Source organism: Acidobacteriota bacterium, from assembly GCA_035529075.1.
Classification (GTDB): domain Bacteria; phylum Zixibacteria; class MSB-5A5; order GN15; family FEB-12; genus DATKXK01.
The window spans coordinates 1-43787 of record DATKXK010000002.1 but is presented as its reverse complement, the minus strand read 5'-3'; the positions used below and the strand labels follow the sequence as shown (position 1 = coordinate 43787).

26 protein-coding genes are annotated in these 43787 nt (G+C 59.6%); 16 read left to right on the top strand and 10 right to left on the bottom strand.

The annotated features are described in order from the left end of the window. Positions 1–375: 375 nt before the first annotated feature. Positions 376–876: a hypothetical protein gene (locus VMY05_00350; protein HUV29527.1), complete on the bottom strand. Its 501-nt coding sequence runs from the start codon at positions 874–876 to the stop codon at positions 376–378. A 263-nt stretch (positions 877–1139) separates the two neighbouring features. Continuing rightward, positions 1140–1688, bottom strand: coding sequence for a hypothetical protein (locus VMY05_00345; protein ID HUV29526.1), 549 nt, complete (start codon positions 1686–1688; stop codon positions 1140–1142). A gap of 226 nt (positions 1689–1914) precedes the next feature. Here VMY05_00345 and VMY05_00340 point away from each other — a divergent pair, with 226 nt between their 5' ends. The 3 genes from VMY05_00340 (at position 1915) to VMY05_00330 (ending at position 3941) form a co-directional block, all read left to right on the top strand. Beyond that, complete coding sequence (locus VMY05_00340) at positions 1915–2235, top strand: hypothetical protein (GenBank protein ID HUV29525.1); 321 nt, start codon at positions 1915–1917, stop codon at positions 2233–2235. A gap of 318 nt (positions 2236–2553) precedes the next feature. Beyond that, on the top strand, positions 2554–2676 hold the full coding sequence (locus VMY05_00335; protein ID HUV29524.1) for a helix-turn-helix domain-containing protein: 123 nt from the start codon (positions 2554–2556) through the stop codon (positions 2674–2676). A 275-nt stretch (positions 2677–2951) separates the two neighbouring features. After that, positions 2952–3941: a hypothetical protein gene (locus VMY05_00330; GenBank protein HUV29523.1), complete on the top strand. Its 990-nt coding sequence runs from the start codon at positions 2952–2954 to the stop codon at positions 3939–3941. A gap of 149 nt (positions 3942–4090) precedes the next feature. Here the strand turns inward: VMY05_00330 and VMY05_00325 are convergent, their stop codons facing one another. The 4 genes from VMY05_00325 to VMY05_00310 form a co-directional block, all read right to left on the bottom strand. Continuing rightward, positions 4091–4585 (bottom strand): DUF2934 domain-containing protein, encoded by a 495-nt coding sequence (locus tag VMY05_00325; GenBank protein ID HUV29522.1) that lies wholly within the window; start codon positions 4583–4585, stop codon positions 4091–4093. A 125-nt stretch (positions 4586–4710) separates the two neighbouring features. Beyond that, positions 4711–6045, bottom strand: a complete 1335-nt coding sequence (locus VMY05_00320) for a reductive dehalogenase domain-containing protein (GenBank protein ID HUV29521.1) — start codon at positions 6043–6045, stop codon at positions 4711–4713. A gap of 82 nt (positions 6046–6127) precedes the next feature. Beyond that, positions 6128–7513 (bottom strand): SAM-dependent methyltransferase, encoded by a 1386-nt coding sequence (locus VMY05_00315; GenBank protein ID HUV29520.1) that lies wholly within the window; start codon positions 7511–7513, stop codon positions 6128–6130. Next, positions 7506–7739, bottom strand: coding sequence for a hypothetical protein (locus tag VMY05_00310; protein ID HUV29519.1), 234 nt, complete (start codon positions 7737–7739; stop codon positions 7506–7508). The genes VMY05_00315 and VMY05_00310 overlap by 8 nt, the downstream gene beginning before the upstream one ends. Positions 7740–8101: 362 nt before the next feature. Here VMY05_00310 and VMY05_00305 point away from each other — a divergent pair, with 362 nt between their 5' ends. From VMY05_00305 to VMY05_00280, 6 genes are all read left to right on the top strand, one after another. After that, entirely contained in the window at positions 8102–10921 is a 2820-nt protein-coding gene (locus VMY05_00305) for a C25 family cysteine peptidase (GenBank protein HUV29518.1), read from the top strand. Positions 10922–11109: 188 nt separating this feature from the next. Then, positions 11110–14784 (top strand): S8/S53 family peptidase, encoded by a 3675-nt coding sequence (locus VMY05_00300; protein HUV29517.1) that lies wholly within the window; start codon positions 11110–11112, stop codon positions 14782–14784. Next, the gene (locus VMY05_00295) at positions 14784–16961 is read left to right on the top strand and encodes a T9SS type A sorting domain-containing protein (GenBank protein ID HUV29516.1); all 2178 of its coding nucleotides are present in this window, start codon (positions 14784–14786) and stop codon (positions 16959–16961) included. The genes VMY05_00300 and VMY05_00295 overlap by 1 nt, the downstream gene beginning before the upstream one ends. A gap of 38 nt (positions 16962–16999) precedes the next feature. Further along, the gene (locus VMY05_00290; GenBank protein HUV29515.1) at positions 17000–19570 is read left to right on the top strand and encodes a right-handed parallel beta-helix repeat-containing protein; all 2571 of its coding nucleotides are present in this window, start codon (positions 17000–17002) and stop codon (positions 19568–19570) included. A 380-nt stretch (positions 19571–19950) separates the two neighbouring features. Then, entirely contained in the window at positions 19951–23610 is a 3660-nt protein-coding gene (locus VMY05_00285; protein HUV29514.1) for a S8 family serine peptidase, read from the top strand. A 123-nt stretch (positions 23611–23733) separates the two neighbouring features. After that, positions 23734–24399 carry a protein-L-isoaspartate(D-aspartate) O-methyltransferase gene (locus tag VMY05_00280; GenBank protein HUV29513.1) on the top strand — a complete coding sequence of 222 codons (666 nt, stop codon included), beginning with the start codon at positions 23734–23736 and terminating at the stop codon, positions 24397–24399. Positions 24400–24417: 18 nt separating this feature from the next. Here VMY05_00280 and VMY05_00275 read toward each other — a convergent pair whose 3' ends face one another. After that, positions 24418–25608, bottom strand: coding sequence for a DUF819 family protein (locus tag VMY05_00275; GenBank protein ID HUV29512.1), 1191 nt, complete (start codon positions 25606–25608; stop codon positions 24418–24420). 100 nt (positions 25609–25708) lie between these two features. Here VMY05_00275 and VMY05_00270 point away from each other — a divergent pair, with 100 nt between their 5' ends. From VMY05_00270 to VMY05_00260, 3 genes are all read left to right on the top strand, one after another. Next, a complete protein-coding gene (locus tag VMY05_00270; GenBank protein HUV29511.1) occupies positions 25709–26218 on the top strand; it encodes a DUF2250 domain-containing protein in 510 nt (169 codons plus the stop codon). Positions 26219–26366: 148 nt separating this feature from the next. Further along, complete coding sequence (locus VMY05_00265; protein ID HUV29510.1) at positions 26367–29054, top strand: zinc-dependent metalloprotease; 2688 nt, start codon at positions 26367–26369, stop codon at positions 29052–29054. A 100-nt stretch (positions 29055–29154) separates the two neighbouring features. Further along, complete coding sequence (locus VMY05_00260) at positions 29155–29931, top strand: nitroreductase family protein (protein ID HUV29509.1); 777 nt, start codon at positions 29155–29157, stop codon at positions 29929–29931. 18 nt (positions 29932–29949) lie between these two features. Here the strand turns inward: VMY05_00260 and VMY05_00255 are convergent, their stop codons facing one another. Then, positions 29950–30801 carry an LOG family protein gene (locus tag VMY05_00255; GenBank protein ID HUV29508.1) on the bottom strand — a complete coding sequence of 284 codons (852 nt, stop codon included), beginning with the start codon at positions 30799–30801 and terminating at the stop codon, positions 29950–29952. A gap of 92 nt (positions 30802–30893) precedes the next feature. Next, positions 30894–32024 carry an ATP-dependent 6-phosphofructokinase gene (locus VMY05_00250; protein HUV29507.1) on the bottom strand — a complete coding sequence of 377 codons (1131 nt, stop codon included), beginning with the start codon at positions 32022–32024 and terminating at the stop codon, positions 30894–30896. A 192-nt stretch (positions 32025–32216) separates the two neighbouring features. Here VMY05_00250 and glgP point away from each other — a divergent pair, with 192 nt between their 5' ends. Further along, positions 32217–34778: an alpha-glucan family phosphorylase gene (gene glgP / locus VMY05_00245; protein HUV29506.1), complete on the top strand. Its 2562-nt coding sequence runs from the start codon at positions 32217–32219 to the stop codon at positions 34776–34778. 115 nt (positions 34779–34893) lie between these two features. On the opposite strand, the gene VMY05_00240 is transcribed toward glgP, so the two are convergent. Beyond that, the gene (locus tag VMY05_00240) at positions 34894–36933 is read right to left on the bottom strand and encodes a von Willebrand factor type A domain-containing protein (GenBank protein HUV29505.1); all 2040 of its coding nucleotides are present in this window, start codon (positions 36931–36933) and stop codon (positions 34894–34896) included. Positions 36934–37243: 310 nt separating this feature from the next. On the opposite strand from VMY05_00240, the gene VMY05_00235 reads away from it, so the two are divergent. The 3 genes from VMY05_00235 to VMY05_00225 all read left to right on the top strand — a co-directional run. After that, entirely contained in the window at positions 37244–38770 is a 1527-nt protein-coding gene (locus VMY05_00235; protein HUV29504.1) for a pitrilysin family protein, read from the top strand. 16 nt (positions 38771–38786) lie between these two features. Continuing rightward, the gene (locus tag VMY05_00230; GenBank protein HUV29503.1) at positions 38787–40928 is read left to right on the top strand and encodes a pitrilysin family protein; all 2142 of its coding nucleotides are present in this window, start codon (positions 38787–38789) and stop codon (positions 40926–40928) included. 326 nt (positions 40929–41254) lie between these two features. Beyond that, positions 41255–43787: hypothetical protein (locus tag VMY05_00225; protein ID HUV29502.1), on the top strand; the 2533-nt coding region annotated here is incomplete at its 3' end.

Sequence of the window (43787 nt, the reverse complement as noted above, 5' to 3'; positions counted from 1 at the left end):
CTCTAATCGCCTAAATGGATGGTGTTGCATTCGCAGTCACCCCTCTCTGGTGGTAAAGGCTTTAGATTCGGGCCTTTAAGAGAGGTGACCTTCAATCTGTGGAACAGGGGGTCGGCGGTTCGATTCCGCCCCCCGGTATTTGGATTGCGATTACCCCCGTTTCCTGCCGCACTGTTTTCTCTTATTCAATGGTCGACTATGGTAACACGTAGGTCGGGTTCTGAGATGCCGACGGCGGCGAAAAACCCGACACCCTTCCCTGTAAATGTCAAATGGCAATTGTCGGGTTTCTCGTGACTTTCGAGTCACTCGGAACCCGACCTACGAGGACTACGAGGACTCCCCCATCCGCTTGTCAAAAGGAATCTGGTCTGGTCAGTTAGAGGACGGGTCCGTGCCTTCGGCTCTCTCTTTGATTAACTCTGCGATTTCCTCCATTTGTCTGTAGCTGTCCGAACCAACCCGGATGTTCTCCTCACGTTCCTTGTCCTTGAATAGACCGCTCTCTTTGTATTTCATTTTCCCGTATAGGTGCAGAAGACTGGTACTGTCGGATTCTGCGCTGACTTGAGCGTTAATCTGCATACGGAAGTCTTTCCAGCCAGCGAATAGTCCAGCCCAGAAGCCCTTTGCCCCAGCTTTGTATTCGGTGAACTCGGTACGGATGATCCCCAGCGTTTCATCTGTGTGCTGAAAAGGGAAATTGTACTCGGCGAGCACAGATGCCACAGCTCTGTATACCTCTCCGAACGACGCGTGAATTGGACGTTCGACTGGCGCGTTCTTTTCGCCCGGCGTGACACCCGGACCGGCGGCACACCCAAGCAGCAGTAAACAGCATACAACTGGCGTAGCAAGCAGTGCGATAGCCCTCATATGGCCCTCCCCATGTTTGACTCCAGAAGATACTATCGAACCGCCTGACCCGCAACCGAGAAGTTTCCCATTGACAGCGCGTGGACGAGTTGACGTAGGTCGGGTTCTGAGACGCCGAAGGCGACGAAAAACCCGACACCCTTCCCCCAGATTAAGAAGCACCAGGTCGTTATTAGCACATGAGAATTGTCGGGTTTCTCGTGACTTGCGAGTCACTCGGAACCCGACCTACGAGGACTGAGCGTGTAATCTAAACCAAACGCTTATTCACTGGGCACGGGCGATTGTGCCCACTCTTTCGTAAGATGCATCCATTTGTACTGAGTCGACGGGTTGGCCTGATACGCGTCCCTGTTGAATGGTGATGATTCGAGAGCAATACCTACGATCAAATCGTCACTCGAAGTAATCTCTTTACTGGATAACCCCGGTAGCGCGAGATGACCAATGAATTTGGCCTTGGCTGCTAAATTCCAAACGGCTTGCCCATCGTAATTGCCACCGACATCGAACTGTGCAAAATCTTTAGAATCTCCGGTGCGTAAGAGATACTTGAGCTTGATCTTAATGTTGGCGTGTACTTTGGTGTGGTTCTCTATGGCTATGCGGACACACTCGAATGGCAATAAGTCGATTCCTTCAAATGACTCAGGCGAATATGAAACGATCTCTGCAGTCACTGCCGGTTTACTGATAAGTTCGTTGTGTAGTTGTGTAGCCTTGGCAATAGCGGTGGTCTTCTTGACATACAAAAACAGGCCGATCAATCCTGCGACCGTAAGCAAGACCATTGCGCATTCATAATAACTCACAACCCCTCCCCTTGTTTGACTCCACAAGATACTGTCGATTCCCCTGACCCGCAACCGAGAATTTTCCCATTGACAGGCCGTGGACCACCTGCTATATAATGCCGTAGGGGCCGTAACCGAAAGACTCCCACCGCACTGCTACCGGCTATACTGTACAAATGCTCATGGTTTTTCCCTGACGAGATCAGGGCTGTTCAAGATGATGTAGTAAGAGCAGAGGGTATCTATGCGGCTTTTGTTATTGTGCTGTCTGTGCCTGATTCTGCTGGCTGGCTGTGGGATCGATTACAAATGCGAAGTCACCTCAAATACCAGCTGGTCAGGCATATTCGCCGACCGGACAGTCGATGGGGAAGGTGACCAGACGGTGGACATCCCGGATGATCCGCCGGAATGCGTTGTCGTCCAAAAGGAAACCGAGAAGGGCTATCTTCGCATTAAGCTCATCGCAGAAGGTGGTTGGTTTCTCAATTCCGCCGACGACCGACCATCGGTGACGACAACGGCCAAATATGGAATCGTTAGCGATTGTACGCACAAGTGGTAGTTTGCGCCAGCAACACGTAGGTCCGGTTCGGAGACGCCGAAGGCGACGAAAAACCCGACACCCTTCCCTGTAAATGTCAAATGGCAATTGTCGGGTTTCTCGTGACTTTCGCGTCACTCGGAACCCGACCTACCAGACTCGGAACCCGACCTACGAGGCTATGCGGCGGGACCGCCAAGGGGTTCCGCCCTACTGCAACTGATCATCAGCCTCTCATCTTCAAACAGGTACCAACCCTACCACCCATCCCCGGCAGCCACGAATGCAACAACTCCTCTCCCCCCGCGTAGACTGTACATATCAGGGCGAGCGATTGCATTGGACAATCCTCGCCGGATACGGAGTAGCCAAAAGCATCGCGGCAACGTCAGCCGGACCGCGCGGGAACTGGGCCTGACACGGGCTTCCCTGTACCGGCGAATGCATAAGTATGAGCTTTGAAAACGTCCGGCTGGACTTCTTTTTTTCAGGCTTTCGGCTTGATGATAAGGGCCGTCCGGCTTATAAACCGGATAATTCCTCTCCGATTTGACCTGAATTAAGTGTTGTCTTCCCCGGAAAGGGTTATATTTTCAGTATAGACGTATAAAGTCCGGAGGCAGCGGGTTGCCAGGCGGTCAGGTTCTCAGTCACCGTGAACGGCGGCTTGCACAAAGATACTGCTGCTCACGTCACTTTATACGACTTATAAATGACCCGATACGGGGAGGTGTAATATGACCGGAATCGGACAGTACTCAGCCGGCCGGGCTCGCCCGGGAAGGGCAGCCGTCGGCATGGCCGCTGTCGCCCTGCTGCTTCTGCTGGGCGGCTGCCAGGACGACAAATCAGCACCTACAACCTCAACTGACAACATAGCTTTTGACATCTCCGGCACCATTGGTGAATGCAAGATCTACAGCGATGGAGACGCCGACAAGATCATACAGTCCGACAGCGACTGTGTGGTCTACCAGTACGGTCCGGGCGACACTCTTCATATTCAGCACGTCAACGCGGCGTTCAACTGCTGTCCGGGAGAGATATCTGCGCACGTCAGCGTCAAGAACAAGGTTATCACGATAACGGAGAGAGAGTCGGAACAGGGGTGCCGGTGTCTGTGCCTTTTCGATGCCGACTATGTGATACCGGACGTCCCTGCCGGTGACTACGTCCTGAAGATGGTTGAGCCTTACGTCAATGAGGCGGAGGGTGACGAGCCGCTGGAGTTTTCGGTATCTCTTACCCCTTCCTCGTCAGGCAGCTACTGTATCCAGAGAGACTTCTACCCGTGGAATCTTTCGCCCGCACCCAGCGGGCAGTTGGTCGGCTCCACCGACTGCAAGGAGTTTGAACCGCATGTGGCCGCACACACACCGGCAACCCAGGACTGTATCCAATATCAATATGACGGCAGCAGCGTACTGCAACTGAATCACATAAACGCCGGATTCAATTGCTGCCCCGTCATTACTGCCGAGATCTCCGTTGACGGCGGTGTGATCCGGATAACTGAGAAGGATTCCCTGTTCGAGGGGGGATGCCTCTGCCTTTGTCTCTTTGACGTCCAATACGAAATCCGCGATCTGAGGCCGGGGAAGTATAAGATCGTCGTGACGGAGCCGTTGCTGGCTGAAGGCGACGAGAAGCTTGAGTTTACCGTCGACCTGGCGGCTTGCGCCTCGGGAGGCTACTGCGTCGAAAGACAGAATTACCCCTGGCAGTAGCAGGCGCGGCAACAGCCCCCTGCCCTTACGGCCCGGGTGTCGGACCGGCCTGCGCCTGTGGCGGCTTGTCCAGCCGCACCCCCGTGACCAGTCGTCAAGCAGCCTGCCCCACGGGCGCAGTAAAGCATTCGTTCCGTGCAGAGCCGTGATCAGCCGGTAAACTGCAGTTGAGCCTCACGGACCCTGTTTTCAGCCTCGCACCAGTCGTCTACGTCATTCCCAGGGACAAAGCCGCGCCGTTCGCTGAGGGTATAGGCTACCTTTTCAACGAAGTTGCGGTACCGCTGGGGGCTGCTTTCTCCTGAGAGAATGATGCTGGCCCTGGTTCCGTCCTTGCTTTCAACGCTGAGGCGGTTGTCGGTACCATCAGGGGTCGTTTCCAGCATGACTTTGACCGGTTCCCGGACTGAGACGGCCGGTTGCGTGACGTTCTCCGGATCGTAGCGGCCGGTGAACACGTCAATGCTGTCGATCAGCCGGCCTTTCCTGCCAATGGCGATTCCCATCAACGGGGCGTCGCGGTTGATTTCAACCTCCCCCTTGCTCTTCTGTCCGAGGTTAACGGTCGCTTGCCGGTATTGATTGCCGGCATTGAACTTCCGGCAGAAACGCGCCCAGTTGTTTCGCCTGATTTCGGTAACCATATCCTTCATCCTCCTTGATCGGGCCATCGGTTTAGTCTACTCGTGGGCGATCGATGCGGTCAAGTTATTATTATTGATATTATCGGTCGGAAGCTTTCCCGGATTACCCGGGCGCCGGGTCGAAGTTATACGAAGTTACGGACGCGCTTGCCGTACAGCAAGTTATCCCCGTAGAGGGATATCGTGCGGGCCGGCGATGAACGCCGGATACCGGCTCTGACGAGGTTGTGGACAAACGTCGGGGGATGGCTGTACGGGCAGACTTTCATGCACAGACCACAGTCGGTGCCGATCGATCGCCAGTAGTGGATACACCTTTCGGCATCGAGCGGCCACTTCTTCACGCCCCGAACATCGCACCCGGCCCCCTTGGGAATGGCCGCCGAGGGACAGTTGTCGGCACACTTGAGGCATTTCTCACAGAAATTCTGTACGCCGAACGACAGCGGCCTGTCAACCGCCAGCGGCATGTCGGTCGTGATAGCTCCCAGGCGAATACGCGGGCCCAGCTTCGGTGATATCAGGTAGCCGATTCTCCCCAGTTCACCCAGGCCGGCATCGTGTGCCACGGCCGGGAGTATTATCTGGTAGTTGCTGCCGGCTATATGCGCCCTGGCCCGGTAGCCGAGAGCACGAATAAGGCGGGCCACAGCAATGGATATTTGCGCTCCCCGCTGGTACTGAAACGCCGATTCCTCGATGATGGGCAGGTCAGGCGCTGCCTCGACCCGGTGATAATCCATTTCCAGGGTGAACACGATGACAAAAGGATGGTCGTTGTTTATCGGAGTGCCCCACGGCTCGGGCCCGCGCCCAACGTGCGAGTATACGTACATGGGATTAAGCCTGGCAATCCCGACCTCGCCGGCACCGAAACGGCCCAGCAGGTCTTTTACTTGCCGCGCCGTTTCAGCGGGATCGACGGGCGCGCGGTCAGCGTTGACGTCGCCATCGACCGCCGTTGTCAGGCTCTCTATCACTGTGAAGACAGCCTCCACGCGGGGCGAGCGGACGGCATCATAATACCGTCCGCCGGGCCGTAACAATTCCGGCAGGCTGCGCATCTTGTCGTCGGCGGCCTTCCTTTCGGGGTGGCTGCCGTAATAGCGCTCATACTTCTCGGTTCCGGGTACATATTCTTCTCTGGCGAACACGACGTCGCGTTCATCAAACTTCTGATCGATAGATCCGATTTGCAGTAATTCCTTCGATCCGATCGGGGCGAAATACAGGGCCGCCAGGAGCAGGATTGCGATAACGGCCGCCGCCGGCACCCAGCCCGGCGGGCGCAGCAAGTAATAGCCGCCGGACCAGACAAGGCCGAACAGCATAAGGGCAGTCACGGCTACGATTGCCGCCCGGGGCTTTCGTTCACTGACGGAGCTGACGGAAAATAAAGCCAGAAAAAGGCACACGAGTCCGCCGACAAGGTGATAAGCCAAATCAAAGATGTTCATCATATGCCGACCTCATACGGTTGCCTGAAGTTACGGGCACAGGGGGCACGGAACAAGGAGAACAAAGCCCGGCCGGGGCAGGCTTTTACCGTGCCGACCGGCGTCGCATCAGATACATGGTCCGCTCGGAGTCACGTATTTCGCGAACGTCGACAAACTCGAAGCGGCGTCCGAACGCCTGCTCAAAGTTTGTCCGATCATAGCGGTCAAAAACGTCTTCCCGCGAAGCCAGGAGGCGTTGTACCTGAGAATCGGTCTTGGGCACGAACTCGATCATCAGGGTATCGGCCAGGCCCGCGAAAAACACCGCCAGTCTTTCCAGCGGCACGTTGTTGGCAATGGCCAGGTGATGCACCAGAGCGAGCGCCATGACGGCATCGGCGGACCCGCGTTCGGCGAGAGACATGCGTTCGCTGTTCTCCCAGCCGATAGCGGGGCTGGGGTTGAACAGGTCGACAACCAGCGGAAGGATGCGCGTCTCGTTGTCCTGTCGGCAGCGACGGTAGTTCAGTTCAACGGCCAGAGGATCGCTGTCGAATGAAACCGTCAAGCTTCCCCCCTGCGCGGCCAGCCGGCTGAACCGACCGGTGTTAGCCCCCAGATCCCACACGACCGCCGGTTTGAGACGGCTTAAGTACTCCGTCACGATTTCGGTCTTGTGGGTCATGGCTGCTTGAGAGTAACTGGCCTGGTCGTAGTATTCCGACCAGACTGTCCTGCCGCCGCGCGGAGCCAGGCGGGAAACGGCCGAGACGAGGCTGTCGGCAAGGCCCTCCATAGCACGGAGCGACATGCGACCTTTCGCCGTCCTGGTGCCGCGATCGGCGTACCGTCGCTGCGACCGTGCGTGCGCGTGGACGTGCGCCAGGAGCGAGAACCGCAGGCGCGTTTTCAGGGGCAGCATCGACGATGCCATGTCCAGCGGGATGCCGTCGATATGCACGCGAGCCAGTTGGCCAAGCCGCAGATCGACGTGCGCCATCAGCGCCAGCGGAGCGAGAAAATGCCGGCAGAACTGGCCGTAGGCCACCCACGGCTCACCCTCACGGTAAGTCTCGAAGGACAGCGTATCGATCAGGACCGGCCGACCGTCAAGAAACTGCACGTTGTATGCGGACGCATCCTTAAGGCACATACCGTGCCTGAGGGCGGCCTGTTGTGCAGCCAGAGTCGCCAGCGCGGCATCGCGGTACTGGCTGAAACTCCACTCATAGGGATACGAAATGAACGGTACGATGAGCGGCTTGAGAACGCGGTATGCCTCGGCCGTCTGCACCCGTGAATCATCAGCACGCTCGTGCGGCACCAGCAGTCCGGCATCCACCAGATGCCCGTACAGGCCGGACGTCATCAGGTGGTCATAATGCCGCCGGTAACGCTGATTGACCTGCCGGTAAAGGACGCCGTCGCGAAAGAAGACGAAGCCGCTGGGGTCTCGAAACGAACCTCGCACAGGCGCCTTCTTAGTCATGACCCTCGGCGCGGCGGCTCCGTGACAACAGATTCAGAAGGAAACTCTTGACTCGCCGCCAGTACATCCTGAGCACGAAGAGCGCGCTGAGAAGACCGGCCAGGAGCAACTGCAGGAAATAGCTGCCTGATGACGGGTCGATATAGGCGTACGCGCGGTCGTAGGTCACCAGGACCAGGCAAAACACTGAAAGCAGTAAGAGAACAACCCTGCCGGTTTGCTTCATGTCGGGCCACCCGCCACAGTTGACGTGAGGGACCGCCCAAAAACACGATTGATGATGAAACTCTGAAGGGCCATATTGCTGCCAGTATACAACGACGTCCCTGGCGCTTCAAGGACTTTGTGCAGAGTAAATCCCCGGGGATTCCTCGGCCGCCGCTCCCCCAACAGGTGCCGGGACTCTTTCATCCTGCGCACGGCCCCGTCCGGTAAGAAGTAGTTGACAGCACGACAAACTATGTCGATACTTTATTAGAGGGTACGTATGTCTTACCGCCAGGCTGCGTGCCGGATTACGGCTCGGTGGGCTTCGCCGTCCGGCACCACCCACCGACGCAGCACCGACGAGGAAGTTAGGTCATCGGCATGCGCAGGCACTTATTCCCGAATCTCTCCGCAGGTCCTGAACGGATTACGGTGGCGCGGCGCAGGCCCACCCGATCGCCCCTGGCGGGTCACCACGCCCCTGGACCGGAATCAAACCCCGGGGGCAGGAAACGGACAATCACGCTCGGCGGAGTGTTTCCCTCCCTGATCGTTCCTGCTCTCATACTAATCCTGGCATTTCCGGCCAGTGGCGAGACGGCAAAGCTGTCGCTGGAGTACTTCTCGGAACGACCGCGTGTTGAGACCGTCACCCGGGCCGGGCAGGTATTTCACAGAGTCACCATGCCACAGGCACAGCCCTGCGGCAACCCGGGACAACCCGCGCTTCCTGCCCGGGCCGCGCGGATTTTGCTGCCGCCGGGCACCGACGCAGCGGACATCGAAGTCGAGCCGGGCGAGGCAGTACTGGTCGGCAGCGGCTTTACCGTTGAACCCGTACCTCATCCCGTAAGGCTCTCACGGCCCCTTCAGGGGATCACTCTGCCCCTGACAGATAGCACCGTCTACTCTCTCGACATTGCCTGGCCGCAAGCACCCTATGAAGCAACAGGCACCTACAGCTTCCGAGGCTATCGAATCCTGATACTGAAACTCCAGCCGGTCCAGTGGGTCCCGTCAACCGGCGAGCTTTACTACTTCCCTCAGATGAGCGTAGTCGTCAATACCACGGGCAGCGGCACGCTGAACCCGTTGTTACGGGATCGAGTGGATGACGTCTCCGAAGTCCGTGACAGAGTGGACAATCCGGAAGCACTGAGCTATCACCAGACCGGACTGCAAGGGGCGGGCAGTGTCGATCTGCTCATACTCACCACCTCCGAAATGGCGCCCGCCTTTCAGGAGTTGAAGATCTTTCATGACACCACCGGCGTGCCGACGGAGATACGCACCATCGATGAGGTGGGAAGCACGGACCCTTCGGCGATACGCGACTATATCAGGGACCGGTATCTCAGCGACGGCATCCAGTACGTGCTGATCGGTGCTGATGACGATGTCCTGCCGGCGGTGGACCTGTACGCCGAGGCGGTAGCCATTGGCGACCCGGGGTGCTGTCAGGAATATCGTATGCCGGCTGACCTGTACTTCGGGTGTCTGGACGGCACGTACAACTTCGACGGCGACTCTCTCTGGGGGGAGCCGAACGACGGCGAAGGCGGCGGAGATGTTGACCTCATGGCCGAAGTGTACGTGGGCCGGGCGCCGGTCGACGATACCGCCGAGGCCAGGCGATTTGTCGACAAAACCATCAAGTACGTTACCTGCCTGACCCCCTACCTGGCCGACGCGCTCCTGCCCGGCGAGTGGATAGGCCACGGCGGTGACGGAGACTGGGGCGCGAATTTTCTCGACGAACTTGTGGACAGTTGCACCGCCAACGGATACTCGACAATCGGCATTCCGTCATCCAGCTATGAGATCGACAAACTGTACGACTTGACGTGGCCCGATCCGTCGGAACCGGGATGGCCGGTCTCGGAGATCGTGGAACGTATCAATCGCGGAGTACATCTTATCTCCCACTACGGCCACTGCAATCCCGACATATGCATGAAGATGACCAGGGAAACAGTGATGCAGCAGCTCACTAACGTTCACCACCCGTTCCTCTACTCCATCGGTTGTCACGCCGGGGCGTTTGACTATTTCTGTGACTTCGCCCCCTGGCTCCAGGACTGCCTGGAGTGCAACGGAGAGTACCTGACGATCAAGACCGATCACGGCGCCTTCGCGGCGATTTTGAACGCCCGGTACGGCTGGGGGGGACATGAGACGACCGATGGTCCATCCCAGCGCTTTGCCCGGGAGTTCTGGGACGCCGTGTATAACCCGCTGGAGGCGAAGACCGAACTCGGCCGCGCCAACCAGGATTCCAAGGAAGACAATCTCTTCCGAATCAACGAGAATGCCATGCGCTGGTGCTACTATGAACTCAACCTGTTCGGTGATCCGACCGTCTCGATTCGCGATGCGTACATTTGTGATGACCGCGACAACGACCACGAGTGCAATGAATTCGACAACTGCCCGAATGTCAGCAACCCTCACCAGGAAGACGCCGACGGTGACGGGGTCGGTGACGCCTGTGATACCTGCACCGATACCGACGGCGACGGTTACGGTGATCCCGGTTATCCGGCCGCCACGTGCGAGGAAGACAACTGCCCCTCGATGGCCAACCCGGGCCAGGCGGACGCGGACGGCGACGGCGTGGGGGACTCGTGCGACAACTGCTCTGGGGCATATAATCCCGGGCAGACGGACCTTGACGGTGACGGTATTGGAGACAGTTGCGACGTTTGCACCGATCCGGACGGCGACGGCCTCGGCAGTCCCGGTTTTCCTGCCACTACCTGCCCGCCGGACAACTGCCCCGCCGTGTACAATCCGGGCCAGGACGACGCCGACGGCGACGGAATCGGCGACAGTTGTGATACATGCACGGACAAAGACGCGGACGGTTTCGGCGACCCGGGTTTTGCCCTGAACACCTGCCCGGTGGACAACTGTCCGGAGGACTACAATCCGGACCAGGATGACGCCGACAACGACGGGACCGGGGATGCCTGCTGCTGCACCGGACTGACGGGCAATATCGATGCCGATCCGCAGGATGTGACCGACATCGGTGACCTGACGCGCCTGATCGGCTACCTGTTCATCGCCGGAGATCCTCTCCCCTGCCCCGCCGAGGCCAACACGAACGGTGATTCGCCGGGCGATATTGACATTGGTGACTTGACCGTGCTTATCGACTTTCTGTTTATCAGTGCGACCCCGCTTTCGCCGTGCCCCTAGTCATCAGTCCTTCTTCAAAGCGGCCCCGCACCGATTTCGGAGCCACCGGACCTGCCCGGCGGAACATTTTGGTTGCATAACCTGTTAACTATACTATATTTAAGCACGAATGCTTCCACAAAGTATAGCCCCGGACCGTCAGTAGAAAAGGTCACCTATCCGGCTATCGGTGACCGGGTACGAAAGCTATGAAATACCTGGGTATATTTTGTCTGAGCGTATTGGTTACGGCGCTCAATCCGGCAGCCCGTTCGCAAGGCGAGGGTTTACCTGCCGGCGGAGTCGTGCCCGGGAAATTCCTGGTCAAGCTCTCCCCCCGCGCCCAGGCCTCGGTGCTTCGACTGGCTCTGGCCGGCGAAGAACGTTTGGAGCAGTTGTCACCGGTGAAGGTGCGCTCCGAGCTGGCCGGGTCGGCCGAGTGGGATCGCTGGTACACGTTCTACAGCGGTCAAAGTGACATTTCCCCGGACGACATTATTGGTAAACTCGGCGCAGAGAACGTCGAGCACATCGAGCAGGACCGTGTCCTGACCTTCTTCGGCTTCCCAACCGATCCCCTTTTCCCGTTGCAGTGGCACCTGCACAACGATGGGCAGGCTTATCTCGGGATCGAACGCCGTGACGGGCAATTTAATGACAGCCTTCGAGCCAAGCAGGGGACTCCGGGGGTCGACATCGGTCTAACGTCTCTCTATGAGACGCCGCCCCTGCCGAACGCATCGGTGGTGGTAGCGGTCGTGGACGGCGGTGCAGACCTTACCCACCCGGAGCTGCAGAACCGGTTCTGGCAAAATCCGGATGAGATTCCCGGTAACGGGATCGACGACGACCACAACGGTTTTGTGGATGACACGCTGGGCTATGACATATCGGGCGACTCACTGGATTACTTCAACTACGTTGGGGACAATGATCCCACTGATATAGTCGGGCACGGCACGCACATCGCGGGAATCGTGGCCTCGGCCGCCGACGGCTACGGCATTGTCGGGGTGGCCCCGCTTGCGGAGATAATGCCGGTAAAGATCCGCCCCAACGCGACCAGCGCGGTGGGTGCGGCCGGTATCGCGTATGCGGTCAATGCCGGCGCGGACGTGATCAACCTGAGCTGGGGCTCACCGTATGAATCGTTTCTGCTCAACGATGCCATCACGTTTGCACGACGGAACGGCGTCTTCGTCGCCATTGCGGCAGGCAACAGCGCTTCCAGCGACCCCCAGTACCCGGCGGCCTTTGACTCGGCCTTTGCCGTAGCCGCCGGCAACTCTGACGGGTATATGACTTCCTTCTCCTCCTGGGGTCCGGGCGTTGACCTCGTGGCTCCGGGCGAGGACATCCTGTCACTGCGCGCCGCCGGTACGGACATGTACACGGCGGCGGGGGAACCCGGTGTGCACATCATCGGCGAGGACAGCCTTTACTACCTGTCCGACGGGACGTCGATGGCGGCGCCGATGGCGGCCGGAGCCGCGGCGCTGCTGCTGTCCTATCGCCCCGACCTGGCCCTTAACGAGCTTGAAACCTTACTCCGGCTGGGTGCTGATGACATGCTCGATCCGTGGAACCGGGGTGACAGCCTGCCCGGTCCGGACACGGTGACCGGCTACGGATACCTCGATATTGAGGCCTCGCTCGCCCTTCTGGACGGCGGCAGTGTTTTTATTGCCTGGCCCGTCAATCGCCAGAGGCACGTGGATGAGGTAAGTGTCAAAATCGCCACCGTGGCCGGCTATTCCGGCGGGTGGAGTCTGGAGTACTCGCTCGACCCGCAGGCCGGACCGTGGCTGCCGCTGGCGTCGGGCGGCACGCCGCCGGTTGACTCCGTCGCCTACACGTTCGGCTCCGGTGATCCCAGCGGCCACATATACTTGAGGCTGATCGATGATTTCGGCTCCGAGCACGTGACGAGTTTCACGTTTGTCAACGGGACCCGACTGGAGATCACGTATCCTCAGACCAGCGAAGAATTCGACTACAGCATCCCTATTGTCGGCAGCGTGTACGGGCCCGACCTGGATTCCCTGACCATATCGTACAACCATCTCGGCGAGCCACTGATCCGGCTTGCCTCCCTGACGGGTGAGTATTTCGATTCTCTCATTTTCCTCTGGAATTCATCAGGTCTCGACCCCGGCGACTACACGGTCGTCATTGACGGCTTCTTTGGTCCGCAGGTACTTTCCGATGCCGTCACGATCGTGATCCGCTCGGCCTTTGCCTCCGGCTGGCCCCAGGTTCTTACCGGGCGCGGTGCATATACCGCCGCCTGCGCCGACCTGGACGGGTCCGGGACAAAGGAGATAGTCGTCGGCACCGCGGCGGGGTTGAACGTATTCCGGTTTGACGGGTCGCACGTCGACGGTTTCCCCGTTCTGCCCGAGTACGACTGCCGTTGCGTCCCGGCCATTTACGATATTGACCGCGACGGAAGAAGGGAGATCATATTCACGTATAAGGACGGCATTTATGCCGTCAACCACGACGGGACTCCTGTCCCGGGCTGGCCCAAATTCTGGGAGATCGACAATATCGGGTCCGGTTTCCCGCAGCCGGTCATCGCGCAACTCGGTATTTACGAGGACTCGGCGATCATGTGCGTCGTCGACGACGGGACGGTTATCGCGTACCATTTCGACGGCACTCCGTATTTCTACTCTCTGGGCGGCTGGTTCGCATCATTCAGCCAGCAGCCGGCAGGTTCATTCTTCTGGGGCAGCAATGCCGTTTCGTCCACTGACCTCACCGGCAACGGCCAGAACGAGGTCGTGGTCAGTCAGTCGTCTTCAGGTGTGGGCGTCTTCGACGGACGCACGGGACAGCCGGCCTTTGACCGGCCGACCCCGGATGTGATCAGGACATCGGGCACCTATGGTACGATTCTGGCTGACCTGAACCACGATCAGTTGCCGGAGGCAATCTCGGTAGGGTACGATTCTGTCGGGATGCGTCACATCTATGTAAAAACCAGGGGGGTCGACGACCTTCCCGGCTGGCCGGTGGACCTGCCGGACGTGGCCGGATATCGCGGATCCTACCCGATGGTCGCCGATCTTGATCTCGACGGCGGCCTCGAGATCCTGTGTACTTTTTTCGAATTCGACGTATCGGCGCTGTATGTATTTCGCGCCGACGGCTCGCCCTACATGGCCTCCAGCGAGGGACCGGTGGGCGAAGTCTACCGAAGGTCGGTGACGTTTGGTGCGCCCATTGTCGCCAACCTTAACGGCGACGAGTACCCCGAGATAGCTATTCGATCCGGTTACATCCTGCCCGGGACCGGGCACGAGCAGCTCCATATTCTGGATCATACCGGCACGCCGCTGCCGGGCTGGCCCATTTACACACCCACACGGCCCCAGCACGTCTTTTCAACCATGTACACGCCCCTCGTGGATGACATCGACGGCGACGGGCTGGTGGAGCTGATTCTCGTGGGAGGGGCCAACGACGTGTACGTGTGGAATTTCGATGCCTCGTCAGATAGCGGCCACAACGTCGGCCGCCTTTTCGTCAATAACTCGAACTCCGGAATATACGGCGAGTTCGATGGCCCCCCCCACGTGCCCACTCATGTGCCCGACCGCAGGGATCAGCTTCCCGCGGCGTTTGTGCTGCGGCAGAACTACCCCAACCCGTTTAACCCGAGCACGACGATAGAATTCTCGCTTGCGGTCAAGTCGGTTGTTACGCTACAGGTGTTTAACGTTCTCGGCCGGCTTGTGTCAACACTGGTGGACAAGGAGCTTCCGGCCGGAGAACACGTGGTCACGTTTGACGGATCTCCCTATGCCTCGGGCACGTACTTTTATCGCCTGCGCGCGGGAGACCGGAAGATGGCACGCAAGATGGTCCTGGTGAAGTAATGAAACGGACGGCAGTCATTGTCATTGTCGCGCTTGCCCTGGCCGCGCCGGCGCAGGCGCTTATCAGCAGCGAGCCTGACCAGACGCTGCTCTGGAACGACTTCAGCGGCGTCACCGTCATTGACACGTTTCTGGTGGCAACGGCCGACGCCGGCGTGGTAGTGTGCCGTTACGATTCCTCCAGCGCCATGTTTGAGCCGATTAATCATCTCTTCCTCTCCGCCCGGCCGATGACGCGCAGGTTGTTCGGTGATATTCTGGTGATTCGTTCCACCGTTGACATTCTCTATTTTCTCGACCTGTCGGATCTGCCGGAGATCACGCTGCTCGGACGGGCCGATCTCGAGGTTGAATTCTACGATTACGCGCTCGACGGTGACGATCTGTACATATGCGCCGGATTCAAGGGGCTGTTCCGCTATCGCCTGCGGGATTACAACTCGGCGGAGTTCGTCGATTCCAGCATGATCGGCGCGCACTACGTAAGAGTCCAGATCGACGGTAACCGCATGTACGCGCTCGACGATTACAACGGTGTGCTGACATATAACATTGCGGGAGACGGATTCGGCGTCTTCGAACACTTCCTCTACCTGCCCCGCCAGGCGAAGGAGCTGATCGGTGCGGGTCCCGAACTAGCTATCCTGCTGGCTACCTCCAGCGATATCCTGATGGCCCAATGGTCCGACTCGGCGCTGGTGGTCTCAGACACCGTCAGACCCAAGTACAACCCGAGTACCGCGTTTTTCCTCGACTCGCTGGTGTTGTCCATCGGCTGGCGGAATTCGTATTTCGACCGGATCAACCGCAATACCGGCGCGCGATACAGCTATTCGCTGGCCGCTGGACTTTCCGACGAACTGCAAGGGGATACCATGACGCTCAGCGGGGATCGGCATGTCGTTTTGCCGTCAGCCGACGGCGGGCTGCGCGTTTTGAACATCGAAATTCAGCCCGGTACCATTAACGCCGCCCCTGCGTATGCCCGTCCCGGTCCGGTCCAGGCGCTGTTTCTCCATGACGGCCGGCTTTACACCGGCGGTGCGGGCAACCCGCTGGACGTGTACTCGCTCGGTTCGGACCTGACACCCACCGCCGAGTTCACCGTGTTCCCCGGCCTGACTGACGTGCGAGCGGCGTCGCACCAGGGGGATTCCGTATTCATCCTCTATCCCGAGGCCGAGGCGATTTTCCTCATGGCGATCACGCCGGACGACCTCGTCCTCGACACGCTGCTGCCGGCTCATCCCGAACTGACCTGGAACGTCAAGTACAACCGCCAGCAGGTAGGTGAATTCCGGTCCGTCTTCGGTATCGGAAGCAGCCACCTGGACGTGTATGTTTTCTCGGATACGGTTGACATCACCAAGCTGGACATCCTCACCGCCCTGGCCCCCATCCTTGACGTGGAAATCTTCGATTCCCTGCTCGTGTTCTCGACGGCCAAATTCGAGCTGTGGGTATATCGCATCTACGACGATTTCTCGCTGGAATTCCGCTCCACCCTTCACATCGGTACCCGGATTACGGACCTCGTCCCGCTGCCGCCGGATACGGCCGGGGGCCTCCCGAGTCGACTGGTCGGATTCGACTACAACCAGATGTGGCTCTTCGACCTCGCCGATCCGGCCCATCCGTCGATTGACGACGTGATCCTCCTGCCGGTCGGTGCGGCGGCATCGGTCGTTGAAGACGAGTTGCTGTACACAATCTCAGCGGCGGGGATCGGCATCTTCGACATTACAGACACGGTGCCGGTCCTGCTGGACTACGGCGGCCTGGGCGGCAGCCTGATCGCAGCCGAAGACGGCATTGTCGCCGTGTCGGACGGCGAGGGCGTACACTTGTTCGATCTGCGTGAATATTCCACGGCCGGGACGGCCGTGGCGGTCCGGAGCGCCGACGTGTTCCAGCTGCGTAACTATCCCAATCCGTTCAATTCGTCGACGGCCGTCGCATACAACCTGGCGAAGGCCGGTCACGTCCGGCTGACCGTGTACAATCTTCTGGGTCAGCACGTCGCTACCATCGTGGACGAGTTCCAGACCGCCGGACCCCACAGGGTCGTATGGACGGCGCTTAAGAGCGATGGCCGGGGGGTAGCCACGGGAATATACTTCTACCGGCTGACGGTTGGGGACCAGACCGAATCTCGAAAAATGCTGCTTGTCAGGTAAAGCAGTCGCCCCGATTCCGGCAGGCAAGGTGAGACATCATGAGCGTCAAATCTCCCATCTTCACGGTGCTCATAATCCTGGCGTTCCTTGGACCGCCGGCCCGTGCGGCCACTTTTGCGGTCGATGACGCCGGTGACAGCCACGACGTCGTGCCCGGGGACGGCGTATGCTCGAACGATTCAGACCCGTCGGTCTCTCGTTGCACGCTGCGGTCGGCGCTCGAGGAGGCAAGTGCGCTGGCCGGACCCGACACCGTGGTGATACCGGGGGCGGTCTCCCCCATCTACGTCTCGCTCGGCCCCCTGGTCTGCACCGGCGACAGCACGGTCGTCAGGGGTGACGGCTCGTTTCCGGCCGTCGACGGCACCGATACCCCCTTCGCCTCGCACCTGTTTCACGTCCTGTCGAACGGCAACCGCATCGCCGGGCTGACAATCCGCCGGTCGCGGCATCACGGTGTCCTGATCGAGGGCGCGGACAACGTTATCGGGGGCGAGACCGATGCTGACAGGAACATCCTGATTTCCAACGGCCAGGACGTTACCGGCAGCGCGGCCATCGCCATTATCGGTACGGCGGCTGCCGGAAACCGGATCAAAGGCAATTATATCGGTCTGGCCGAAAACGGCACGACGGTTCGGCCGAACCGCAACGGCGTGTACCTGTCGGCAAGCGCGCATGACAACCTGATTGACGGTAATGTCATCTCAGGCAACGAGGACTGCGGCCTTATCCTGTCCGGCGGTGCTTTCGACAATACAGTGACGTCAAACACTATCGGCCCGGATGTTACCGCCTCGCTCGGTCCGGGCAATGCCAAAGACGGTATATTGATCGAGGGCAATGCCGACGAGAACCGGATCGGCTCCGAGTTGACGGCCGGAGGCAACCTGATCTCCCTGAACGGCGGTAACGGGATCAGCATCGTGGGGGCACACGGAAACGCGGTGTCAGGCAACAGAATCGGAGTGGACCTTTCGGGGCGACACGCCATCGGCAACGGAAGAGCGGGCATTTGCATTGCGGACGGTTCCACGGAGAACGTCATCGGCGGGACGACCTCGGAGGAGGTCAACGTGGTCTCCGGTAACCTCGGCGACGGCATCCTTATTCGCGGGCGAGGCACTGCCGGAAACATCGTTAGCGGCAGCTACATCGGTGTCGGTATCAACGGAGTTAGTCCGCTCGGTAACGGTGTCAACGCCGGCCACGGGGTGAGAGTCGACTCGGGCGCCAGCAACAACGTTATCGGCGGTCCTGAAGTCGGCAGCGGGAACGTTATATCCGGCAACGTGAGCGCCGGAGTCTGCATCACGGGAGCCGGCAGCAACAACAACCGCGTGACAGGCAACTTTATCGGCGTCAACGTCTACGGCACGAGTTCCCTGCCGAACGGGACCGGTGTAATGATTCGCGACGCCGCCAGTGGTAACGTGATTGGCGGCTTGACGTCGGATGACGGCAACCTGATCTCCGGCAATCGCGGCGACATCTTCCCGTTCGGGTGCGGTGTGCTGATCAGCGACCCGGGTACGGCCTCCAATGTTGTCAGCGGCAACTATATCGGCCTCGATCTCACCGGCACACGGGCTCTGCGCAACGGCAGCGCCGGCGTCGTTATCGGTCACGGAGCTGCCCACAACACGATCGGCGGCGAAACGACCGGGCAGCGCAATATCATCTCCGGCAACGGGGTGGGCAGCTTCTCGACCAGCCTGGGGCGCGGCGTGCACATATTCGGGCCGGGCACTTCGTTCAACCGAATCATCGGCAATTTCATCGGCACCAGCGTTGACGGCGACTCGCGGGTCGAAAACATCGGCCATGGCATCGGGCTTTTCGCCGCTGCCGCGGACAACGACATCGGGGGCGGCGGGCCGGAATCAGGCAACCTGGTGGCCATGAACGGCGCTCACGGTATCGTGATCAGCGGGCAATCATGCCGTTCCAACCTGGTCCGGTACAACAGCACGTTTGAAAACGACAGCCTCGCTATTGCGGTCCGCGACGGTGCGCAGGACGGCGTCACTCCCCCGGTTATAACCAGCGCTTCCGCCGACGAGATCGCGGGCTTTGGTGCGCCGCCGGACGGCCGGGTCGACGTCTACCTCGTGGCGCCGGATCCGTCCAATCGGGGCGAAGGTGTCAGCCTGGTCGGAAGCGCCTTGGCGGGCCCGGATGGTTCCTTCCGAGTCACGCCGGCCGGTCTGGCCGAAGGCGATACGGTGAGCGCGGTGGCTGTCGACTCCGACAATAACACGTCGGAGTTCTCGGAGAACCTCCCGGTCACCGATGTCACGTCCGTAAACGAGGACGAAAGCGGGCATCCGGTCACGTACAACCTGTCGCAGAACTTCCCCAATCCGTTCAACCCGGCCACCACTATTCGTTTTTCGCTGCCGCGCGCGGCTGACGTTGATCTCCTTGTCTACAACGTCCTGGGCCGGAGAGTACGAACGCTCAGGCACCGGCGCTTCCCGGCCGGGGTTCACACGGTCACGTGGGATGGTACCGACGACGGGGGCAGCCCGGTCGCGAGCGGCACCTACATTTCACGGCTGACAGCCGGTGAATTTTCAGCGACGCACAAAATGCTGCTGCTGAAGTAAGCACCGAACGGCCGGGGCTCCGGCCCGCTATACTCGTCCTCACATATCGAAACCTTCATGGCCGGGTCAAAGCAGCCGATACATACAGGGTTGAGTTCGCAACGCGGGATATGAAGCGCCATTGGCGGCGTGTCCGTAATGGTAGGCACAACAACAGGATAGTGTTTGACAAAAGCCAAAAAGCTGTTATACTAATGTGATGACCGCTGATTCGGGAACGTTTCAGGCTTATCGGCGGTTAAGGCAATGAGAAAAGGCAGCCGTGTACTGGCGGTACCCTTCACCGTTCGAGTAAACATGGAAATAACTTTGCGACAACTCTGAGGAGTGCGATGCAAATTTCTCCAGGCAGATTACTTACAGCCCTTCTTGTGTTGGTATTGGCGACGTCCGCCGCTGCTGCGGATTCGGAATACACAATCAAACTGCTGACCGGTGATATAGTGCCCGCCCCCATGCGCGGCGTACCGTCGGCGGCCGCGGCACTGGAAGGTAAGCATATCCTTGTCCAGTTTGAGGGCCCGGTTACTGACTCCCGGAAATACCAACTCTCCGGCAGAGGCATCGAGTTGCTTGACTTTGTACCCAACTTCGCGTACACGGCCAGACTCAACAAAGCCGTCACACAGGAAACGATGGAAGATTTCGGGATACGATTCGTCGGTCCCTTGAAGCCCGAGTACAAGATTTCTCCAATGATTACCGAACTGGGCATTGCCGAGTGGGCCCGCCGCGGGGACGACCGGGTCCAGTTCGCCATCGTTATTCACCCCGATGAAGACATCGATGACTGGGCGAGCACATTTGAACGGGATTTCGGCGCTGAAGTCATCGGTACGGTGCCTTTCAGCGGCGTAATAGACCTAGTCGCCGATGAGATGATGTACTATCGATTCTCGGAGCTGGATGCCGTCGTCTGGATTGAGCAGGCCATGCCGTACCCGGTGGAGTTCAACAACTCGGCCCGCCTGAACACCGGCGCGGATATTGTCCAGGAGCCGCCGTTCAGCCTGACCGGTTCCGGCATAGTCGTGGCCGAGTGGGACGGCGGGCGGGCCGACCAGTCACACCCTGACCTCGGCACGCGCCGGGTGCATTCAATGGATAACGCCGGGCTTGCAACGCACGCCACGCACGTGGCGGGGACGGTCATGGGCACCGGCGAGCAGTCGGCCGGATTGTACCGTGGGATGGCTCCCGGTGCGGAACTGGCCACCCAGCTCTGGTGGAGCTCGTCCTCGGAAATGTCCAGCGAGTATGCTGCCGTTATCAGTGCGTACGGGGCCTCCGTGTCAACAAATTCCTGGGGCTACGGCGTGGATCCGGTGTCACCGTCAAACTGCGCAAGCATGCTCGGCAACTACTTCAGCGTGAACACGACGATCGACAACCTCGTCCGAGGGGCCGCCGGAGCTCCCATCACTATCTGCTGGTCCGCCGGCAACCAGCGATCCCACGGCTCCGACTATTGCGGTTCCATCGGGTGGGAATACAACACGGTAACGGCGCTGCCGTCGGCCAAGAATGTCATCACTATCGGAGCCATTACGTCCTTCAGCGATGCCATGACGAGCTTTTCCTCCTGGGGTCCGACCGATGACGGCCGCATCAAGCCCGACGTCGTCGGCCCGGGGTACAATATTACCAGTTGTCGACTGACCTCCGGCTACACCACCATGAGCGGCACCTCGATGTCGTGTCCGGCCGTGGCCGGTGTCGTCGCCCTCCTCCAGGAGCAGTACAACCGTGAGATCGGCGGCGGCGCGCTGCTGTCTTCGACCGTCCGTGGCATTCTCATCAACACGGCCATCGACCTTGGCAACACCGGGCCGGACTACTCCTACGGGAACGGCAAGGTGAATGCGGTCGGGGCCGCTACCAAGATGGGTATCGGCGAACCGTCGTGGGTTCAGGATGAGATGTCCACGGGTGAAACGGACGTTTATGACATTACCGTTACCGGCAGCGCCGAGGTGCTGAAGGTCACGCTGGTGTGGGATGACCCGGGCGGCATAGCCAGTTCCAGCCAGGCGTTGAAAAACGATCTCGACCTGATTCTAATTGATCCTTTCGACTCCGAAAGGCAGCCCTGGGTGCTTAACCCCTCCAGCCCGAGTGCGCCGGCCACCAGAGGCGAAGACCACTTAAACAATGTTGAGACGGTCGAGGTGGTCAACCCTGTGGCCGGCCTGTGGAAAGCCGCGGTCAGAGGGTACAACGTCCCGTACGGGCCGCAGTCATATTCACTGATCTTTACTCCCGACTCGTCGTACACCCCGGGCAACCTGAGGGCCGTGGCGGCCTACCCCGGCGGCGACGTCTCGGCCGACCCGGGTACTCCCGCCACGGTGGAGTTCTGGGTGTCAAACGTCGGCGAAATGTTTGACTCGCTGCAGGTCCAGATCAACGATGATTCCCTCTGGCTGCAGTCGACCGTTGACACGGTGGTTTACCTGAACCCGTATGACTCCGCCTACTTTGTTCTGCTGGCCGACGTCCCCGGGGACGCTCCGGCCGGTCTGGAGACTCACGTAACCTGCCATACCGCCAGCCTGACAAGCCCCCAGGCGGTCGACCAGGGTACGGTCACCGTATCCGCCAGCGCCGTTTATGTGGTCAGCCTGACGACACCCCCGGAAGATACCGTGACTTCACCCGACTCGTACTGGTTTGAGACCACGGTGGGCAACGAGGGGAACGCTACGGACGTCATCACCGTCACGCCCGACGACGAACTGGGTTGGTCCTTTATGCCACCCTCACAGGATGTACCGCTTGCCTCGCTGACGAACACGGTTGTAGGCTTTACCGTATCGGTTCCTCCGGAAGTTCCGGACATGGCCGTCAATCACGTCACGCTGGTAGCGGAAAGCTCCGGCGACGCGGCAGATACGGTCGTATTCCCGATCGTTGCCGAAAATGGTGTCTTTCCACCGACCCTGGTGTCACCGGAGCCGGTGGTTTACACGGGGCAGCGCGTCCACACCTTCGAGTGGTCGAGCGAACCTTCCGTCTCTTACAATCTGTATATTGCAACGAATGCCCAGATGAGCAGCCCGGTGCGCTTATATACGGGGATCCCGGGCACCACGTTCGCGATGCCCCAGGCCGACTCGCTGGCGGACGACACGTACTTCTGGGCGGTACGCCGGTACGTGGAGGGCGACTCGTCATCGCTGCAGCTCAGCCCACGGGAAATCGTCGTGGATAACCAGGCGCCCGCCGATCCGATCGCCGACTGGCCCAGCGACGTGTACGTAAAGACGAAGATATTCACCTTTGCCTTCAGCGAGTCGGTCACGGGGCCGTTCGGCGACGCTCCCGAGTTCGCCCTGTTGCAGCTCTCGCAGGATCCGGATTTCGTGGCCGGTGTGTTCCAGTATGACTCGATAAGCAGTTTCAGCATGGAGTTACCGGACCCGACGGACGACGGCCGCTGGTTCTGGCGCGTCCAGCGCTTTGACCTGGCGGACAATTTCTCAGCCTTCTCGTCCGGAGCCACGTTTGTTATCGACACGGAGGCTCCGGCCCTGCCTACGCTCGTCCTGCCTGAGAATGATGCCGTCCTGGATACCGACTCGGTGTCAATCATCTGGCGGCCCGATCAGCCGGCGCCGCACGAGGAATCCCCCGAGTACTACTACCTGCACGTATCGAACCGGCCTGACTTCGTCGATTTCTCGACTTTCCAGGGCTATATCTGGGATACAGTGAAGGTGCTTCCGCCCTCCGCCCTGGAAGAGGGCAGGACGTACTGGTGGCGGGCGAAGGCTTTTGACTCGGCCGGGTTCTCCACTGAGTACAGCCAGCCCTTCAGCTTCGGGTACCATACGTTTACTTGCGGCGACGTCGACGGTAACCGGGAGGGCCCGGATATCGGCGATCTGACGTACCTGATCGGGTATCTGTTCGTGGACGGTCCCGAACCCGTGCCGTATGAGGCGGGATCGGTGGACTGCGACGAGTTGGTTGACATCGGGGATGTTACGTACCTCATCGGATTCCTGTTTATAGACGGGCCTGATCCCTGCTGCCAGTGATTCCGAGAAGGCAGAATTTTGCACAGAAAGAGGGCCGATCGCGTGATCGGTCCTTTTTTTTGCGGACGGTCAACAAAAGTCGATGCCCCCGCGGGGGGTTTTTCCTATGTTCCGGCAACGGCAGTGTCAGACGAGAACTCACATGAGGCAGCTTTCATCTCCCGGCGCCTCCGCATGGTAGATGAGCAGATAGCCCGGCGAGGCGTGCGAGACTCGGCGGTGCTTGCCGCCATGCGCACGGTTCCCCGGCACCTCTTTGTCCCGCCTGAATACATCGATGAGGCCTACCAGGACTGCCCCCTGCCGATCGGTCACGAACAGACCATCTCGCAGCCCTATATCGTCGGCTCGATGACGGAACATCTGAACCTGAGCGCAAACAGCCGGGTACTTGAAGTCGGCACGGGCTCCGGCTACCAATCGGCGGTTCTGGCGGAAATCGTCCGCGAAGTGTTCACGGTCGAGGTCATCCCGGAATTACACGACCGGGCCTGTGAACTGCTGGACCGTCTGGGTTATGGGAATATCACTGCCAGGCTCAGTGACGGTTCGGGCGGCTGGCCGGAGCACGCCCCCTACGACGGCATTATCGTCACGGCCGCCGCCCCGCAGGTACCCGCCATGCTGACCGAGCAACTGGCGCCGTCCGGCCGGCTGGTCATCCCCCTGTCGGCCGGCAATAGCTACTGCCAGGAGTTGTACCTGATCTGCCGAACACCGGAAGGCATCACGAAGCACTTCTTGTACGACGTGCGATTCGTGCCGATGCGCGGCCAGGTGGAAGAATAACCGGGCGGCAAAAGATTCTTACCCTACCCAGCGGCATAAGAGGGCGGCGGCGTAAGCTGCGGGATTGCCGATGGCGTAGCCCAGCAGGGCCATCAGGACGGACACCGGGACCAGGGCCGGTTTATGATATGCGGCCACAATCGGCGCCGATGCCGCGCCGCCGATGTTGGCTGCTGACGATATGGCCGCCGTGTGAACGTCAACGCGAAAGAGCCTTGCCGCTCCCAGCAGCACGCCACCGTGAATGAAAATCCAGATGTAGGCACCGAGAAGAAACCAGAGAACCGAGGCGTCCAGGCCGCTCAGGTCGGCCTTGGCTCCCATCCGCGCCACGAACAGGTAAACAAGCGCCATGGAAAAGGCATGCGATCCGGGGATCCTGCTGGCCCCGGTAAAGGACAGCCCTACTCCGAAGACGGTCACGAGCAGGATCTTATACGTGTTGGCCGACACAATTATCTGCCCTGAAGAGGTTCTGACCGGCTCGATGTGTCCGGACAGAAAGATGCACAAAACGGTGACGGCAAAACCGATGAAGATCAGGTACAGGAAGTGCCTCATTTCCATGGGGCCCTTGTCGACGGTCAACTCTTTGGCCGCGCGCTCCATCCGCTCAAGCCGCTGCGATGACACCCTGGTGAACCGGTGAAACCACCGCGCCAGGTTCTTCGAACCGAGCATTATGGGCAGCCAGATCAGATACACGGCGTTATCCGCGATAACGGCGTACCCGAACTCCACGGAGCTTTCGTCGAGATCTACCATCTGTCCGACGGCCAGCATGTTGCCGGTGCCGCCGATCCAGCTTCCGGCCAGTGCTCCGAACGCCTTCCAGGCTTCCGGGCCGAGGCCGTGGCTGACCAGAAAGTACGCGATCGGAGCCCCCACCATCACCCCGAGCGTTCCCATCAGCATCACGAAGATTCCCTTACCCATCACCCTGACGGTGGCCAGGAGGTCGACCTTCAGCAACATGATTACCAGGAACATCGGCAGCACGTTGTCGCCCATGAAATCATAGACCGGCGCACTGCTGGGAATCAGCCCTGAGTTGGAAAGCCCCACCGGCACCAGGTAGATGAACAGCAAGGGTGGAAAGTAGTTGAACAGCGTCCAGCCGGTCTTCTTTTCGAGGAAAAAGAAGAGCGACGTTACGGCTGCAAGGATCGCCAGAATCCCGGCCGGTGAAGATATCAGCGCGCTGTCCATAGGTCTCCCGATGTCATACGGATCGCGACCAATTTACACGATCAGACCGCAGAATACAAATTGAAATTCCATATCGGCCGCCGGATGCGTATATTATCGCATGGCCGATCGAATCAGCCTCAAAGAGCATTACATTCTGGCCCGCTGCTGCTCCCCCGCGACCGGTGACGATATCACCGGTTACCACAGCCACGGCGAGTCCCTGAAAGTGCACCGCCGCGACTGCCCCAATCTGAGAAAGACCGAGCCGTCCCGGCTCGTGACGCTTGCGTGGGAGGACATCCTGGAGCCGGAAGTACCGCCCCCGGGAGAAGATTATGACCAGCTTGATGCGCTCGACATCGCCGTTTTGAAGCACCACCGGGACTGTGGTATCGACTACTCCCTGGTGGTTGCCCGATCGGTCGGTACGGACAAACAGACCGCCTTTGACAGGCATCGAAAACTGCGCTCTATGGGCTTGCTGTGCCGTGTCGAAGCCGTTATGGTACAGTACCGCAAGGGGATCACGGACAACAAATGGATCAAACATCGGAATCACACGTACTATGAACTCACCGGTAAGGGTCACCGATATCTTGACTACAGCCTCTCGCAGGACCAGGCGTGACAGAAATTGCGCGGCCTGCGACCGGCATTTCACGGCGCCGCTTTCGGCCGGTGCCCGGCCGATATCCTCGAACAATCAGCCGTGTCATCTGTTTATGCCATATCATGTATCATGTATACTGTAACTTTGTCTACATAAGGAGCACGTAATGAAACTCAGTCGAATCACTGCCGTCGTCGTGGTGTGCCTGATGCTGATGCTCGCGTCGGCGGTCCAGGCGCCCGCTGCCGTCGGTGATCACTCGTACTGGAAGAAAAAAGGTGCGGGCGCGACCGCAGATAAGACGTCCGCAAAGGGCAAGGAGAAACCGTTCTCGACGCTCATTAAGGACAAGGTTGAGATCGAGGGCCTGTTTACGTTTTACAGGGATACGGTGGACAACTCCGTGCTCATGTCGATCAAGCCGGAGCAGCTCGGTCCGGTATACCTGTGCGGCGAGTCGCGAACGCAGTCCGATGGGTACTTTTACGACAACGGCAGTATGGGACGCACTTTCCCGTTCTACTTCAAGCGGGTCGGTAACCGTATCATGCTCCTGGAAAAGAACCTGCGCATCCGGGCCGACTCCACTTCGGCCCTGCACCGGGCCGTAGGATCCGCTATCTCGGATCATCTGATTGCCGTCGCCGAGATCAATTCGAAGCCCGACAAGGAAACCAGCGCCGTGCTGGTCGATGCGGCGTCCCTCTTCGTTCGCGACGCCTCCAATACGGGTTATTTCGTGGGCCAAAGGCGCAAAACGGGCGTCGCCTTCGACAGCAAGAACAGTTATTTCGACCTTATCAAGTCGTTCCCGGCTAACAGCGAGATCGACGTCAAGCTGCACTTCAAGACCACGAATCCGCAGTCGGCGACGACGCTGCAAAACAACTACAGTTTCTTTCACACGTACCATTTTTCCCTGTCGGAGATTCCCGAGAGCGACTATATCCCCCGGCTGGGTGACGACCGGGTAGGCTATTTCCTGTCTCTCTACCAGGATTACAGTCGATTGGACCAGCAGAGCCCTTACGTTCGGTATATCGAGCGCTGGGATCTCAAGAAAAAGAACCCGGGAGCCCGCATTTCGGAGCCGGTCAAGCCGATCGTGTACTGGGTTGAGAATACGATTCCCGAGGAATATCGCGACGCCGTGGCCGAGGGGATCGAGTTCTGGAATCCCGCTTTCGAGAAGATCGGTTTTCGGAACGCGGTCGTGGCCAAGCAGATGCCGGACGACGCCGACTGGGACCCGGCCGACGTTCGCTACAGCACGGTTCAGTGGATGGTGCGGCCGGGAGGCGGATACGCGGTCGGCCCGAGTCGCGCCAATCCCTTCACCGGCGAGATTTTCGATGCCGACGTACGTGTCTCGGCCGACTTCATTCGCTTCATGTTCAATAACGCCGAGATGTGGGTCTCGCCCGTGTCGTTTGACGGCGCCCTGCCCGAGGGCCGCGACCTGTTTGAACCGGAGAACCGGCCACCGGCCGATCCGGCCTCTCCCTGGGCGTATGATTATGCCTACCAGTCGGCGCGCGAGGCCGCTTTCGGCCTTTCGTACCTGGTCGGTACCGGCGACCTGGCCGACAAGGACTCGCTTACGCAGGAATACGTTCATGCCTACATCGTCGAGTTGGTGGCACACGAGGTGGGACATACCCTGGGGTTCAGGCACAACTTCAAAGGTTCCACGATCCATTCCCTGGAAGAGATCAGCGACCGTGAATTCACGCGGCGGTACGGTCTGACCGGGTCGATCATGGATTACGGCCCGCCGAACATCAAGGTCCCGGGCTATCCACAGGGCGAGTTCTACGCCTCGGTGCCAGGGCCGTACGACTACTGGCTCGTTGAGTACGGCTACTCCGATTTCGGGGCCGCCGCGCCCGATGAAGAGTTGCCGAAGCTTCAGGAGATCGCTTCACGGTCGGGCGATCCCGACCTCGTCTACGCCACCGATGAGGACACCTTCGGGCGCAGCGCAAAGTCACCGGATCCGCTGGCCAACGCGCACGACATGGGCAGCAGCCCGCTCCGATTTGCCAGGCACCAAGTTGATCTGACTCGCGAACTGTGGCAGAACGCCATCAGGAAATTCGAGACGGACGGCCAGCGGTACCAGAAGATTTACTCGGTCTTCTCGACAGGCTGGCGATCGTACCGGACGGCCGCACAGATCGTGCCCAAGTACGTGGGCGGCCTGTACCGGCACCGCAGCCACATCGGGGATCCCGGCGGCAAGCTGCCGTTTGTCCCGGTTCCTGCCTCGGAGCAGCGAGCCGCTATCGCCTTCCTGAGCGACTACCTTTTCGCGCCGGACGCCTTCGACCTGCCGGCGGATCTGCTCAATAAGCTACAGCAGGAGAACCTCGAGGATTTCTCCTTCTCCGCCTATAGTGTGCCGCAGGTCGACTTTCCTTGGCACCAGACGGTCCTCGCGGTACAGAGCCTGGCCTTGCGCAATCTGTACAGCTCTTACGTGCTGGGACGGCTGATGAACAACCAGGAACGACTGGCCGAGGGCGAAGAGAAATACACGATGTATGACATGTTCACCGACGTTCGGCAGGCCATCTGGCAGGAGGTAGAGCAGCCCGCAAACGTCAACAGCTATCGGAGACCTCTGCAACTGGCTCACCTGTCCCAGCTGGTCGGTCTCTATCTTTCCAAGACCGGGGCATTCCCGTCCGACGCCGTTACGCTGGCGGCAAACGACCTGGACGTCCTTGAACGGGCGGCTCGGCAAGCCGTTGCTTCGTCATCGGTCGGCGGCATGACGGCGGCACATTTCAAGGAAGTGCTCCGGCAGATCGAGTCCGCCAAGAAGGCGCAGAGGGAATTCACGACGAAGTAGGCGCTGCCCGTAGTTTGACGGATTATCACAGTCTCGATTATATTGCGGGCCGGGCCTGAATGGTCCGGCCTTCGTTTATTTGAGAAGCGGGGACACAGATATGAACGCTATCCTGGATTTCCTCAACAGCCATTGCTCCGTAAGGCATTTCACCGATCAGCCGGTGACGGCTGATCAGCAGCGGATAATTCTCACGACTGCCCAGCGATCACCGACGTCGTCAAACCTTCAGGCGTATTCCACAATCGCCGTTCGCGATGCGGCAAAGAAGAAGCAACTCGCCCGGCTCGCCGGCGACCAGGGACACGTGCGGGAATGCCCGCTGTTTGTCGTTTTCTGTGCCGATCTGTTCCGGCTCAGGACGATCGCCCGGGCGCGCGGTTACGAGTTTCACGGTGAGTATGCGGAAGCCTTCATTGTCGCCACCGTTGACACCGCCCTGGCTGCGGGCAGAGCGTTGATGGCGGCCCAGGCTCTCGGCCTCGGGGGGGTCATGGTGGGAGGTATCCGCAATCACCCGGACGCGGTCACAAAGCTGCTGCATCTTCCCGACCTGGTCTACCCGGTGATGGGCATGTCCATCGGCTGGCCGGCCTCGCCGTCAAAAATCAAACCGCGTCTGCCTGCCGAGGCCGTGCATTTCAGCGAGAGCTACGACGCCGGCGCCTTGGCCCGAAGCATAACCGCATACGACAGCGTGATCGACCGTGCCGGTCATCTGAAAGGGCGCGAAATAGAGACCGACAACTACCCGGACTTCAATGGGCCGTATTCGTGGTCGGAACACTCGGCGCGACGGATGGCCAGTACCACCGAGACAGCCCTGCGGCCGCAGTTGCTCGAGTTTTTGCAGTCTCGCGGGTGGTTGCGAAAGTAGACGAGCCGGTAAGCAGGCTTATCCTTCGTCCTTGGCGGTGTAGAAGGACTTAATGTAGTTCCAGGCGTCGATTGCCTTGTCGGCATATACGAAGAGTTTGGTGTCTTCCTCGGCAATGGTGCCTTCGCTCACGAGGAAGTCGAAATCTATCACGTGTTTCCAAAACTTCTCGCCGAACAGAACGATGGGCAGGGGACCCATCTTTTCCGTCTGGACAAGCGTCAGAGCCTCAAAAAGTTCGTCCATGGTGCCGAATCCGCCCGGGAAGGCCACCAACGCTTTAGCGCGAAGCATGAAATGCATCTTGCGGATGGCAAAGTAATGGAACTGCATGCAGAGTTCCGGTGAGATATACGGGTTCGGTTCCTGTTCCATGGGCAGAGTGATGTTCATGCCGATCGACTTGGCTCCGATATCGAAGGCCCCGCGGTTGGCCGCCTCCATGATGCCCGGGCCGCCGCCGGTGACGATGACGTACTCGTGGTGGTCACGAATCTGACACTCGGCCGAGACCAGGCGGCCGAACTCGCGAGCCTCGTCATAGTAGCAGGACTTTTCCTGAAGCGACCTGGCGATGGCCAGCCGACGCTTCAGCGAGCGATCCAGGGGCTTCTTTTGGAGCTTGCGTTCGATCGCCCTGACCTGAGACAGGGCAGCCTTTGGCTCGGGAATCCGCGTGCCGCCGAACACGACGATGGTTGACCGGACCTTCTGCTGGTGCAGAATTAGCTCCGGTTTACGCAGTTCGAGTTGCAGGCGGACCGGCCGAAGCTCGTCGGTGGCAAGGAAATCCAGGTCCCGGTAAGCCACCCGGTAGGCCGGAGCGCGTTTGATTCTGGCTACCATTTTCTTTCGGTCGTTATTGTTCATTCTCATCTGCTGTTCAAGTCCTATTCTTCCACGTCTGCTTGCAGGGATTTGCGATTGTCGATATGAGGCAGCCGTCCGTCGGCGGGCGTTTGTCATGCTTTCAGGTACTCACTCAACGGGACGTCACTCGGGTTGCCCAGGCAGACACCGAGCGATTGGGCCACTTTGATCCAGGCGTGATCAGGAGTGACCTTGCGAATTTTGCCGGCAACGTCGGCCAGCGGAACGCTCGTCAGGTCAAACCCTCTCAGTGCGACCATGCGACCGATCTCACCGCGCACGACCATATGGACCGCCTCACTGCCCAGGCGGGTGGCCAGCAGGCGGTCAAAGGCGGTCGGTTCCCCGCCGCGAAGGAGATGACCGAGAATCGTGACACGGCATTCCAGGTTGGTCAATCCCTCGAGCTGCAGGGCCAGATGGTTCGAAATGCCGCCAAGCCTGATGGCGTCGGGCGAGGTCGCAACCGTGCGGCTGACCACTATTTCTCCGCCCACGGGCATGGCCCCCTCGCCGATCACGACGATCGAGAAGTTCTTGCCCAGAGAGTTACGGCTGCGGATCTGTTCAACAACGCACTCGATGTCGTACGGGATCTCCGGCATGAGAATAATGTCGCCGCCGCCGGCCAGTCCCGTGCCCAGAGCCAGCCAGCCCGCATACCGGCCCATGACTTCCACGATCATAACCCGGTGATGCGACTGGGCCGTGGTGTGAATCTTGTCCACCGCCTGGGTGGCCGTGGCCAGCGCCGAGTCGAACCCGAACGTAACATCCGTACCCCACAGATCGTTGTCTATCGTCTTGGGCACGCCTATCACCGGCAGTCCCTTCTCCAGCATCGCCGCCGACGCCGCCATGGTGCCATCGCCGCCGATGGCCACGAGGGCGTTCAGCCCGAGCGATTCAAAGTTCCTGATGGCCTGCGAAGAGCGATCAAGATAGACGTACTCCTCACCCTGCAACACGGGGAACTTGAAGGGGTCGGCCCGATTGGAGGTACCCAGGATGGTGCCGCCCTGTGCCAGCAAGCCGGAGACGTCCTTCAGACCGATCGTCCGGAAGCGGTTCTCAACAAGGCCTTCGTAGCCGTCCTCAAAGCCTACGACCTCGATGTCGTAGTCATTGTCGGCCGTTTTGACGACGGCTCGTATGGCGGCGTTCAGACCGGGGCAGTCGCCGCCTCCGGTGAGGATCCCGATACGTTTTATTGACTTGGGCATGATTGAGAAGATCGCATATCACATGTGTCGGCGCAACGGATTTCCACGAAATTGTATCTTCAGCCGGTGCCGTGAAGGCCGCAGACCTCGGGCACGGCCCACCATAAATTTCTTGCTGCTCGATCCGATAGAACTTATGATACCTTAAATTTAACGGCAATCGGCTGCCGGAAGGTAACAGTACGGATTATCATGCGGGTTAAACAGCTTTTCGTCCTCCCCACGCTACCGGACAAGCTCAGGCCGCTTCAGGAGATGGCCCATAACCTGTGGTACTCCTGGAACTGGGAAGTGGTCAGGCTGTTCATCCGGCTTGATCCCGACACCTGGGAGAAGACCAGCCAGAACCCGGTGGAAATGCTGTCGCTTCTCCCCCAGCATACGCTTCTGAAGGCATCCGAAGATGAAGCTTTCCTGTCGTCGCTGCACAAAGTCTACGACAAATACCAGGACTACCTGAAGCGCAGGAAATGGTTCCATTACAAGTACGGCGACTTCGAACAGGAAAAAGCCGCCTATTTTTCTCTTGAGTACGGTCTGGACACGGGTTTGCCGGTTTACTCGGGGGGGCTGGGCGTCCTGTCGGGAGATACCCTGAAATCGGCTTCGGATCTGGGCCTGCCCATGACGGCCGTCGGGCTGCTTTACCGCTACGGCTACTTCCGTCAGTTCTTGTCCAGCGACGGATGGCAACAGGAGCGGTACGAAGAAAACGACTGGTATCACATGCCGGTTACCCTCGTCAAGGACGAGCACGATCAACCGCTTAAGGTGTCCCTGGTTCTGGACAACGTCCCGGTCCAGATCCAGATATGGAAAGTCATGGTCGGTCTGACGCCCCTGTACCTGCTGGACACCAATATCGCTGAGAACTCGTCGAAGGCCCGCGAGATCACGTCGGTCCTGTACGGCGGTGACAAGGACATGCGTATCCGGCAGGAGATTGTCCTTGGAGTCGGCGGTATCCGGGCGCTGAGAGCACTCGGGATAGAGCCGTGCATATTTCATTGTAACGAGGGGCATTCCTGGTTCCTGACCCTGGAACGGATCCGAGGCCTCATGGAGCGGCACCAGCTCAGCTTCAGCGAGGCGGCACATTTCACCTGGTCGACCACGATCTTTACCACCCATACGCCGGTTCCGGCGGGAAACGAGAAGTTTGACCCGGTGCTCGTTCACCGCTACCTAGGCGACCTGGTCAAGCAGCTTGGTTTGAGCTGGAAGGAGTTCCTGGCCATCGGCCGCGTCAATCCCGAAGACGAGACGGAGCACTTCGGGATGACGGTCGCGGCACTGCGGTCCTCTGCTTTTGCCAACAGTGTTTCCGAGCTTCACGGGCAGGTGTCACGGAACATGTGGCGCAACATCTGGCCGGGTCTGCCGAGCAGCGAGGTGCCCATCAGGGCCATCACGAACGGCGTTCATCCGTCATCCTGGATCTCCCACGATATGGACGACCTGTACGTGTCGTACTTCGGGCCGCGTTACGTGGAAAGGCCCGGTGCTCCGGAGATCTGGGAGAAGGTGTACAAGATTCCGGACGCCGAGCTCTGGAGGGTACACAACCGGCGGCGTGAACGCCTGGTCTATTTTGCCCGCAAGAAGCTGCGGCTGCAGTTGCAGCAGCGCGGTGCCACGCAGATTGAAATCCAGCGGGTCGATCAGCTCCTGGACCCGCATATCCTGACGATCGGGTTCGCGCGGCGATTCTCGACGTACAAACGCGGCCACCTGCTGTTTCACGACTGCGACCGCCTGGAAAAGATCATTAACGACAAGGAACGGCCGGTACAGGTAATCATTTCCGGCAAAGCCCACCCGTTGGACAATCCCGGCAAAGAGATTATCCGTTCCATCGTCAAGCATTCCTCAGAGGAGCGGTTCCGAAACCACATCGTGTTCCTCGAGGACTACGACATCAACGTCGCCCGGTACCTGGTCCAGGGGGCTGATATCTGGCTGAACAACCCTCGCCGCCCGCAGGAAGCCTCGGGCACCTCCGGCATGAAGGCGGCGCTGAACGGCGCCCTGAACCTGTCGATCCTCGACGGGTGGTGGTGCGAGGGATATAGCGACGACATCGGGTTCAAGATCGGCAACGGCGAGGAGTACGACAACGTCACGGTACAGGATCAACTGGAATCGGAGGCGTTGTACAACTCGCTGGAGCGCGAGATCGTGCCGACGTTCTACAACCGGAACGAAATCGACCTGCCCGACCGGTGGATTGAGAAAATGAAGGCCTCGATCCACATGGCCGGGCAGCGCTTCTCGGCCCAGCGGATGCTCATGGACTACACCAACAACTTCTACATCCCGGCGGTCAAGGGCGCCCAGCAGATGCGGGCCAACAACTTCGAGGTCGACCGCCAGGTGGCCGCATGGCTCGACAGGATCACCGGCAGCTGGGACAAGATTACAATCGCGAACATCGATCTGCCTGACCTCGGCGCAACCGTCAAGGTAGGCCAGAAGATACCGGTGCGGATGACGGTACGGCTGGGCGATGTTACCCCGGACGACGTGTCGGTCGAGATCATAGCCGGCAGACTGAATTCACAGGAGCAGTTTACCGACTTCAACTCCGCCAAGGCCGATCTTGACGGTTCCGAGCCTCTGCCCGACGGCACCTACATATATACCGGTGAGGTGACATGCCGCGAGTCCGGCCGATTCGGCGTGGCCGCCCGGGTCGTGCCCAAAAACGAACACCTCATCCACACGCGCAAACCCAAGCTGATAAGCTGGTGGTAGGGTTCAACCGTCGGCTGCAAGAGAAATCCGACCGCAGATTCAACAGAAGACGGAGAAGATAGCGGCGAGAGGATTTTCCCCTCCCGCCGCCTGTTTTTACTGAGCGGCAGGTTTCTTACCGCCGATCCGCCTGGTAATTATCGTCGTCGTCCCGGTACGGCTTCCGGCCCGTGTAGTACGTCGAGAGATCACGGGCCTGCCGGATCAGATCCACGAGCTCTCTGACTTGCGGACCGGGCATCTGGCCGACAAGCGGCTCGGCCACGGACAGGAGACCGTCGTAGTCAGTTTGCGCGTATTCGTTCCTTTTGAGTAGTTGCGCAAACTGCGCCGCCACGAAAGCCAGCCTGGGTTCGGGACGGGCACGCTCGAACCTGTGAACTTCCCCGCTAGACGCAACTTCCCGGCTTATCTCGGTGATCTCGGTCTCATCTGGATTCTTCCAGCGCACATGGACGGTCGCCAGCGAGGCCGACCCGGCACGTTTACGCAGGCGCAACTCGTAGACGGCCGTGACCTCGTGGCCGGCCCCGATCTCGGCGCCGTCCTGGTGCCTGTCCCTGAACCGGTCATCAGGGATGTCACGATTCTCATATCCGAGAAGCCGGTAAGCTTCGACGATGTCCGGGTTGAAATTCACCTGCACTTTGACGTCACGGGCCAGCACTTCCACGTTGCCGACGAAACCGTCCACGAACTGCCTGCGGGCCTCGGACACGCTGTTGATATACGCATAACGGCCGTTTCCCTGCCGGGCCAGTTGTTCCAGCAATACGTCGTTGTAGTTGCCCATGCCTACGCCGAAGCATGACAGCGTAATGCCCTTGACCGCCGAGTGCTCGATCCGTCTCATGATGTCATCCGCGGACGTCCGTCCGACGTTGGCCACGCCGTCGCTGATAAGAATGACCCGATTGCTGTGGCCGTTGACGTACTGCCGGCCGGCCATTCGGTACCCGAGTTCCAGCCCGGCCTCGGCGTACGTCCTCCCCTCCGGGCGCAATGATCTGACGGCTCGCACGATATGCTGCCGCTGATCGGCCGAGACCGGTTCCAGGACGACGAATGCCTGTGATCCGTAGGCAACCATGCCAACCCTGTCGTGGCGGCCCAGTTGTGCGATAAGCATCTCAAGGGCCTGCTTTACGACCTCCAGGCGATCGTCATAGCCCATCGATCCCGAGACGTCGATGACGAAAGTCAGGTTCAGCGGTTTTCGCGCCGAGGCCGCTACCTCTCTGCCCTTGACACCGATCTTCATAACGGTGACGTCGCGGTTGAAGGGCGACGGCAGCAGTTCGCTGAAAATCCGAAACTTGCTGTCGCGGGGCGGATTATACCCATAGTTGAAATGGTTGATGAACTCCTCCACCCTGATTGCCTCAGGAGGCGGAACGCGCCCCTGCTGAAGATACCGGCGGGCCAGGTTGTAAGAGGCGTCGTCGACGTCCAGCGCAAAGGTTGACAGACGGTCCCGACGGGTCTCCACGAATCTGTTTGTCCCGTAGTTCTTGAAAAACATGTCAAAGGGCGGCAGATCGGTCGGGTACTCGTCGAACCGGTCGACTTCATACTCTTGCTCTTCGTATCGCTTCGCCGGGGGCATCCGATCCAGGCCGGAGACCTCTCCGGTCCGGCCCCCGCGAAATGACTGTACGCCTGACCCCGGCGCGTACTCCGGCGTCAAGATATCGAGGATATCGGATTGAAGTTTCTTGTGCGAGTCGGACGACTTGCCTTCCTGGTCACTTTCCCCTGCCGCCTTCCCGGCGCCGTCAAGCGGTCGGGCGTGGTTCTCCGAAAGATCTGTGTCCGGGGTCACCGCCAGCGGGACCGCAAGGGTGGCGGTAACCGCCGCCCGAACCGTGACCTCGACAGTCGACTGACACGTGCGTCCCCGCGAATCCTGGTACGTGATCTCCACTGAGTACACACCCGGGCTGACCTCCTCGAACGCAAAGCCGCCCAATGAATCGGTCACGACGTGTTTACCCGTGCCCAGAAGCTCGAGGCTGGCGCCGACAACCGGCTGGCCGCTCCGGGCGTCTAAAACGCTCCCGCTGATGGCCCCGTTCACTGTCGCCTGAGAATCACCGGCTGCCAGGACCGCAATAGTCACAAGCGCCACCAGGGTAATAACCCGACCTCGTGCCATGCTCCACTCTCCTGTTTTTGGTCGTTTTCTCGCTTTCTCTGAGCTATCTACCGTCGAGTGGACAGATTCTTCCCGAAAATCCCGGTTGCGCCTCGCGCCTCCCCCGCCTTGAGCAGGCACTGCCGTAAGTAATTGCTGCATTTGCCGAATTCACGTAGCACCCGGGACATTTCCCCGACCCCGCCCCGATTTGACCTTCGGACCTTTGATCCCTGTTGGGCCCGCATTTCAATAAGGGCTTGACGGAAACCCTGAGTTGGGCGTAATTCGCACATTGATTCTGTCGAACTCACCACTCACGGAGGTACTGATGAGCAGAATTCCTGCGAGACTGGTCGTTGCTGTCACTTGCCTGTTGTTTATGGGCATCTCGGCGGTCTCGGCCTTCGATTTCTCCGAACTGCAGGAGAAAATCACCGAAAAAACGCTCGACAACGGTCTGAAAGTGATCGTCATGGAGCGCCACGATGCTCCCGTGGCGTCATTTGTGACATGGGCCGACGTAGGATCGGTGGATGACCCCAAGGGAGCCACCGGGATGGCCCACATGTTCGAACACATGTCGTTCAAGGGCACTGAGTCCATCGGCTCCGAGGACATCGACAAGGAACTCAAACTTATGGCCGTCGAGGACTCGCTTATAACCGAACTACAGGCGGAGCGGGTCAAAGGCAGCCTGGCTGACACGGCGAGAGTCAGCGCACTGCAGGCCGCCTTTGAGGAGGCACGGGAGGCCGCGTACCAGGTGGTCGTACCGGAAGCGTACACTGACCTGATAAGCCGGGAGGGTGGAGTTGCCATCAACGCCGGGACCGCCAGTGACTTCACCGTGTATTTCTTCAGCCTGCCGTCCAACAAGGTGGAATTGTGGGCCGCCATGGAATCTGACAGGTTCCTCAACCCCGTCCTGCGCGAAATGTACCGGGAACGCGACGTGATCGCCGAGGAACGGCGCATGCGGACCGAGACGAGCCCGTTTGGTCGTTTGCTCGAGGAGTTCCTGGGCCTGAGTTACAAGGCGCACCCGTACGGCATTGAAGGCGTGGGCCATATGTCGGACATACAGAATTTCACACGGGGCACGGCCGAGGCCTATTTCGAAAAGTACTACGGACCATCGAATCTGACCGTTGTGATAGTCGGCGACGTCAAGGCAAAGGACATCTTCAAGATGGCCGAGAAGTACTGGGGCCGGATTCCGTACCGTCCCGCCCCGGACCCGATTGCGACCGTCGAACCGGAACAGCCCGGGGAGCGACGGGTGGTCATAGAGGACCCCTCGCAGCCGCTCTTCATCGCCGGCTGGCATATCCCGGAGATTACCCACCCGGATCGACCGGCCCTCGATGCCATGATGGACTACCTTGCCCAGGGCCGCACCTCCCTGCTGTACAAGAACCTGGTTAAAGAGAAGAAGATCGCCCTGGTGGCGACCAGTCTCGTACCGGCTTACGTGGGAGACAAGTATCCGACCATGGCCATAGTGTATGCCGTGCCCTCACAGGATCATGACAACTATGAATGCGAGGAACAGATCCTGGCCGAGATCGAGCGGATGAAAGAGGAGCTTCTGTCGCCTGAAGATATCGACAAAATCAAGGCCCGCGCCAAGGCCGAGTTCATCGCCGGGGGAGGCTTCGGCGGCGGCCTGAACAGCAATCTCGGGCTGGCCATCCAGCTCGGGTACTTCCAGAACCTCTACGGCGACTGGCGGGAGATGTTCAAAACCCTCGATCGAATAAACGCCGTCACCGCCGAAGACGTCCAGCGCGTGGCGAAATTGTACTTCACTAAGAAGAACCGTGTCGTGGCTATGATGAACACGGTGAAAAGCTGATCAGGAGTGGGTGAATATGAACAGGCCAATACTATGTCTTGTCTCAGTTGCCGCGTTGCTGCTGAGTATCGGCGCGGCCGTCAACGCACAGGATCTCGATGAACTGAAGTACCCGAAGCTGAACGAGTTGAAAATGCCCGAGATCGAACGGGTGACACTCGAGAACGGGCTTCGCCTCTATCTGGTGCAGGACCGGAGTCTTCCGGTGTTCAATATGTCGGTCCGCATCAACGCCGGGGCTTACATCGAGGCGGCCGACAAGGTCGGTCTGGTTTCCATCCTGGGCCGGACACTCCGGACGGGGGGCACGCAAAAATGGTCCGGAGACGAGATCGACGAGATGCTGGAAGGTGTGGGAGCCACGGTTGAAACGTCGGGCGGGCTCGTCAACTGCAATGCTCAAGTAAACGCCCTCTCCGAGTATACCGACCTCGGCCTTGAGGTGCTGGCTGAAATCCTCCGCCGGCCGGTCTTCGATCAGGATAAGATTGATCTGGCCAAAGTTCAGGAACGATCGGCCATCGCACGGCGTAACGACGAACCAGATGAGATCGGCGACCGCGAGTTCGACAAGGTGATTTACGGCCCGGAGTCCGTTTATGCCCGGCACACGGAGTATCGGACGATCGACGCCGTTTCGCGTGACGACCTGGTCGCTTTCCACGCCACGTATATCAGGCCGGAGAATGTCCAGTTGGCCATCTGGGGCGACTTCGACAAGGCCGGCATCGTCGACAAGATACGACAGTACTTCGGCGATTGGGAACGCGGAGTCAGCCCGATCCCCCCTCTCCCCCAGGTCGACTACGAGTACGACAGTAAGGTGTACTTCGTGAACAAGCCCGATGTCAACCAGTCAAACGTCTACGTCGGCCATATCGGCGGCCGGGTCACCGACCCGGACTACCCGGCGCGGGTCGTGATGAACCGGGTGATGGGCGGCGGTTACAGTAATCGCATGTTTGCCGCCGTGCGTTCACGAGAGGGACTGGCCTACGCCGCGTTCGGTGTCTACATCGCGAATATCAGTTACCCGGGCGTTTTCTATAACTACGCTGCAACCAAGTCTGAGTCGACGGGCAAGGCGATCAAGGAGATAATCAAGGTCATCGAGAGCATGCACACCGAGCCGCCCAGCAAGGACGAGATGCGCCGGGCCAAAGACGGTTATCTCAACTCGTTCGTCTTCAACTTCGACAGCAAGCAGGAAGTGGTCAACCGCATAATGAACTATGACTTCTACGGCCTGCCCGATGACTTCCTGCAGCAGCAGAAGGAACGGATTGAAACGGTCACCGCGGACGACGTCGTGGCGGCGTCAAAAGCGAACCTTCGCGCGGACAAGCTGCGCATCCTTGTGGTCGGCAACGTGGACGATTTCGACATCCCGCTGGAGGAGCTGGGCCTGGGCCCGGTTGAGGAGATCGACGTCACAATTCCGGCGGCCGAGGAGAAACGAGAGCTGGTCATTACGCCGGAGACGCTTGCCAAGGGTAAGGACCTTCTCGGCGCGGCCGTCACCGCCCACGGCGGTCTGGACAATTTCAAGAGCATCAAGTCCACGTCCGTCAAAGGGACCCTCACGCTCATGACCCCACAGGGAGAGTTCCCAATAGCCTTCGAGGAGGTCTCTATTTTCCCGGACAAGCGCGCCCAGGTGCTCACGGTCTTCGGTCAGAAGATGTTCGATATCCAGAACGGCCGGCAGGGCTGGAAGACCGACCAGGCGTCCATGCAGGTCGTGGCCAAAACTGAAGAGGATATCGCCGACGACATGAAAAGTACGGCGCGCAACAACGTTGTAATCTTCCGCCAGTCGGACAATCCGGACTATCGGCCCGTGTACGACGGCACCGGCGAGGTCAACGGCACCAGTGTCGAATTCGTGACCCTCGTGGACGCCGATGGTGAGACCATCTGCCGCCTGGGATTTGACGCCGACAGCCACCAACTGGTCTGCAGGTATTACACGGACATCACGCCGGCCGGCCAGGGAACCGTCGAGGAGGTCTTCGTCAAGTTCACCGAGGTGGCCGGGGTTCGCATACCGACAGGCACCGTGAGAAACCTCAGCGGGCAGAAGATCGGTGCCGTTGAATACACCGAGTTCCTGGTCAACGCCGACATACCGCCCGGAGCTTTTGACCAACCTCAGTGACGCCCTTACGACTGTGAGTCTGAACTGGAAAGACCAGCCGACACCGGCTGGTCTTTTGCTTTACGCGAAGGCGCTAACTGCCTGCCGCACGGGCCGTTACAGAAACGCTGGGCGTACGGCCGGGCGATACACGGACTCTGCGCCGGTGACACCCCTGCGGGACAAGCTCCGGTGTCTTGGGGGCGCGTGCCGGCCCTTGTCGAGTGCGAACCCGGCCGTCGACGGCCCGTGACGCGGCACCAAATTCTGCACATTAACTTGACCGGAAACGTCTTTTGAAGTAGAATGTTGACACATAGCGTGTCTTTAGAGGGAATTCGGATATAATGAAAACATCTGTTACATGTTTGTTCGCCCTGCTAACGCTGGTGTTAATCCTCCAGCCTGAACCAGCCGCCGCTCGGACCGGCCCTGATCTCGACCCGACGAGATGGGAACCCGGCGCGGTGCGCGTATCACCGGCCTATTGCCTGGCTGCCCATGACATTGGCAGATTCGCGGTGGGCGTGAACAACAACGGCACCATCGGGACCCAGTATTCCTTGTCCGGCCCACAGGACTGTTTCACTGGAAATCCGGTACCGAACTTTGAGTACCCTAAAGGCTCCAGCACGCGCTACCTTTTCGGCGCAGCGTTCTGGATCGGCGCCGTGGTGGGGCGCGATACCCTGGTATCAGTCGGTCAGGACGGCTGGCAACCTAACGTGGCGGACTTTCATCCGGACGAGGCCCCGTTCGGTAACATGATATACCGATCCTCAATCGACCCGTCTAAGCCGGAATACGAGGGCGCGATATCAGAGCAGGACTACGTAGCGGTTTACACGGACACGTTCACGTCCGGGGTCGGGGGCCTGGCCAATGACTTCATAGATCAGCGGCCGCATATCCCGCTGAACATCGAGGTGACCCAGCGGTCATTTGCCTGGTCCTATTCCTACGCTGAAGACTTCGTGCTGTTTGATTACGCTATCAAGAACATCGGGGAAGAACGGCTCAAGAGGGTCTTCCTGGGCGTTTACGTTGACGCCGATGTGCATACCGAGGCCGACCCGACCGGTGCGCAGGACGACATATGCGGCTTTCTGCACAGCATTCCCGCGGCCTACCTTCCGGTGCAGTGCCCCGACAGCGATATTGTGAACCTGGCATGGATCGCCGATAACGACGGCGACCTCACCGCGCCTCCCGGCCAGGAGGTTCCGCACGTAACCGGCGTGCGGGTGGTTCGAGCCCCCAAGAAGAACCTGGAGGTGTCATTTAACTGGTGGATCGGGAACACCGATCCGTCCGTTGACTTTGGTCCCCAGACGTGGGCAAAGCAGCGCGATCTGGGTACCGGCGGCCAGGGAACGCCGGAGGGTGACCGGAACAAGTACTGGTTTCTCAGCAACGGTGAGTTCGACTACGACCAGGTTTTCACGGCCAGTATTTCGCCGCTTGACCCGGTCTGGCTTCCGCCCAACCCGATTCTCAAGGAGGATTTGGCGGACGGATATGACACCCGCTATCTGCTGTCGTTCGGACCGTTCGATATCGAATCGGGCCAAACCCTGCCCTTGTCCCTCGCATACGTTGCCGGCGAGGATTTCCACCGAGATCCGAACAACGAAGCGGATAACCTCCCGGCGAACCCGATTGCGTACTACGAAAACGTGAGTTTCAATGATCTCGGTGATAACGCCACCTGGGCGGACTGGATCTACGACAACCCGGGAGTCGACACGGACGGTGACGGCGATTCCGGCCTGTTCTACGTCTGTAACCTGGGCGGCGACTCGTCCTTTGCGGGCAGCGAGACCACCATCGACACCTTTGGCGGTATCATCGACACGACTATCGTGGATATCTGGGACTACGAGAACGATACGGTAATACCTCGTCAGGGTGACGGGGTGCCGGACTTTCGGGGGGCCAATCCTCCGCCGGCGCCGCTGGTGCGCGTGGAGCCGCGAACCGGAGCCGTCATGGTGCGCTGGAACGGCTTGCGCTCGGAGAGGGCCATCGACAACTTTTCCCGCGAACTCGACTTCGAGGGCTACCGGGTGTACCTGGCCCGTGACGAGCGGCGGGACAGCTACACAACGCTGCAGTCGTTCGACTTTGAGAACTACAACCGGTGGGAGTGGGACGACTCGGTGGCCGTAGGCGGTACCATTGGCGCTTTTGTGTTGCGGGTCAGTCCCTTCACGCTCGACGAGTTGCGCTGCCTGTATGCGCCGTTGGGCTGCGGGGACGAACTGTGGCATCCCGACCAGCATCCTCGGAGCAAGCCGCTGGTGGTCGACACGGGATCAGGGCCGCCGGCCGTCTACTACTTTGAGCCGCAGGATTTCAACCGCTCGGTATTGGGCAACTATCAGAACGCCCTGACGCGGATACGCAAGCGCGACACCACGGCCATCAAACCGACGGTGGAGTGGATTGAGGACGCGAGTACGATTCCGGACTCGCTTCGGGCCAGGGTGCTGGCCGACGACTCGCTGTTCTTGTACTACGAGTACCAGTTTGAGATCGAGGACCTGCTGCCGACGGTGCCGTACTGGATTAACGTGACGGCCTTTGACTACGGTTCGCCGCAGTCCGGGTTGCCGTCGCTGGAGACGACGCCAACGATACAGCCGAAGGTGACCTACGCTTTGGAGTCGACGGAGTCAATAATGTCGCGGGACAAGCTCGAGGTGTACATATATCCGAACCCGTACCGTCTTGACGCCGGGTACAGCGCAGCGGGCTTTGAGGGGCTGGGCGAGAACGAGCGTGACCGTCCGGTCGACCGGACGCGGCGGATTCATTTCGCCAACCTGCCGCCGAAGTGCACGATCCGGATATATTCGCTGGATGGCGACCTGGTGCGCA

Coding starts and splice junctions, on each gene's coding strand:
- VMY05_00350 (HUV29527.1), bottom strand. CDS start 876: ATGAGGGCTATCGCACTGCTTGCTACGCCAGTTGTATGCTGTTTACTG.
- VMY05_00340 (HUV29525.1), top strand. CDS start 1,915: ATGCGGCTTTTGTTATTGTGCTGTCTGTGCCTGATTCTGCTGGCTGGC.
- VMY05_00330 (HUV29523.1), top strand. CDS start 2,952: ATGACCGGAATCGGACAGTACTCAGCCGGCCGGGCTCGCCCGGGAAGG.
- VMY05_00325 (HUV29522.1), bottom strand. CDS start 4,585: ATGGTTACCGAAATCAGGCGAAACAACTGGGCGCGTTTCTGCCGGAAG.
- VMY05_00320 (HUV29521.1), bottom strand. CDS start 6,045: ATGATGAACATCTTTGATTTGGCTTATCACCTTGTCGGCGGACTCGTG.
- VMY05_00315 (HUV29520.1), bottom strand. CDS start 7,513: ATGACTAAGAAGGCGCCTGTGCGAGGTTCGTTTCGAGACCCCAGCGGC.
- VMY05_00310 (HUV29519.1), bottom strand. CDS start 7,739: ATGAAGCAAACCGGCAGGGTTGTTCTCTTACTGCTTTCAGTGTTTTGC.
- VMY05_00305 (HUV29518.1), top strand. CDS start 8,102: ATGCGCAGGCACTTATTCCCGAATCTCTCCGCAGGTCCTGAACGGATT.
- VMY05_00300 (HUV29517.1), top strand. CDS start 11,110: ATGAAATACCTGGGTATATTTTGTCTGAGCGTATTGGTTACGGCGCTC.
- VMY05_00295 (HUV29516.1), top strand. CDS start 14,784: ATGAAACGGACGGCAGTCATTGTCATTGTCGCGCTTGCCCTGGCCGCG.
- VMY05_00290 (HUV29515.1), top strand. CDS start 17,000: ATGAGCGTCAAATCTCCCATCTTCACGGTGCTCATAATCCTGGCGTTC.
- VMY05_00275 (HUV29512.1), bottom strand. CDS start 25,608: ATGGACAGCGCGCTGATATCTTCACCGGCCGGGATTCTGGCGATCCTT.
- VMY05_00270 (HUV29511.1), top strand. CDS start 25,709: ATGGCCGATCGAATCAGCCTCAAAGAGCATTACATTCTGGCCCGCTGC.
- VMY05_00265 (HUV29510.1), top strand. CDS start 26,367: ATGAAACTCAGTCGAATCACTGCCGTCGTCGTGGTGTGCCTGATGCTG.
- VMY05_00260 (HUV29509.1), top strand. CDS start 29,155: ATGAACGCTATCCTGGATTTCCTCAACAGCCATTGCTCCGTAAGGCAT.
- VMY05_00255 (HUV29508.1), bottom strand. CDS start 30,801: ATGAACAATAACGACCGAAAGAAAATGGTAGCCAGAATCAAACGCGCT.
- VMY05_00250 (HUV29507.1), bottom strand. CDS start 32,024: ATGCCCAAGTCAATAAAACGTATCGGGATCCTCACCGGAGGCGGCGAC.
- glgP (HUV29506.1), top strand. CDS start 32,217: ATGCGGGTTAAACAGCTTTTCGTCCTCCCCACGCTACCGGACAAGCTC.
- VMY05_00240 (HUV29505.1), bottom strand. CDS start 36,933: ATGGCACGAGGTCGGGTTATTACCCTGGTGGCGCTTGTGACTATTGCG.
- VMY05_00235 (HUV29504.1), top strand. CDS start 37,244: ATGAGCAGAATTCCTGCGAGACTGGTCGTTGCTGTCACTTGCCTGTTG.
- VMY05_00230 (HUV29503.1), top strand. CDS start 38,787: ATGAACAGGCCAATACTATGTCTTGTCTCAGTTGCCGCGTTGCTGCTG.